The organism is Bacillus sp. AY2-1 (assembly GCF_008368965.1).
Lineage (GTDB): Bacteria > Bacillota > Bacilli > Bacillales > Bacillaceae_G > Bacillus_A > Bacillus_A thuringiensis_S.
Genome location: NZ_QPEL01000054.1, coordinates 1 through 57671, shown reverse-complemented (window position 1 = coordinate 57671; position 57671 = coordinate 1). Strand labels below are relative to the sequence as shown.

The following is a 57671-nucleotide window of genomic DNA, read 5'->3' as shown; positions in this document are numbered from 1 at the left end:
AATAAAATGGCGCCGTGGTACATTCAATTTCTATTGGCATTTAAAAATCCATTTATTTTCGTTTTATTAGCTCTTGGAGCACTCTCCTTTTTCACAGATGATATGCAAGGAACGATTGTCGTATCTGTAATGGTCCTACTTAGTGCAACGATTCGGTTTTCCCAAGAATTTCGTTCTCAAAAAGCTGCCGATAAGTTAAAAGCTATGGTTCGAACAACTGCGAGCGTATTTAGAATAAATGGATTTGTACATGAAACAAAAAATGTAAAGAATTTAAACCGAAATTACACAACAGAAATTCCAATTGAGGAACTTGTACCTGGCGATATTATTTCCCTTTCATCTGGTGATATCGTTCCAGCTGATGTGCGTGTTGTATCCGCTAAAGATTTATTTGTTAATCAATCTTCTTTGACAGGGGAAGCACTTCCTGTAGAAAAATACGAACACTGCTACCATACAGAAAATAAGCATATCTTACCGAAAAACATGAAAAAAAATTACAATCCACTCGATATGGAAAACCTTTGCTTCATGGGAACAAATATTGTAAGTGGTAGCGCAAAAGCTGTTGTCATCTCAACAAGTACCGATACGTATTTCGGCTCTTTAGCAAATAAGGTAATTGGAAAGCGTGTAGAAACAAGCTTTGATAAAGGTGTAAACAAAGTAAGCTGGCTCTTAATTACATTCATGCTTATTATGGCGCCTATTGTCCTTCTCATTAATGGATTCACAAAAGGAGATTGGCAAGAAGCTTTCTTCTTCGCTATTGCCGTCGCTGTTGGTCTTACACCTGAAATGTTACCAATGATTGTAACTGCTAATTTAGCTAAAGGTGCCGTTAACATGTCTAAACAAAAAGTAATTGTAAAACAGCTAAATTCTATTCAAAACTTAGGTGCTATGAACATTCTTTGTACAGATAAAACCGGAACTTTAACAGAAGATAAAGTTGTCCTTGTTCGTCACTTAGATCCCAAGGGAAATGAATGCAATCGCGTCTTACAATTTGCCTATTTAAATAGTTTCTATCAAACTGGATTGAAAAATTTAATAGATAAAGCTGTTATTAAGCATACAGAGGAAAACAATAAATTTAATCCATCAGCTTTTCAAAAGCTAGATGAAATTCCATTCGATTTCGCCCGCCGGCGTATGTCAGTCATCGTAAAAGATATTTCAGGTGAACATACAATGGTTTGTAAAGGTGCCGTAGAAGAAATTTTATCAATTTGTAATTACACCGGAGTGGATGAAAAAGTCGTTCCACTCACCGAGGAAATACGTTCAAATGTCAAAAAACTAAGTGAGACATTAAATAGTGAAGGTATGCGGGTTATTGCTGTGGCTTATAAAAAAGATAGAAGAATAAATAATAAAGAGTACGCAGTAAAAGACGAAACAGATATGATTCTCAGTGGATATATCGGCTTTTTAGATCCACCGAAACCATCTGCAGCAGCTGCAATTCAAGCATTACAAAAACATGGTGTACAAGTGAAAATTTTAACTGGCGATAACGAAATTGTTACAAGAAAGGTTTGTAAAGAAGTTGGATTAGATATCGGCGAACCAATCCTCGGTTACGAGATTGATTCTTTACCAGATAAAGCATTAGCAAAACTTGCTGAAGAAACGACTGTATTTGCGAAGCTTAATCCAATGCAAAAATCTCGTATTATACACGCATTACAAGGAAATGGACACACTGTAGGTTACATGGGAGACGGCATTAACGATGCTGTAGCATTACGTGAAGCTGATGTCGGAATATCTGTTAATACTGCTACTGATATTGCGAAAGAAGCTTCCGATATTATTCTACTCGAAAAAAGTTTAACTATATTAGAAGCAGGTATTTTAGAAGGACGTACTACATTCGGAAATATTTTAAAATATATTAAGATGACAGCTAGCTCTAACTTCGGTAATGTGTTTAGCGTGTTAGTAGCAAGTGCTTTCATTCCTTTTTTACCGATGCTTGCCATTCATCTTTTAATTCAAAACTTACTTTATGATATTTCACAACTTTCTATTCCATGGGACAAAATGGATAAAGAGTTTCTAGAAAAACCACGAAAATGGGATACTGCAAACTTACGAAACTTCATTATTTGTATCGGCCCAATTAGTTCCGTATTTGATATTATCACATACGTAGTCATGTGGAATGTATTTGGTGCAAATACACCGAGCGAGCAATCATTATTCCAGTCCGGTTGGTTTGTCGTTGGATTGTTAACACAAACTTTAATTGTTCACATGATAAGAACACAAAAGATTCCATTTATTCAAAGCACTGCATCAACACCAGTCGTTTTATTAACCGCTCTTATTATGGCAATCGGGATTTATATTCCATTCTCACCACTTGGTGCAGCCGTTGGTTTACAAGCATTGCCACTTAACTACTTTCCTTGGTTAGTAGGAATACTATTAGGCTACGCTTTTTTAACACAATTCCTAAAAAAGCTTTATATTAAAAAGTTTCGTAGCTGGTTGTAAAAATAAGAATGAGTGGATATTCCCCGCTCATTCTAAAAGACATAACACATATTTATATATGGAGGTGACCATGATGGTATGGTACGACATTGTATTCAGATTAGTTATAGCAATTATTGTAGGAGCTTGCATTGGAATGGAAAGACAATGGAGACACAGAATGGCTGGGTTACGGACAAATGCTCTCGTATCACTTGGTGCCTGTATATTTGTTTTATTATCCGTCATGCTTGATCATGATGCTAGCCCATCCCGCATTGCTGCTCAAGTCGTTAGTGGCATTGGCTTTTTAGGGGGTGGCGTTATTATCCGCGATGGTTTTAGTATTAGAGGGCTAAATACGGCAGCTACTTTATGGTGTGCAGCTGCTGTCGGTACTCTTACAGGCGCCGGTTTCCTCGTTGCAGCTATATTAGGTACAGCCGGCGTGTTACTAGCAAATATACTCCTTCGCCCAATTGCTCTTTTTATGAATAAAAAATCAAAAAAAGAATCACCAGAACAAACAAACTACTTACTTTCCCTTACTTGTTCAGAAGAAAATGAAGCACATATTCGTTTTTTACTTATGCATATGGTAAGTACAGAAGGGCTCGGTTTAAAAGAGTTGTATAGCGAAGACGTAGATTCTAATCGAAAGGTGTGTATACAGGCTACATTACATTGCAAGACAAATGCGGCTATCTTAATTGAAAAAATAGTAAGTAGAATGCTATTAGAATCTGGCGTTACTGCAGCTGGTTGGAAAACTTCATTAGATTTAGAAGCAAGTTAAAAATGAAAGGTGTCATGATTTTACTACTTCATGACACCTTCTACATAAACTTATTTTCTAACTTTTGTTGAAACGACTTCTCTTGCTTACGTAGTAGTTGACTACCTCGTTGTAAAATCGGTGTTCCATACTTATCATTAATTTGATCAATGACAGCAAGTAGTGGTTCTTTTTTCGCATCCTCTTCAAATGAAAACAAATCTAATTGTTTCACCGATTCTGTCTTCCACTCTATTTCAGTAGCTGTAACACCTAGTAAACGAACGGAATCACCATCCCAATGTTGCTTCCATAAACGGGATGCTGCTTGAAAAATATCACGTTCTTCCCAAATCGCATTTTTCAATTGCTTACTCCGTGTTACTGTTCGCCTATCATGGTATTTAATCATAATTTGAATATTATAGCTGACAAGGGTTCGCTTTTGTAATCTTTTACTCACTGATTTTGATAACCGTTCTAACATATCAAGTAATTCTTTCTCTTCATCCATATCCTTTGAAAAAGTCATCGAGTTACCGACACTTTTATGTTGGCCCATTTGACTCGGATCCACTTCCCTATCATCCGTACCTTTTGCACGCTTTTGTAAATCAATACCGTGCTTGCCAATTTTAGCGCGAATGATATGCTCGTCTCCCTTCGCTAACTGTTCAATTGTATGTATATGAATTTCATTTAATTTTTCAGCTGTTTTTTCTCCAATCCCATGCATTGCTTCAACTGGAAGTGGCCAAATCATTTCTGGAATATCACGTTTTCGAAGCACGGTAATACCGAGAGGTTTTTTCATATCAGAAGCTGTTTTTGCTAGGAAAAGATTTGGAGCGATTCCGATACTACACGGAAGCTGTAACTCTGTTAATAGTGCTTGTTGCATCATCTTTGCTATTTCAAGAGGCGAACCAAGTGCATAGCAATCTGTAATATCTAAATATCCTTCATCTATTGAGACTGGTTGTATCTTTTCTGTAAAACGGGAAAGGACTTGAAACATTTGAAATGAAGCTTCGCGATATAATGTGAAATTAGGACGCCTTACAACTAATTGCGGGCATAATCTTTTCGCTTCCCAAAGGGGCATCGTCGTACGTATTCCGTATTCTCTCGCCTCATAACTACATGTTATTATAATTCCTTTTCTCTCTTTTTCATTTCCAGCAACCGCTAATGGCTTTCCTTGTAATGATGGATCATGAGCAATTTCAACAGATGCGAAAAAGCAATTCATATCTACATGTAAAATAACACGACCATTTTTCGGATACATTTCTCGCATAGTACTCACCCCCTGATCAGAACGTTCGTTCTTTTATTATATCAAATTTTGCACAATAGTTATAATAATTACTTGTTCTTTTTTATAATCGATATAAAGAGGATACACATGTGAAAGAGGCTGATTATGATGAAATTAACTATATGTTCCTTGTAGTTATATTAATCATTGCAATTAATTATTTACTACTTCCGATTTTCAATATGAATACGTTAGGATTATTCCCTCGTCTAGTACATATAGCAACAACGTATATACTTCCATAGTTTTTCTTATATTGGCTTATACGTCTTGTCAAAGCAATCGAGTCAAAATAAAAAGCGTGTAAATCACAATTGATTTACACGCTTTTTCTATTCCATTACTTCGCTACTTCTTCAATAATTGCAACAACTAATTCTGCTGTTTTTGCTAACTCTTCAACAGGAATTTTCTCGTTTGTTGTATGAATTTCTTCATAACCAACTGCCAAGTTAACTGTTGGAATACCGTGTCCTGCAATTACGTTTGCATCACTTCCGCCACCACTTTGGTGAAGAGAAGGTGTACGACCAATTTTTTCAGCTGCACGTTTTGCAACTTCTACAACGTGATCGCCATCAGCAAATTTAAATCCTGGGTACATAACGTTTACTTCAACGTCTGCATGACCGCCCATTTCTTTTGCAGTTGTTTCAAATGCTTCTTTCATTTTCGCAACTTGTGCTTCCATTTTCTCATTGATTAACGAACGAGCTTCTGCAAAGATTTGTACATGATCGCAAACGATATTCGTTTGTGTACCACCTTCAAAACGTCCAATATTTGCAGTCGTTTCAGAGTCAATGCGACCAAGTGGCATCTTCGCAATTGCTTTCGCTGCGATAGTAATTGCAGATACACCTTTCTCCGGCGCTACACCAGCGTGAGCTGTTTTCCCGCGAATAATTGCGTTCACTTTCGCTTGTGTTGGAGCTGCAACAACGATTTCACCAACTTTTCCATCGCTATCTAATGCGTAGCCATATTTCGCTGTAATACGCTCACGATCTAAAGCTTTTGCACCAACAAGACCTGATTCTTCTCCGACTGTAATAATAAATTCAATTTTACCGTGAGGGATATTTTTCTCTTTTAAAACACGGATTGCTTCGAACATTGATGCTAATCCAGCTTTATCATCCGCACCTAAAATTGTTGTACCATCTGATACGATATATCCATCTTTAATAGAAGGCTTAATTCCATTACCAGGAACTACTGTATCCATATGAGAAGTAAAGTAAATTGTATCAACACCATCTTTTGTTGCTGGTAAAGTACAAATTAAGTTGCCTGCACCATGACCAGTTACAGCCATTGTGTCATCTTCAAATACTTCTACACCTAAATCTGTAAATTTCTTCGTTAATACTTTGCAGATTTCTGCTTCAAATTTCGTTTCAGAATCTACTTGTACTAATTCCATAAATTCATTTACTAAACGTTCTTGATTAATCATAAGACTGCGCCTCCTGCACTACCATTATGTATGTAACACTACTAATTATAACAGAATTTCGCAAAAGTTTCGAAATACAAGACAAAAAACAGATGGTTTACATGTCTAGATAACCATCTGCTTTCTATTACTCATTTAACAATACCCAGCGCATATGATCCTCCCACACGCCATTTACCATTAACATCTTCCTAGACACGCCTTCATATTGAAAACCTATCTTCGTCACCACTTGTATAGATGCTAAATTACGAGGCATAATCGGAGCTTCTATACGATGTAACTGAAATTCCTCAAAAGCAACTTGAATTGCTTTTCTAAGTGCTTCTGTCGTATACCCTTTGTTTAACTCTGCTTTATCTAATTTATAACCGAGTACACAAGATTGATAAATGCCACGAACGATTAAATTAAATGAAATACACCCAATTATTTTTGTATCATCACCCTTTTTAAAAATCCATAGTCTGATGATTTTCCCGTCTTCGAACTCTTTTCTATCCTTTTGCAACTTTTTCTTTTGATAATCTAGCGTAAAAAAATCATCCGGTCTATACTCTTCCCAAGCTTTTAAAAATTCACGATTTCTGTCGTAATATTGAAGAACTGTTTCAGCATACGACTCATCTATTTCCCTTAAGTATAAACGATCTGTTTCGTATATTTTCATCATCGTATCTCCATTCTTCAGCTTGCCCAACTAAAAATTAACAATATATCCTTTAACTATATTCTCTATACACACTCAAATTTCCTGTTATATTTTGCAATCCCCTCCCGAATTTTGTCCTCACTCTCCCCTTGTCCATAATTTCATTTCTCGTTACAATGAAATTGTACTGATTTGCAAGGAGGTATAACGATGCATAAAAAAGCTCAAAAAATTATGGTTTATGTGATGCTAATTTCTATGCTTGTAACAACATTACTTGCTGGCGCGAGTATGTTTTGGTAAAAAGGGCGATGTGTTCGTCCTTTTTTTACTTTTTACACATGAAAAAATAAACCATCTCGACATCGAGATGGTTTATTTTATATAAAACACAATCGCTACAATACTAAAGGAAAATGACATTACAAGTGCTATTACAAAACTTGTATATTGTTTCTGCTGAAATGCTCCAATAACAAAAGTGAGATTAAGTAATGCCATACATACAATCGCTACAAGATAAGAACATATATTAAAAGTTGCCAATATGAATGTAATAACAAATAGAAATCCCATAAAAAACTGCATATACGAAAGTTTTGGATTCAAGTACATATGAGCAACCCCTTTATCTAATTTTATCTTTCTATACTTTCATTAACGCATGGTTATGTACACATGTCAAGACAACTTATTACAATAGAAAAAGCCAACCTTTTCGTTGGCTTTTTCATATGCAACGGCTCCTTTTTCTTTTGCCAATTGCTGAAATGATTTTTTCGATTTCACAATCCATACTTTCGTTCCAATTGGAATACGATCAAACAAATATTCCACATCGTTTTTCTTCATTCTTATACATCCTTGTGAAATATACTTTCCAATTGAACTCGGTTGGTTTGTTCCATGTATTCCATATTTACTTCCATCAGTTCCTCTTGCATTAAATCCAATCCACCTTGATCCAAGTGGATTTTTTGGCGATCCACCTGGAATATCCTTTGCAATGTAATATGGATCCTTCGCTTTCATTACAACATCAAAAGTTCCTTCTGGAGTTAATTCATTCGTTTTCCCTGTCGCTACTGGAGAAACCTTTTGAATCTTTCCATCGTCAATGTAAGCTAATTTATTCGTTGCTTTATTTACAATAATAAAAGGATCTCCGGCACGTGGATTCTCCCCAAGAGGCCAAAGCGGCGATAAAGAAAGACATAATATGATAGAGAGAAGATACGGCATAGATAATTCCTACCTTCTATATAAGTTCTTTTATATTATCCTTTCCCTTAAAGCGACTTTTAATGAGTAAATATTGTTCCATTTCATACACAAGTTGAACAAGTTTCGCACGTATCTCAAATTCTTCGCGTGTAGCTGGCAATGGCATGTCTCTAAATAATTCCCTCATTTCTTGAAGCTGCCTTAAGGAAATAACGCCAGTACTCTCAGGGCTAATAGCATTACCAATGTTTTCAACAACATCTGCAATCATGTCAGCTTGTTCATATGTCCACGATAAAGAAGCTGCTAGTGGTATCATTCGCTCTAAAATTTCGAATTGTTGCATACGCATATTAAAATAACGATAGTAATAATCATCTTCTCGCATAAATGCATTCTCAAGTTTTTTAAACGATAAATCTCTTGCCTCATTTAACATATTCTCGGTTTCAATGAGTTCTGCTCCACTCCAACTACTTTCTCGATTTCGTAAATACACAACCATTTCAAACAAAATCGTTTTAAAATTACTCTCTATTTTATCTTGATACTCTTTTAGCTTATTTTCACTACTCGGCATATACATATTCACTAATAGAGCCACGCTAATCCCTATCGTTAATATAGCAATTTCATTTCCAACTATAAGCCATGTAATTTGCTTCAATGAATATAGATGCATAACAATAACTGAACTCGTGACAATACCTTCTTGAATTTTAAGCATTACTGCAGTCGGAATAAATGTAAGTAACAATATGCTAATTGCAAGTGGTGTATAGCCGATCGTTTCAAAAATACAAAACGCGAATACCATTGATAATACACACGCTAGAAAACGATGTAACGACACTTGAAGCGATTTGCGCTTCGTATTTTGTACACATAAAATAACTAAAATACCTGCTGAACTATAAAATTCTAATCCTAATAACTGAGCAATAAAAACTGCCGCGCCTGTCCCTATTGCTGTTTTTACTGTACGGTATCCAATTTTGAACATATCATTGCTCCTATATGTATAAACGTATTTACAGCTAGTATAAAAAAAGGATGACACAATGTCATCCTTTTCTACTTATTATTCACATAACCTTTTCATATTACAATATTTTTTGTAAAAATTGTTGCGCACGTTCACTTTTCGGCGCTGCAAAAAATTCTTCTGGCGCACTATCTTCTACAAGCTTTCCTCCGTCCAAGAAAAGAACACGATCTGCCACTTCTTTTGCAAAGCCCATTTCATGTGTAACGATAGCCATCGTCATTCCTGTCGTAACTAACGATTTCATAACTTCTAACACTTCTTTCACCATCTCTGGATCTAGCGCCGATGTCGGTTCATCAAATAACATAACTTCCGGTTCCATCGCTAACGCTCTTGCAATTGCTACACGTTGCTTTTGTCCTCCCGACAAACGATTCGGATACGTATTTTTTTTATCTACTAATCCAACCTTTTCTAAAAGTTTCTCAGCTTTCTTTTCAGCTTCTTGCTTCGTTACCCCTTTTACATTGATAGGAGCATACGTAATATTTTCTAATACAGTCATATGAGGAAATAAGTGAAAATGCTGAAATACCATACCGACATTTTCACGAACATGCATAACATTCGTTTTCGGATTCGTTACTTCTTCCGTTCCAATCCAAATGTGACCATCCGTTGGTGCTTCTAACATATTCATACAACGTAAAAATGTTGATTTTCCTGATCCAGAAGGTCCTATAATTGCAACTACTTCCCCTTTTTCAATCGTTGTTGTAATTCCTTTTAATACTTCGTTTTTACCAAATGATTTATGAAGGTTTTCAATTTTAATCACTTTTCTTCATTCTCCCTTCAATTGCCTTCCCGACTAATGTAAGAATAATGACTAACATATAATAAATCAGTCCAACAAAAAGTAATGGTTCAAGATATTTAAATGTCTCACCGCCTACGATGTAAGCACGACGCATTAAATCAGTCGCGCCTATTACTGTTACTACAGCCGATTCTTTCGTAAGTGTCGCAAATTCGTTCACAAGAGCTGGTAATATATTTTTTAATGCTTGAGGGAAAATAATATTTCTCATCATTTTTCCGTACGGTATCCCTAAAGCCATCGCTGCTTCTGTTTGTCCTTTATCAACTGCTTGAATACCAGCACGAATCACTTCTGACATGTATGCACCTGAATTCAAGCTAAATGCAAGTACAGCTGCTAAGAATGCTGGTATTTCATAACCAATTATTTGCGGGACGCCGAAATAAATAATCATTAATTGCAATACAAGTGGTGTACCACGAAAAATTGATGTATAAAAATCTGCTGCTATATTTAACGCTCGTATTCTAGCAATTTTACAAAGTGCTAATAATGTTCCTAAAATAAATCCTGCTAAAGCTGATACTGCTACAATTTTCAAAGTAACTTCTAAACCTTTTAGTATATATGGTATCGAAGGCGTAATCGCCGAAAAATCTAAGTTCATCCTTTTCATTCCCCTCAAAGAAAAGTGAAAGGCAGCTTATTTTTCGCTGCCAAACCATTTCTTCACTAATTTATCCATTTCTCCATTTTCTTGCATTTTTTTAATTACTTTATTAAATTCAGCTGTTTTATCACTATTTTTCGGAAGGGCAATTGCTGCTCCAACTTCTTCTGGCGCTTCTTTAATTTCAATTCCTTTTAAATCTTTCATTTTCTCTAAATAATTTTTAGCAACTGTGTCTTCTATAATTGCAGCGTCAAAACGACCAGCTTTAATTTCTTGTACGATTTCTGGTATACGGTCACGTCCCTCAACTTGGAAATCTACTTGTTTTTTAAATTCTGCTGCTTTCTCTTCTTGAATAGATCCTGTTTGTACTCCTACTTTTTTCCCTTTTAAATCCTCTACAGATTTAATATTAGAATCCTTTTTAGAAACGACCATATTTTTCGCAACAAAATAAATATCTGTAAAATCAACATTATTTTTACGCTCTGCAGTTGGCGTCATACCTGCCATTACGAAATCAACTTTTCCTGAACTAAGAGATGCTAATAAACCACCAAAATCCATATCTTTCACTTTCACTTCATACCCAAGTTCTTTTCCAATATATTTAGCAACATCAACATCAAAACCAATAATTTCATCACTTTTTGAAGCTTCCACGTATTCATATGGTTTATAATCTGCTGAAGTCCCCATTACGAGTACTTTCTTATTTCCTTTTGTTTCTTTCGATTCCCCATTACTACAAGCGCTGAATATACTTACAATTAAAATAAGTGCAAACGATATTGATAATAACTTCTTCATCTTTCTTCCCCCTAATAATGTATATTTAAAAGTTTAATAGAATATTTATTCGATGTTTGTATTGTATCAGCACTTTTATTTTTATGCAATATATAAAATAAAAATAAATAAAATAACAATATAAACGCTTTTTGTTGTGTATAAAATAATGCATAAAATAACATAACTATGCATATCTCAGAAATTAAAATAATAAATAAAAAAGGCGGCACATCCACTTGATTGTGGACGTGCCGCCTTTTTTATTATTTTTTATAGTTCTTCACAATTCTCTTCGAAATACGATTGTAGTTTTGCAATAACTTGCATCGGTTCATGACCTTCAATTTCATGACGCTCTACCATCGTTACAATTTTTCCATCTTTTAATAAAGCAAATGATGGAGAAGAAGGTGGGTACCCTTCGAAATATTCACGCGCTCTTGCTGTCGCTTCTTTATCTTGACCTGCAAACACCGTTACAAGGTGGTTAGGACGTTTATCATAATGTACGGAATGCGCAGCAGCAGGACGAGCGATACCACCTGCACAACCACATACAGAGTTTACCATTACAAGTGTTGTTCCATTTCTTTTAAACGCTTCTTCTACCGCTTCTGGCGTCGTCAATTCTGTATATCCAGCAGAGACAATCTCTTCACGCGCTTGGCGGACAACATCATTCATAAAAAAGTTAAAATTAATCACTCTTTTCCCTCCTCTAAAACTACCTATTTGTATCTTACCAGTTAATGTTTATGAAATACAAGTAAGTTTACTTGTATTTAAGTATAGAAAAGGTGTTAGAGCACTTGCTCTAACACCTTTTCTTTAATGACCACGATGTTTTTGCTTTGCTTTTTGTACTTTAATTAAACGTCTTCTTTCTTTTTCAGCTTCTCGCTTCTCCTTAGACTGCACTTTCTTTTCTTGTTTATGCAATTCATAAGATAAACTAATCGCCTCTTGCGCCTTAGTAAAACGTTTAACATTTGTTTCTTTTGCTGTTTGTCGTATGATACGCTTTATATTTTTAGGACGCTGTTTTTCTTTAACTTCTACACCACATTTTGCAAAATGCTGAAAATGCTCTAAATGTGAACCATTCACAAACATAAGCACTTCTTCATCTGACGGTTCCGCTCCAAAAATATACCTCGCTCCATACAATTTCCCTTGTTCTTTGCATGTAATAATTCCAACAAAAAATTGGCCATCATGATATACTGTCAACTCCATTGACAGCCCCTCCTTTAAAAAATTAGAAATACGGGACATCCCGGAGGGGAAGGTTACTGACATGAAATCATGCGTCTGGACTACCAACCAGAGCTGTGTTTTTGTATTTCTTTCACTTTTATTATATCTTTTTTTCCATAATCTTCATATATTCAGCAATCATTTTTTTATGCGATCCCACAATATAGTCAGGTAGTTCTGTTACTGAAAAGAATTTAAGCTGAACTGCTTCTTCTTTATTCATAACAAAATCCCCTTCGTATTCATCCGTATAATAGGCGGTTGTTACAGATTGAAATTCATCACCGTTTGCTAATTTTGTAAAGTAGTTCGCTCCAGAAAATACATTGATTAGTCGCAAGTTCTTCACTTTTATTCCTGTCTCTTCATATACTTCACGATAAGCTGTTTCTTCTGGTGATTCACTAAGCTCCATTAGCCCGCCAGGTAGCCCCCATTTTCCGTACGGCTCTGTCCGCTGCTGCAATAAAACATAACCATTTTCATTTATAACGAGTACAACAGCACCAACTAAAATTAAAGGGCGATGACCAACTATTTTTCGTAATTCTTCTACATATCCCACCGTATCGCCTCCTTTTTCGTTGTCCACACTATTGTATCATATGTACAAAACGACAAAATGCGTATATTTTTCATTTTTTTAACAAAATATTTATTTTATGTGATTCATCTACTGTAGCTAACATAATGGATTCAATTTCCGCACTCTTCTCTAAAAACTCTTTTGCCCACTCTTCTGGTTTTTCTATTAAAGCGAGAACGTCCTGTTGAATCCTTCCATTTTTCACTAAAATGAAAGAAACTGGAGACCTTCTCCCCGCCACTTTTAGATCCCGCCGAGAAGCTGCTTCATATTCTGGATACTGAAATATAGAAACAACGCCACTCGCTTCCCATAATGCTAATTTAACCGTTTGAATATCGCTCACATTTCGCATACGAAGTTCCGAAAACAAATATTCCAAGGTAATTCTCGCCTTTTTCAAATTGCTAAAATCAATGGAACCATTGTGTATAAGAATAATAGGTGCAGGCTCTAAAAAGCGTCTCCATCTATCCCATTTCAGCATTAAAACTGAGCTTATAATATGAAGTACAACAAGTATGAACGTTGTAATCATCGAGCCCAGTAACCCTACTTTTTCATCAGACAATGCGTTAGAAATATTCCCACCAAGCAATAACACTAATACAACATCTAAAAAACGAAGTTGTGCGATAGACCTTTGCCCCATCGCTTTCGCAACTAATATTAAAAATATGTATGCTATAATAGCCCGAATAACCCATTCACTATTAGAAAGATGCCGTGCTCCTTCAAAAATATGCATATGCATCAATTTGCACTCCTTACCCGTCTCAAACTGCTATCCTGTTTTAGTTTGCAACGTTTATGAGCATATATGTAAAAAAGCTGATTCGTTTAAAAACGAACCAGCTTTTTTTACTTAACTGAAAACATATATTTTTTATAAGTTTTCCGTACCGATAGTATGAGCCCCATCATAATCATATTCGAGAATAAGGAACTTCCCCCATACGATAAGAAAGGTAATGCAATACCTTTTACAGGCATTAATCCAACGATCATACCGATGTTTTGGAATATTTGAACTGTTAATATACCAATCGATCCAGCGCATAATAATGTACCAAATAAATTATCAGCGGAATAACCAATAATAATTGTTCGATATAGTAGTAATAGGAACAAGAAGACAACTAACGCTGCTACGATAAACCCACCTTCTTCGGCAATTGTAGCGAAAATAAAGTCAGTATGCTTCTCTGGGATATAGACGCTTCCTCCCCCAAACCCTTTACCTTCCATTCCTCCACTACCTACAGCTAAAATCGATTGTTGCGTTTGGTAACCTTGATCTGCATTTTCAAATGGATTTAACCAACCTACAATACGCGACTGTTGGTGAGGTTTTAGTAAAGTAACTAAATTATTATAGAAAAAATCTTGATACTTAAAGAAAATAAATATTAAAGCAGATAATATGGTCAACGGAATAACTGTACATAATGCTATCAATTTCTTTTGTATACCCGACATAAATAAAATACATGCAATTGCAGCAGCATATAAGAACACCATACCTGTATCCGGTTGACTATATACAACCGCCATAGGCGGAAGTGACACTAGCATAATTTTACCTACTAGCTTTAAATCTGTTTGGAATGTCCTTGCCATATACTGTGCATTATGTTTCACTGCTATACTCGCTACTACAAGAAGCAATGCAATTTTGAAAAACTCAGACGGCTGAATTTGTCCAAATACTGGGAAAACAAACCATCTTTTTGCACCTAATTTTTCAGGTGTAAAACCTGATGGTGGTAATACTTTCAAAAGAATAAGTGAAGCAAACCCAGCAATATAAAGCGGCCAAGACAATTTTTGCAACTGATCTAAGTCAATGCTAGCAATAAGAAGTAACAATACAACCCCAATTATGTAGTTAATCCCCTGCTTCATAGCAAAGTTTGCAGCTCCATACTGTCCCGTTTGCTGACTGCTATATATAGCAGCTATACTCGTCACACATAGTGCACACAAAATTAAAATTAATTTTACATCTAAACTTTTTAGAAACTCGGTACTTCTTTTCATGACATCCTCCTGAAACATTGTTACAGCAAAATAAAAAACCAGGAGTCAACATTCTTCATGTTTTGACGACTGATTACACATTATCTATAAAACACTTATATAGAATAACTCTCTTTTTCATACAATACAATATATTATACTACAGTTTCATCAGTAAGATTTGCCAAAAAAATTATTCTTTTCTTATTTTATATCCATATACCATATATCAGCAATGTATTTTCGTAAATTCCTAATACATAATCGTTTATTGTAAGATTACTGGGAAAGGTATTTATACATATAGTAGGATGTAGATGAAGAAATAAGACGATAAAAAGCTCGCATAAGCGAGCTTTTTATTAATATACAGATGTATTGTTTTCTGACATGTTTTCTAAAATTTCTTTAACACGTCCTAAGAACTTACCACAGATTAAACCATCAAGTACGCGGTGATCAAGTGATAAACATAAGTTAACCATGTCACGAGCACCGAACATACCATTATCCATAATTACTGGGCGTTTTACAATTGATTCAACTTGTAAAATAGCCGCTTGTGGGTAATTAATAATACCCATAGATTGAACAGAACCGAATGATCCTGTGTTATTAATTGTAAATGTTCCACCTTGCATTTCGTCTGCTTTTAGCGATTTCGTGCGTACTTTTCCTGCAAGTTCTGTAATTTCACGAGCGATACCTTTAATTGTTTTCTCGTCCGCTTGCTTAATTACTGGTACAAATAATTCTTCCTCTGTTGCAACAGCGATAGAAAGGTTAATATCTTTCTTCTGAACAATTTTATCGCCAGCCCACATTGAATTAATTTGAGGATACTCTTTTAACGCTTGTGCCACTGCTTTTACGAAGAAAGCAAAGAACGTTAAGTTAAAGCCTTCACGCTTCTTAAAGTCACCTTTAATTGAGTTACGGTATGACACAAGGTTTGTCACATCTACTTCAATCATCATCCAAGCGTGTGGTGCTTCGTGTTTACTGCGTAACATGTTTGCTGCGATTGCTTTACGCACACCTGTTACTGGAATTTCGATATCTCCAGGCATTGTAGGTACAGAAACTGGTTTCGCAGCTTCTACTTTTTGCGCTACTGGTGCTGCTTTTGGTGCTTCTGGGCGAGCTTCTACTACTACCGCTACAGCTTCCTCTTTCTTCGCACCTGCTTGTGGAATATTTCCAGATTCCACTAGCTTTAAAATATCTTTACGAGTGATACGGCCGTTTGCTCCCGTACCCTCTACTAAATCTAAATCAACGTTATGCTCACCCGCAAGTTTTAACACAGCTGGTGAAAAACGTGGTTTTCCATCAGTTGGTTGTTTTACTTTCGGTGCTTTTTCAGGCGTAATTGCTGCTGCCTTTGGTTCTTCTTTCGTTTTTTCCTCAACAGCTGTTGCTGCTACTTCGTCTGCGCCTTCTACTTGAATCACACAAACTACTTCACCTACAGCTAACGTATCACCTTCACCAGCGATTAACTCTTTCACAATACCAGTGAAAGAAGATGGTACTTCAGCATTTACTTTATCAGTCATTACTTCTGCAAGCGGATCATACTTGTTTACGTGATCGCCAACATTAACGAGCCATTTACTAATTGTGCCCTCTGTAACGCTCTCCCCGAGCTGAGGCATTGTAATATTTTCTACAGCCATGTATAGTCCCCCCGATTAAAATTCCGCAAGTTCACGCATTGCTTTTTCAACTTTATCTGGATTTACCATAAAGAATTTTTCCATTGTTGGTGCATATGGCATTGCTGGAACGTCTGGACCTGCAAGACGTGCGATTGGCGCATCTAAATCAAATAGACAGTTTTCAGCAATAATTGCTGCCACTTCACTCATAATGCTTCCTTCTTTATTGTCTTCTGTTACAAGAAGAACTTTACCTGTTTTAGAAGCTGCTTCAATGATTGCTTCTTTATCTAATGGATATACAGTACGTAAATCAAGAATGTGTGCAGAGATGCCATCTTGTGCTAACTTTTCAGCTGCTTGAAGAGCAAAATGAACACATAATCCGTACGTGATAACTGTAATATCATCACCTTCACGTTTTACATCTGCTTTTCCGATTGGTAATACGTAGTCATCCTCCGGCACTTCACCTTTAATTAAACGATATGCACGTTTATGTTCGAAGAATAATACTGGATCTTCATCACGAATGGCTGCTTTTAATAAGCCTTTTGCATCATATGGTGTAGAAGGGATAACGATTTTTAAACCTGGTTGGTTTGCAAACATCGCTTCTACAGATTGTGAATGATACAATGCACCGTGAACCCCCCCGCCAAATGGTGCACGGATTGTAACTGGACAAGTCCAATCATTATTAGAACGATAACGAATTTTTGCTGCCTCAGAAACAATTTGGTTTACTGCTGGCATGATGAAATCAGCAAACTGCATTTCAGCGATTGGACGCATACCATACATTGCTGCACCAATTGCTACCCCAGCAATTGCAGATTCTGCAAGCGGTGCATCAAGCGCACGATCTTCACCAAATTGATCATACAAACCGTGTGTCGCTTTAAACACGCCACCTTTTTTACCAACATCTTCTCCTAAAACGAATACTTTCTCATCGCGTTCCATTTCTTCGCGCATTGCTAATGTAATAGCATCAATATAAGACATTACAGCCATGAAACGTTCCCCCCTATTCTGCGTATACGTGCTTCAATGCATCTTCAGGTGCTGCATACGGAGCATTTTCTGCATATTCTGTTGCTTCATTTACGATATGCATAATTTCGTCTAACATTTGTTTTTCCGATTCCTCAGTTAACACACCAGCTTCTTTTAAATAAGCCGCGAATGTTATAATTGAATCTTTTTTCTTTGCTTCTTCTACTTCTTCTTTATCACGATAAACACGATCATCATCGTCACTAGAATGTGCTGTTAAACGATATGATACTGTTTCAATTAAAGTTGGGCCTTCACCACGACGACCGCGATCTGCTGCTTCTTTTACAGCTTTATATACTGCAAGCGGATCGTTTCCGTCTATTGTATATCCAGGCATACCATAACCAATTGCACGATCTGATACGTTTTTACATGCTAATTGTTTTTCAACCGGAATAGAGATTGCATATTTGTTATTTTCACACATAAAAATAACAGGTAGTTTGTGTACACCAGCAAAGTTTGCCCCTTCATGGAAGTCACCTTGGTTTGAAGAACCTTCTCCAAATGTAACGAACGTTACTAAATCTTTCTTCTCCATTTTTCCAGCTAGTGCAATACCAACTGCATGTGGTACTTGCGTTGTTACTGGAGATGAACCTGTAACAATACGATTTTTCTTTTGACCGAAGTGACCAGGCATTTGACGACCACCAGAGTTTGGATCTCCAGCTTTCGCGAAAGCAGACAACATAAGCTCTTTAGCTGTCATACCAAATGCTAGTACAACACCCATATCACGATAGTATGGTAATGCATAATCTTTCTCTCTATCAAGAGCGAACGCCGCTCCAACTTGTGCAGCCTCTTGTCCTTGACAAGAAATTACGAATGGAATTTTACCAGCGCGGTTTAATAACCACATACGTTCGTCGATTTTACGTGCAAGTAACATCGTACGGAACATTTCTAATACTTGCTCATCACTTAAGCCAAGCTCTTCATGGCGCTTTTCTTTTACTTCTGCCATTTTTCATAACCTCCTAAATCCACATTTTTATGCGTGTAACGCTCTTCCATCTACAGCAAGTGCTGCTTCACCAATCGCCTCAGATAATGATGGATGCGGATGAATTGTATGTGCTACTTCCCAAGGTGTTGCATCAAGTACTCTTGCAAGACCAGCTTCAGAAATCATATCTGTTACATGTGGTCCAATCATATGAACACCAAGAATGTCATTTGTCTCTTCATCAACTACAAGTTTTACGAAACCATCTGATTCTCCGTATACAAGTGCTTTTCCGATTGCGCGGAATGAGAACTTACCTACTTTTAACTTATAGCCTTTTTCTTTCGCTTCTTGTTCTGTTAAGCCAACAGAAGCAACTTCTGGACTGCTATATACGCATTTTGATACCATAGAGTAATCAATTGGTGTAACTTCTTTCCCTGCAATATGTTCTACTGCAGCAATTCCTTCATGAGAAGCAACGTGAGCAAGTTGCAAACCACCGATTACATCTCCAATTGCGTAAATATGCGATTCTTTCGTTTGATAAAACTCATTTGTTTGAATGTATCCTTTTTCCACAACGATATCTGTGTTCTCTAAGCCAATATTTTGCGTATTCGCTTGTCTTCCAACAGATACAAGCATTTTTTCAGCTTTAAATTCTTTATTCTCACCGTTATGTTCAGCTTGGATTGTTACTCCATTATCTTTTACCAATGTTTCTGGTAATACTTTTGCACCAGTTACCACTTTAATACCTTTTTTCTTGAATAGACGTTGCATTTCTTTTGAAACGTCTTGATCTTCTAGTGGTAATATCGTTTTTGCATACTCTAATACTGTAACTTCTACACCGAAGTCAGCAAGCATAGATGCCCACTCAATACCGATTACACCGCCACCAACGATAATAATCGAACTAGGAAGCGTTTCCATTTTTAGGGCATGATCCGAAGACATTACGTATTCTCCATCTAATTCTAAACCTGGTAATGAATTTGGACGAGAACCTGTTGCAACAAGTACATTTTTTGGAATTAACATTTCATTCTCTTCTCCACTTGCAAGTTCAACTGAAATTGTCCCTGGCATAGGAGAGAAAATAGACGGGCCAAGAATACGACCAATACCTTCAAACACATCAATTTTACCTTGTTTCATTAAATGTTGAACGCCTTTATGAAGCTGCGTTACAATCTTCTCTTTACGCTCTTGTACTTTCGCAAAGTTTAGTTCTACATTGCTTGCAATAACTCCGAACTCTTCGCTTTTTTTAGCAGTTGCATATACTTCCGCACTACGTAAAAGAGCTTTACTAGGAATACATCCTTTGTGTAAACAAGTACCACCAAGATTTTCTTTTTCGACTAGTGCTGTTTTTAATCCTAATTGTGATGCACGAATTGCAGCAACATATCCACCAGTACCGCCGCCAACGATGACTAAATCATATTCTTTTGCCATTATCTCAACCCCTAGCTACCGTTTCTTTTTCACGTACAACGTATTCTTTTGGAGCTTCTTCTTCACGTAACACACGAAGTGCTCCTTCTGCTAACGCTTCTAACTCATCTTCGCCTGGATGTACGATAACATCTGCAATCCAGTCCACTCGCTCTTTTATTTCATCGACAAGAATTTTACTGTATGCCAGTCCACCAGTTAATACGATTGCATCGATTTTCCCGTGAAGTACAGCGCTAGCTCCGCCAATCTCTTTTGCAACTTGATATGCCATTGCCTTATAAATAAGAGTTGCTTCAGGATCACCTTTTTCAACCATTTTCTCTACTTTAATCGCATCATTTGTACCGATTAAACTTACAAGTCCACCTTGTCCGACAAGTTTTTTAATCATTTCATCACGGTAATACTCACCAGAGAAACACATTTCTACTAGTTGCCCTACTGGTACTGTACCAGCGCGCTCTGGACTAAATGGTCCTTCTCCGTTTAAACCGTTATTCACATCGACTACTCTTCCTTTTTTATGAGCACCAACTGTAATGCCACCGCCCATATGTGTAACTAATAAATTTAAATCCTCGTATTTGTGATTTAACTGTTCAGCTACTTTACGAGCAACTGCTTTTTGATTTAATGCATGGAAGATACTTTTGCGTTCCATACCAGCAATGCCACTTATACGAGCAACCGGCTCCATCTCATCTACAACGACAGGATCCACAATGAATGCAGGGATATTTAATCCAGAAGCAATTTCATATGCCAAAATGCCTCCAAGGTTTGAAGCGTGATGACCGCTAAAGCCATTTTTCAAATCTTCTAACATCGCATCGTTTACTGTATAAGTACCGCCTTCGATTGGACGAAGTAATCCACCACGTCCACAAACAGCGTTTAATTTTGAAATGTTAATACCATGAGAATGTAGAACTTCTAAAATCGTTTCTTTTCGAAACTCATATTGGTCGATAATTCGCTTATATTTTCCAATCTGTTCTACGTCATGACGAATCGTTTCTTCTAGAACGGGTCTTTCATTATCAAAAACACCAATTTTTGTGGATGTACTACCTGGGTTAATAACAAGAATTCGATTTACAGACAATGTTGCTACCTCCACTAATAAATTCAAAAGGAAGCGGAAACCTCATAAGAGGTAACCACACCTTTTGTAAAAGTTATATATGAATGATTAGCGACGGCTAATAATATCGTGACCGTTGCGTAAGTAAGTGCTACGAGAATTTTTCAAGCTTGCAATGCGCTCTTCAGCTAGACGATCTGCCGCTACATAAGTTGCTATGCCATCGCGTTTTGAAATTTCGATTACTTTTGCAATCGTGTCATAAATAGACTCAACACGTTTTAGTGCACGTTCTCTATTGTATCCATATAATTCGTCTGCTACGTTAATTACGCCACCTGCATTAATTACATAATCTGGTGCGTATACAATACCCATTTCATGAATGATGTCACCGTGACGATCTTCTTTTAATTGGTTATTTGCAGAACCTGCGATTACTTTTGCTTTAAGTTGTGGAATAGTTTCATCATTAACTGTTGCGCCTAATGCACATGGTGCGTAAATATCGCATTCAACACCGTAAATTTCATTTGGTTCAACTGCTGATGCACCGAATTCTTCTACAGCACGTTGTACAGCTTCTTTATTAATATCTGTAACGATTAATTTTGCTCCTTCAGCGTGTAAATGTTTGCATAGATGATATGCTACGTTACCAACGCCTTGAACAGCAATTACTTTTCCTTCTAAATTGTCAGTACCGAAAGCTTCTTTTGCAGCTGCTTTCATACCACGATAAACACCGTATGCAGTTACTGGAGATGGGTTACCAGAAGAACCGAATGATGGTGAGATACCTGTTACAAAGTCAGTTTCTTCGTGGATAATATCCATATCATCTACTGTTGTACCAACATCTTCAGCTGTAATGTATCGTCCGTTTAGTCCTTGGATATAACGTCCTAGTGCACGGAACATTGCTTCACTCTTATCTTTACGAGGATCACCGATAATTACTGTTTTCGCACCACCTAAGTTTAAACCAGCTGCTGCGTTTTTGTATGTCATCCCTTTTGCAAGACGCAATGCATCTTCAATCGCCGCTTCTTCAGAATCATATGTCCACATTCTTGTTCCACCAAGAGCCGGTCCAAGTGTTGTATCATGAATTGCAATAATTGCTTTTAAACCAGATTCTTTATCTTGACAAAATACCACTTGCTCATAATCATATTTTTCTAAGTATTCGAAGATTTCTAATGTCATTGTCGTTTCCCCCTAATGTTTTACCCTTTTTGGTTTATTTTGAAGCAGTCGCAACTGCCAATGCTAATGAATATACTTTTGTTTCTGCTGAATCAGCACGAGATGTTAAAACAATCGGTGCTTTTGCGCCAGCAATCATTGCTCCTACTTTTGCATCCGCAAAGTATACGAGTGATTTATATAGCACATTTCCAGCTTCAATCGTTGGGACGAGTAAAATATCTGCCTTACCTGCTACATCACTTACTATGCCTTTATGCTCTGCTGCAATTTGTGATACTGCATTATCTAAAGCAAGTGGTCCATCAACGATACAATCTTTAATTTGTCCGCGGCGATTCATTTGTGTTAACATCGCTGCATCAATTGTCGCCTGCATCGCTGGATTCACAACTTCTACTGCTGCAATTGGTGCCACTTTTGGCAAGTCGATTCCTATTGCCTGGGCAACTTCTACAGTATTTTGTATAATAGCAGCTTTTTGTGTTACATCAGGTGCGATGTTCATCGCTGCATCTGTAACGAAAATAAGACGATCATAATTTGGAACTTCAAATGCTGCTACATGTGAAAGTACGCTACCTTTACGTAGGCCCCACTCTTTGTTTAACACAGCCTTCAAAATATTCGCTGTTGGGATGTTCCCCTTCATAAGCACGTCTGCCTCACCATTTCTCACAGCTTTAACAGAAAGTTCTGCAGCCTCTGCATTAGACATTGCTGCAATCACTTCAACATGTTCTGAAGTTTGTAAACCATGTTCTTGTAGCATCCCCATTATTTTTTCTTGATTTCCATATAGACGAAATTGAGCTAGCTGTAATTTAATTGCTTTCGCTACAGCTTCAATTACTTCATGATCTTCAGCTACTGCTACAGCTACAGTTTTTTTAGGCTGTCCCGCTGCTTGATCAATTAAGTATTCTAACTTCATATTTTGTAATCAACCCTTTCCGTCGTCCCTCGTCTATTTATAAAGCAAATACCGTGCCAACTTTTAAAAGTGGTCTTACCAATAATGAAAACGCATTCAAAATGCAGTAAAATCAATACTTTGGAAAATAACAAAAGATTCTGTCTTATTTTGTCGCTTTTTGTATACCATGCAATAAATTGCACAGTACGCAATTTATTGCATGCTATTTTTTGCATGGTCATACTTTTCTAGCTTATAATATAAATTTCGTACGGAAATTCCTAACGCTTTTGCAGTTTGTGTTTTATTCCCATCAAATCTCTCCAAATATTCATGAATAATATTCCCTTCAAACTCTGTCACTAAATGTTCAAGTGGCTTTTCTTCTAATTCAGGTAATAAATGAGATTGCTTTGACTCCACCTGCTCTTCGTTATGTAATGGTGGTAAATGTTGTACATCAATATATATCTCGTTATAATTCATAAAAATAATCGCTCGTCCTAAAATATTTTCAAGTTCTCTCACATTCCCTGGCCATTCGTATGATTGTAAATATAAAATAGCTGAATCAGTGAGCCCTTCTACATTACGACCATAATCTTGATTAATTTTTTGAATCAACCTGTCCGCAATTTTCGGTATATCTCCTTTACGTTGACGAAGAGATGGAATTTGAATTGGAATTTTATTTAATCGATAATATAAATCCTCCCTAAACTTCCCTTCTAGAATAGCCTTTTCTAAATTCACATGTGTCGCTGCAATTACTCGAACATTAATAGGTATCGCTTTCGTTCCACCAACTTTTACAATTTCTTTTTCCTGCAATACACGAAGGAGTTTCGCTTGTGTATTTGCAGATAACTCCCCTATTTCATCTAAAAAAATACTACCGTTATTCGCTTCCTCAAAGAACCCACGTTTCCCGCCTCTTTTCGCTCCAGAAAACGCCCCTTCCTCATAACCAAATAATTCACTTTCTAACAACGTCTCCGAAATGGCCGCACAGTTTACACGGACGAACTTATTGTATTTTCGATTACTTCCATTATGGATTGCATGGGCAAACAATTCTTTACCAGTCCCAGATTCACCGCGTAACAGTACCGTTGCCGGTGTATTCGCTCCTAGCTTCGCCTGTTCGATAGCTGCAGTTGTTTCATCTGAATTTCCGACAATATCATCAAAAGAATATTTCGCTTCTAATGTGCGAATGATTTGCCTCGCTCTATTCAATTCATTTGTTAACTTTTGAATTTCCGACACGTCACGGATAACGCCGACGCTTCCTTTCAATATTCCATCCACAATAACTGGCGCTACGTTTACAATTACATCGCGCTTTTTTTGCCCAATCTTCATATGTATTCCGCGCACCGCACGACGCGTTCGAAGTACTTTCATATGCATACTTTCGCCTTCTACAATATCAGTTGTAGCAGGCTTCCCAATAATATCTTCTTCTGTTAAACCCGTTAATTTCGTATATGCCGGGTTAATGACTAAACCTCTTCCTTTTTCATCCACAACCGAAATCGCTTCTTCAGATGAGTTAATAATCGCCTCTAATAGTGTTTGAATTTCTTTTAAGTCTGTAACTTCTTCCGCTAAATCTACAACTTCTGTTATATCTTTAAAAATTGCAAATGCCCCTTGTACCTCTCCGCCCTCTTTTAATATCGGTATACGCGTTGTAATAATTTTCTTTCCATTCTCTAATGTTAGTTCATAATTTACTTCTATTTGTTTCGTACGTATAATGCGAAGTAATTTACTAGTCGGAATAACTTCTAAAATATATTTTCCTATCGCCTCTTCTTTTTTATATCCGATAATACGCTCTGCACTTTTATTAAAAAGACGAACTTGTCCCTCTTGATCAATTACGATCATGCCGTCATGCGTAGAATTTAAAATTAATTCTCCTTGTTGCGTTTGTTCCTCTAACCGCCCAATTAACCCTTCCTTCTCATGCGCTAATCCTGTAACAATTTTTGCAATATCACCTGGTATAAGAAGAGTGTCTTTTTTCTTTTTTTCCAATAAAACTTTATGTACATCATCTTCACCTGTCATATCAAATATTACATCGATATGCATAGAAAGAAATGGAGTTACACTTTCTCCAATTGCAATTCCATATTCCTTAGCAATTTGTAATCCTTTTGCCAACGGATTTATATCAATAATCCCTATAATTTGAAATATATTCGAACTATATAACAGATTCAGCAGTGCGCTCCCGCCTTCACCTGCACCAACAATTAATACTTTTTGTTTCATATATTACACTTCCTCTCGAAGTAACTCTGCAAATTTTTTCACACCCTTATCTTACTCGTTCAACCCCCTCTTGACAAACCCCCTTTTCATATAACATCATTAAAATAAACAAAATAATCTGAAAAGGAGCGTTTATATGCAGCGTTACCTTGCTCTATCATTAGCACTCATCCCTATTTCATTAGCTGTGTTTGGTATAAAGTTAATGAGAGATACTGTATTCGGGATTCTATTTCCACCAATCTCTATACTGTGGTTACAATTTTTAATCGGCGCTCTCTGCTTCGGGCTCGGGTTTTATATTTTTGGTGGCTTCGTCGTACACCGAGATCGTAAACGAAATAAAGTACAAGCTCGCTTCAGAAGATAGGAATGCCCCACTATTTATAAATAAAAAAATGAGACCGTTACACGCGGTCTCATTTTTTTATCGGCAATAACGTTCTTGCCGTTTCAGGGTAATCAGTAATAATCGCCGATATATTCATATCAAAATATTTACGCATAAGCGTTTCTTCATTAATTGTATAAGGGCGAACCTCTACACCACTTTCCATCGTTAGTTCAGCAATAGCATCTTGAAGGTAACGATAATTCGGATGTACTGCTGTAGCCCCCATTTTTTTCGCGTATGCCCACGGACTATGCAAACCTTCGCGATATAAAATTGCAGTTTGAATATCAGGAGCCATCATATGGCACCGTTTCATACTGTAGTGATTAAACGAAGAAAATACAACGCGATCCTCTAAACTAAATTTCCGCACAAGCGTTATAACTTCTTCCTCTAAACCTCTATATGGAATTTTATTATTTTTAAGTTCAATATTAAGTAGCAAACTCGTTTGTTCAAGCCACTCTAATACCTCTTCTAAAAGTGGTATTTTACAAAAACCTACTTTATCACCAAATTTATAACTTGCATCTAACTTACATAAGTCCTCATATACATAATTCCGAACCGCACCTTTTCCATTTGTAGTCCGGTCCACCGTTTCATCATGAATGACGACAACTTTTCCATCTTTCGTTAATTGAACATCAAGTTCAATTCCATCCGCTCTAAAAGACTCAGCCGCTTCAAATGAAAGCATTGTATTTTCTGGGTACGTTCCAGCCGCACCACGATGCGCAAATATAAGAGTCATCCTCACTCCCCCAATCTTATGCTATACTATACGAAAAAGGAGGTACTTCTATGAGACCATTGCAAATTTCTCCAGATACTGCAGTCCGCTTATCAAAAGCACTAGGTGTTCCACTTGAACAACTCATCCATATGCCGCAACACATTTTAATTCAAAAGCTAGTTGAATTAGAAAAACAAAATAAAGACGAAGAATAATACAGTCCTGTTTTGCAGGGCTTTTTATTATTTTCTATTATATCACGGATGACTTCCCTGCTAAAATCCTTTAACAGATGTGCTACGATGCGATTTAGCCGTTCCTTTATTATTTTTGTTACAAATCATAAAGAAAGCAGACTATTTATTTATAAGCCCCCATTGCGTCCTTAAACACGATCATAAAAAACTAGAAGCCCTTTATATTATTTTTTATTGAACGTGCGGAGCATCCCCTGATTCGTATAGTTCTTTCGCTTTTTCCTCCCCGAATGTAGTTAAAATATAATGTTGCTCTTCTACCGCATCCATCGCTCTAGTTGCTTTACAAACGTTATCTTCTTGAACATCCGAGAAATAATTGTGATCTTCTACAATTTTACTAAAATCTTTTTGTGCCCATCTATTAGCAATTGCTAATAGCTCATTTTTCTTCGAAAAGCTACTCTTATTTATGATTTCTTTTAATTTTTTAGCATTATTTTGAATCATTGGGATAGAGCCCGATTTTCGTTCTGCCACCACTTTTTGATGAGTCATGCGATGCATCGCTGTAATGACTTCTCTTTCAGTAGAATTTTCAGTAACATACACATCAACAAAGACCCCATCTACCTCTCTACCTACTATTGTTTGGTCTTCTTTTTTATCTATTTGAGCGCTCACTTCTTTATCTACTGGATTATCGGCAAGTTCTAACATCCCAAATGTAACTGCAATAGCAAGAACTCCCATAGCTGCTACTATTCCTAGCCAAGTTGAAATTTTATTTTTCATTCCCCTTCCCCCTATCTATATCTATTTAATTGTCTTATAAAAAAACTCACTTACATGTAATATTACTAAAAATAGGTTTTATTTTCCATAATATCAAATAATCTCTTTTTCTAAACAAAATAAAAAAACCAACGAATTATAACATTCATTGGTCTTTCATTAAAAAGTTTATTAGTTTTAAAATTACTGTCGAGTATAGAGTTCCAGCATGCATCGGTTTTACTAAAACAAAAACCCTTTTCTACTTCTACTCTCAGCTAGCTTTATGTTCAAGTCTCAGCTTATCCGCAACCATTGCGATAAACTCAGAATTCGTAGGTTTTGCTTTTGACATGGATACTGTATAACCGAATAAGGACGAAATAGAATCAATATTCCCACGGCTCCACGCTACTTCAATCGCGTGACGAATTGCGCGCTCCACACGGCTTGCTGTTGTATTATATTTCTTTGCGATATCTGGATACAATACTTTCGTAATCGATCCTAATAATTCGATATCGTTGTATACCATGGAGATTGCTTCTCGTAAATACATATATCCTTTAATATGAGCGGGTACACCAATTTCATGAATGATACTCGTAATACTCGCATCTAAGTTTTTCGGTTTTCCATCTACTGTTGTTGCTGATCGGAATGATGGTAGTGGACGTTTAATCATAGCGTTTGCTTTACCACTCACTTGACGAATATGACTCGTTAAATTCTCCATATCAAATGGTTTTAATATGAAATATGAGGCACCTAAGTCAACTGCTTTTTTCGTCACATCTTCTTGCCCGAATGCTGTCAACATAATTACGCTAGGCTGTTTTAACCTTTCAATATGTCGCATTTTTTCCAATACAGCTAAACCATCTAAGTGTGGCATAATAATGTCTAAAACGAGTACATCAGGTTGCTTATCTGCTAATAAGTTTAAACACTCTTGACCATTATAAGCAGTACCGATTACTTCCATATCATCTTGAGCAGCTACATAGCTCTCTAACATTGATACTAGTTCTTTATTATCATCCACAAGACATACTTTAATTTTCTCCACAGCTTTTCCTCCCTTACCGAATCGATTCTCCGACATGTGTATCCTTCTAGGCTACATGAATTGTTCGACAATTGTGTGAAAATTCCCTTTTAAAGTTTCTTACTTTCCGATAAAATCACAAAAAAATATGTTTATCGTTCATTTATTCCCTTTCGCAACACATTCCATCATAGAAATACAACGAAACGTTCAACCCTTTTCTTTTATTTTACAACAAAAAACACCTCTTGCGGAGCTTTTACAAAATTTCAACGAATTTTTCAACAGAAAAAGCGAGCTAATATATATATTAGCTCGCTTTTTTCTCTTGATCATAAATATTAATTCCAGCTTGATGTAACATCCATTCAATATGAACACCATATCCTGATGTTGGATCATTTACAAATACATGCGTAACAGCACCAATTACTTTTCCATTTTGTACAATTGGACTTCCGCTCATCCCTTGTACGATACCGCCCGTTTTCGCTAATAGACGTTTATCTGTTACTTTTATTACCATACCCTTTGTGGCTGGGAATTTTTGTTGCACTGTACTAACAACTTCAATATCAAACGCTTCTACTTTATCTTGATCAATAACTGTTAATATTTTTGCCGGTCCTTCTTTTACTTGATGAGATAATGCGATAGGCATCGCTTTATCCATTATACCGTTTTTCATATTCGTATTTAATTTGCCAAAAATACCATATGGACTATTAATTGTAATATTGCCAATCACTTCACGATCTGGTGAGAATCTTGCTAATTTCTCCCCTGGATTCCCATGACTACCTCTTTCAATTGATGTGACTGTCGAGCGCATAATTTGTCCATCTTCGACTTGAATCGGCTTTTTCGTATCATTATCAGAAATAACATGACCAAGTGCCCCGTATTTCATAGAATCTGGATGAACAAATGTCATCGTTCCAATTCCAGCTGCCGAATCACGGATATACAAGCCAATTCGATAAGACGATTCACCGTTGTCTTTTTGTGGAGTTAGCTTCGTACGAATATATTTTCCATCTCTTAACAATACAAGATTAAGCGGTTCACCTGTTTCTCCACTATTATGAATAAACGGTGCTACATCACTCATTCTTTCAATTGTTTTACCATTAATTTCAGTAATCATATCTCCAATTTGTACACCTGCTGTTTCACCAGGAGATATTTTACCCTTTTCAGTTTGAATTAAATGATGGCCTACAACAAGTACACCTTTTGTATTTAATTTCACACCAATTGATTGTCCACCTGGAATTACTTTAAAATCTTTTAACACTTTCACATTTACTTTTTTCACTGGAAAACCAGCAAGCTGAAATACCATATCAGCTTCACCATTTTGATGAGAATTTACCATAAGTCCTTGTTTTTGTTCACTCGAACTCACTGTAAATACATGACGATTTGTGGATGAAGCTTTGAAAACTGGTAATGATGATATTTCTGATTGTTGTCCTTCAAAAACAACAAGTTGTTTCGGTGATGAAATAAACGTTCGAAGCGGTTTAAAACATCCAATAAAAACTAAAGAAACAAGGAGACAAAGACCTATTATTTTTCGAAATTTTTCTAATTTCAACTTGTTCACTCTCCTCGCTCCTACCCCACATTCAGCCTCTTGGCTTCACTTTTTAATCTCTCCTTGCAGTGCATTATTTATAACCGGAAGAATTAAGAAATCGTCATTTGAGAAAAAAAGCTATCCATTACTGGATAGCCTCTGCTGTCTGTTTAAAATGATGCGCTTGCGTAAGTAATTCTTTCGCATGCTCTGTCGTTAAATCTGTGATTTCTACACCAGAAATCATTCGAGCTATTTCTGTTACTTTATCCTCCATAGTTAAAACAGTAACTGATGTAATTGTCCGATCATTCGCTACTTGTTTTCGAATAAATAAATGTGAATCCGCCATTGAAGCTACTTGAGGTAAGTGCGTAATACAAAGTACTTGCGAGTTTACTGATACTCGATAAATTTTTTCCGCAATAGCCTGTGCGACTCGGCCACTTACACCCGTATCCACTTCATCAAAAATAACAGATGCAACCCCTTGATGCTTAGAAAAAATGCTTTTTAAAGCTAAAATAATACGAGATAACTCTCCGCCAGAAGCAACCTTTGAAAGTGGTTTTAACGGCTCTCCTGGGTTCGTTGAAATATAAAATTCCACATGATCGTAACCATCCACCGTAAGTCTTACCGGTGCACCTTCCACAAGGGGTTCTTCTGCATTTCCTGCTCTCTTCATAATTCGCACTTCAAATTTCGTTTTTTCCATATATAATTCTTTTAATTCCTGATGAATTGCATTTGTAAGATGTTCTGCAAGCTCATGACGCATATTACTTAACAACGTTGCTTCTTTCAGAATAACACTCTCTAATTCCTTCAACTGTTTCTTCGTCGTTTCAATATGAACGTCTTTATTTTCAATTGTAAAAATTTCCTGTTCAATTTTATCTGCATACGCTAAAATCTCTTCTACAGTATTTCCATATTTTCTCTTTAGCATACGAATTTCATTCAAACGTGTTTCGATTTCATCTAAACGATTTGGATCATATTCCATCATATCGAGCTTTTCTCTCAGTTGATAGGCAACCTCTTCTAATAAGTAATAGCTATTTGCAATTGAATCATAATTCTCTTGATACATTTCATCTAAATGTGTAATACTTTCCATTTGTCCCATTGCACTTCTTACATTATCTAACCCTTGTCCGTCGGCACTTAACGAACGATATGCATCACCTAACGCTTTATAAATCTTTTCAAAATTAGAAATTTGCAATCGTTCCTCAGTTAATTCATTTTCTTCATCCATCTTTAAATCTGCCTTGCGAATTTCTTCATGCTGAAATTGAATTAAATCTAAGCGATGTGCCATTTGTTGTTCATTTTCACTTAACGATTTCAATTGTTTTTTTAATTTTTCATAGTCAGCGTATACATTTTGATATATGTCTAATTGTTTAACGATTCGATCCCCATCAAAGTGATCAAGCATAAACAGATGTCGTTCTTCATTCATTAAATCTTGTGTTTCGTGCTGTCCATGAATATCAACAAGTGATTTCCCAATTTCTTTTAATATGCTAAGTGTAACAAGCTTCCCATTTACACGACATACACTCTTTCCGTTCGCAGCAATATCACGCTTTAAAATAATCATGCCATCTTCTATTTCTATATCTAACTCTTCTGCCTTTTCAATACATGGATGCTTCTCATCTTCAACATAAAATAGCCCTTCAATCTCAGCCTTTTCTGTTCCATATCGAACAAATTCTGCTGATCCACGGCCACCTACAAGTAAACTAATCGCATCAATAATAATCGATTTTCCGGCCCCTGTTTCACCGCTTAAAACCGTTAAACCTTTTTGAAAAGAAATATTTAATGCTTCAATAATAGCAAAGTTTCTAATCGATAATTCCGATAACAATGCCCCATTCACCTCGTTATAAAATAATCCCTTACTAAAGGATTTTCTCAGTTCTTCATTCAAATAATCATGTTATATATTTGTATGTATATACTCTTCTAACCCGCTTCATTGTACCAAACATTTGTTTTACGGGTCAATCCATCTATTTTCTAACTTTATGCAAACAAAATATTATATTACAATTGAAAATTCATATTTTTAACCAATAAAAATATCTTGTTCACTTTCCACTTTACGATGGAAAGCAAACAAGATTTTTTGTTACAACATATTTAAGAAACGATCAGAGACAACACCTGTATCGTCAGGTGTACGGCAAATAATTAAGCAAGTATCATCACCACAGATGGTTCCGATGATCTCATCCCACTCTAAATGATCAATAAGTGCTCCAAGTGAATGAGCGTTACCAGGCAATGTTTTTAGCACAAGCATATGTCCTGCCGTGTCTAATTTTACAAATGAATCCACTAGATTTCGTTTTAATTTTTGTAACGGGTTAAATCGTTGATCTGCTGGCAAGCTATATTTATAGCGCCCATCATGTAATGGCACCTTCACTAAGTGCAGTTCTTTAATATCGCGCGATACTGTTGCTTGCGTTACATTAAATCCCTCATTACGTAAAATATCAACTAATTCATCTTGTGTTTCAATTTCTTTGTTTGCAATAATTTCCCTGATTTTAATATGGCGCTGACCTTTATTCATACATTTGCACCTCACACTATCTCTTACCATAGTTTAAACATTGGTATACTTCACTTATTTATGTTAACTTATAATTCGTTTCTTGTACACAATTGTTTTTACAATCATTATACAATTACAGCAAAAAGAGGAACAACATATGTTATTCCCCTTTTCCTTTTTGTTTTAGAACGTCATGCGCTTCTGTAACAACTTGCTCTATAGAAATCGGAGAATGATTTTCGCCATTCTCACGTTCACCATGCCATTTCAGATGAATTAAAAATTCAATATTACCGTCTCCACCCGTAATTGGTGAAAATGTTAAACCTTCCACATCATAGCCTTCTTTTAAAGCAAACTCGACAATCATTTCTACAACAGCTTCATGTACTTTTCTATCACGAACGATACCTTTTTTCCCAACTTGCTCTCTTCCAGCTTCAAACTGTGGTTTAATTAACGCCGCTACATCTCCGTTAGGCATAAGCATTGTTTTTAAAACTGGCAGTATAAGCTTTAATGATATAAATGAAACATCAATACTTGCAAATTGAGGTAAACCACGTTCTAAGTCTGCTGGTGTCACGTAACGGAAATTTGTTCGTTCCATTACAACAACACGCTCATCTTGACGTAATTTCCACGCTAGTTGATTGTATCCTACATCTAATGCATAAGATAATTTCGCTCCATTTTGAAGCGCACAATCTGTAAAGCCACCAGTTGATGAACCAATATCTATCATAACTTTATCTTGTAAATCAAGATGAAATGTCTCTAATGCCTTTTCAAGTTTATAACCACCACGACTTACATACGGCATAACTTGTCCCTTCACCGTAATCTCAGTATCTTGCGAGATTTTCTCTCCTGGCTTATCAAGTCTCATTTCATTTGCATATACGAGTCCCGCCATAATGGCGCGCTTTGCTTTCTCACGCGTTTCTATAAGTCCTCGCTCTACTAATAGTACATCTACTCTTTCTTTTTTTACGCTCATTTGTTACGCCCTTTTTTGTTTTGATGGAATCATTGTATGAATACGGTCTACGACAGCATCTGTCGTTAAACCAATTTCTTCTAATAATTTTGTTACACTTCCGTGCTCTATGAAGCGGTCTGGAATACCCATTCGTTCAACTAATGCACTATGGTAACCATTTTCAGATGCAAATTCAACTACTCCTGTTCCAAAACCACCAATTAAACAAGCTTCTTCAATCGTTAAAATCGGTATATTCTTTCCTAGAAGATCATGTAAATATGCTTCATCCATTGGTTTAATAAAGCGAGCATTCACTACTTTCACTGAAACTCCAGCTTTTTCAAGACGCTCAGCGGCTTCCATCGCCATTGGTATTGTCGTACCAAACGTTAAAATAGCTGCTTGTGTACCCTCTTTTAACGTCTCCCACGTACCGATCGGAATCGCCTTTAATTCTTCATCCATATGAACGCCAAGTCCATTACCGCGCGCATAACGCAATGCGATTGGTCCATCTTCATATTGCATCGCCGTATAAACTAAATGTTGCCCTTCATTTTCATCTTTCGGCATCATAAGCACCATATTTGGCAAGTGACGTAAGAATGAGATATCAAATACGCCTTGATGCGTTTCACCATCTGCTCCTACTAATCCTGAGCGATCTATTCCAATGAAAACATTTAAATTTTGGCGGCATATATCATGAACAACTTGGTCATATGCTCTTTGTAGAAATGTCGAATAAATTGCTAAGAATGGCTTCATTCCTTGCGTTGCCATACCTGCTGCCATCGTTGTAGCATGCTGTTCTGCAATACCTACATCAATCATACGATTTGGGAATTCTTTTTGGAATTTCTCAAGTTTTGATCCAACAGGCATTGCAGGTGTAATTGCTACGATACGCTCATCCGCTCTCGCTAGCTTAAGTACTGTTTCACTAACAACAGCACTCCATGCTGGTGCAACTTCTTTCGGCTTAACAAAGTCACCTGATTCAATTTTATAAGGTCCTGTTCCATGCCAAGTTCCAATAACGTCACTCTCGGCCGGTTTATAACCTTTTCCTTTTTTCGTAATAACGTGAACAAGCACTGGGCCTTTTGTTTTCTTTGCATATTGCAACGTTTCGAATAACTTTTCATAATCATGCCCATCGACTGGACCTAAATATGTAAAGCCTAACTCTTCGAAAAAGACACCAGATACTAGTAAATATTTAAGACTATCTTTTATTTTCTCTGCTGTCGCAGCCACTTTCCCGCCAACTGCTGGGATTTTCTTTAATATATACTCTAATTCATCTTTTACCCAGTGATATTTTCCTGCGGTACGTAAACGACCAAGTACATTATGGAGCGCACCAACGTTTGGTGCAATTGACATTTCATTATCATTCAAAATAACAATCATATCTGTCTTTTCATGTCCAATATGGTTCAATGCCTCTAAAGCCATTCCGCCTGTTAAAGCACCATCTCCAATAATTGGTATAACATATTCTTTCGTTTTCTTTAAATCACGTGCCAGAGCCATTCCCATTGCAGCCGATAACGATGTCGAGCTATGACCAGTTTCCCATACGTCGTGCTCACTCTCACAACGTTTCGGAAAACCACATAGGCCTTGATATTGCCTTAATGTACCAAACTCTTTCGCGCGTCCAGTTAAAATTTTATGTACATAGGATTGATGTCCTACATCCCATAAAAATTTATCTTGCGGGCTATCAAATAATTTATGCAGAGCAATTGTGAGTTCTACTACACCTAAATTAGGCGCAATATGTCCACCTGTTTGAGAGAGCTCTTCAATTAAAAACTTACGAATATCCTCACTCAATCCCTCTAGTTCACTGATAGACATATCTTTCAAAAAACTAGGGTTTTGAATTTGCGTTAGATCCACATGGATCACTCACTTTCATTTCATAATCTGTCAACATGTCAAATATTATAAAAAACATTTACACAAAACAAGAAATTCTCTTTTCTATTTTTCGTCTTGTCCCGCTATTAACCAGTCTATTGCGCCCTAATCCTATTATAAACCATATTTCTTTAGGCGATGAAAAAAATAGCCGCTAACACGAAGTGATAACGGCAATGTAATCTACATATATTTTTGCCAATAACAAGAAAAGAAAAACCTTTTCCTACAGTTATATCATAAAATGATAAATGACTCAACAAATGAAAACGCTGTTATATTAGTTATTACGTTTTGCAATTAAATCGCAAATAGATAGTAAATATTCATCTTGTAATTGCAAGGAGCTAATCGCACCTTTTGCTTCTGCAATTGTTTCTTCTAAAATATCCTTTGCTCTATCTACAGTAAACAACGTCGTATATGTACTCTTTTCGTTAGAAAGATCACTACCAATTGGTTTCCCAATCTCTTCTTCGGTTCCTTCGACATCTAAAATATCATCTCGAATTTGGAAAGCTAGACCGATATATTTGGCAAACGTAAGCAACTTTTCTTCTTGCTCTTCTGTCGCATCAGAAAGTATCGCACCCGCAAGCACAGCAAATTCAAGCAGTTTTCCCGTCTTATGTTTATGGATGTACTCCAATTCATCAATCGTAAGGCGTTTCCCTTCAGCTTCCATATCTGCCACTTGTCCGCCAACCATTCCTTCTGGTCCTGCTGCTTTTGCAAGTTCAAGTACAAGTCTTACTTTTTTTTCGGCAGAAATTTCTTTTTGCTCATATGCCATAATTACTTGAAAAGCATACGTCAATAAGCCATCTCCTGCTAAAACTGCCATCGCTTCACCAAATACTTTGTGATTTGTGGGTTTTCCTCTTCTTAAATCATCATCATCCATACAAGGTAAATCATCATGAACTAAAGAATATGTATGAATCATTTCAAGAGCACAAGCTGCACCTACTCCAAGATTTCTTTCTTTCCCAAACGCTTGTAATGTTGCAAACAAAAGTAACGGGCGGAGACGTTTTCCACCCGCTTCCAAAGAATATGCCATCGCTTCACGAAGTACATTTGGACATTGTAATTCATTTGCATAGCTTACAAGTTTCTCTTCTACGAAAGTTTTACTTTCTTTCAAAAAAGTATCAAAAGCAATCGTCACTATGCTTCATCTCCTACAGCAGTAAACGGTTCAAGCTCTCCATCTTCCCCAAGAATAACTGCCATTTGTTCTTGTACATTCTTCAACTTCTCATCACAAAGCTTAGATAATTCCATGCCCTCTTTAAAATAAGAAATCGCTTCTTCTAACGGTACGTCACCTTGTTCTAGCTTAGAAACAAGATGCTCAAGTTGCGAAATTGCCTCTTCAAAGCTTAATTTATTTTCCATTATTCAATTCACGCTCCTCTATGCCTGATACGCTACAATCTAGTATTCCATCTTGTAATTGAACTGAAACAGCATCTCCAAGGCTTACATCTTTCACACTTTTTAACACTTGCTTCTCTTCATCATATACAAGCCCGTACCCTCTCATCATTACTTTAAGCGGACTTAACGCTTCAAGTTTTTGAGCAGCTCTTACAAAGGCAAATTCTTTCGTTTGAAGTAACGTTTGCATTTCACGTTGTAATTGCTTTTGCAACGTTTCAACAGCTACCTTTGTTTGCATAATTTTTTGAGATGGGTGGTGCTTCTCTAAATAAAATGAAAGTTGCTTTAACTGATTCACCTTTTTATCAATATAGCGCTCTTTCGCTAAAACAAGCTGTTCTAGCGCTCTATCTAATTGCTCTTCCTTTTGCTCATATACTTGTCTTGGATAACGGAACGCATACGATTTTTGCAACACTTGTAGTTTTTCTTCTTTTTTATGTACTAACTCTCTCATCGCTCTTTGCAATCTCAGAGTTCTTTGCAATACCTTTTCTTGTAACTCTATAATGTTAGGTGCTGCCAGCTCAGCTGCTGCAGTCGGTGTTGGCGCGCGTAAATCTGCAACAAAATCTGCGATTGTAAAATCCGTTTCATGGCCTACTGCCGAAATAATAGGAATTTCACTCTTAAAGATTGCTCTTGCAACCATTTCCTCATTGAAAGCCCATAATTCCTCAATAGAACCTCCACCACGGCCAACGATTAGTACATCTATCTCTCCCATTTCATTCGCTGTACGAATCGCTTGTACAATCGAGGGAGCCGCTGACTCCCCTTGTACAAGTACCGGAAATACAATAACATTCCCAATTGGATAACGACGTTTAATCGTTGTTATAATATCACGAATCGCTGCTCCTGTTGGCGACGTAATCACACCTATTGTTTTAGCGTAAGGAGGAATTGCTTTTTTATAAACTTGAGAAAAAAGTCCTTCTTCTTCTAAACGAACTTTTAACTGTTCGTACGCTAAATGTAAATTTCCGACTCCGTCAGGCTGCATGTCTTGAATATAAATTTGATAAGAACCACTCGCCTCGTAAACAGAGATTTTCCCTTTCACGAGTACCTTCATCCCATTTTCAGGTTTGAATTTAATATTACGATTATGGCCCGCAAACATAACCGCTGCGATTCTTGCATTTTCATCTTTCAATGTAAAATACATGTGGCCACGGCTATGATTTTTAAAGTTGGAAATTTCACCTTTTAACCAAACAGACTGCAAATGCGGATCATATTCTATTTTTGTTTTTATATAGCGTGTTAACGCTGTAACGGTTAAATATTGCTTCTCCATTTCTCTCTCCTCATAGCCGACTCAAATTATTTACAAACGACACCTGCACGTTTGGCAGATTCAACAGTATTATGAAGAAGCATTGTGATTGTCATTGGACCAACACCCTTTGGCACAGGTGTAATGTAACCCGCAACATTTAACACGTTGTCAAAATCAACATCACCACAAAGTTTCCCTGTTTCTAAACGGTTTACACCAACGTCAATTACAACCGCTCCTTCTTTAATATAATCCGCTGTTATCATTTTAGGTCGTCCAACAGCTACGATTAAAATATCCGCTAACTTCGATAACTCTTTCATATTTTGCGTCTTAGAATGACAATATGTGACAGTTGCATTTTCATTTAAGAACAATTGTCCCACTGGTTTACCGACAATATTACTTCTTCCAATTACTACTACATGTTTTCCAGAAATATCAAGATTCGTTTCTTTTACTAATTCTACAATACCGTGCGGTGTACATGGAAGGAATGTATCTTGTCCCGTCATCATACGTCCCACGCTAATTGGGTGAAATCCATCTACATCCTTTTCTGGTGAAATTCTTTCAATGATAGCTTTTTCTTCAATATGTTTCGGTAAAGGTAATTGCACTAATATGCCATTAATACGGTCATCGCCATTTAAGCGATCGATTTCAGCAAGCAAGCGTTCCTCAGTAATTGTTTCAGGAAGTTCAATTAGCTCTGAGTAAATCCCTACTTGTTCACAGCCTTTTTCTTTTCCTTTTACATAAGAACGAGATGCTGGATCTTCTCCAACTAAAATAACTGCTAATCCTGGTACAATCCCTTGCTCTTTCAACTTCACAACTTCTTCTGTTAATTGTGCTCGTTTTTTCTCCGCAACTTCATTTCCTTTGATGATTACTGCTACCATTTTAAGATTCCCCCTTAAAGAATTTACAGTGTATCTTTTATATTAGATAAAACGCCGTTAATAAAACGACGAGATTCCTCATCCCCAAATGTTTTAGCAATTTCAATTGCTTCGTTAATTGTTACGTTGTGTGGAATTTCTTCCATGTATTTCATTTCATACACAGCTACACGTAAAATACTGCGATCAACAATACTAATACGCTCAAGCTTCCACTTTTTTAAGTTTTGACGAATCGCTTCATCGATTGCTTCTTTATTTTCTACAAAACCTACTACAAGTGACTCTAGAAACTCATTTGTTTCTTCGCCTTCATCTAGCGTGTTTTCCACTGCTACTTTCGGTTCTAATTCACCTGTAATATCCATTTGGTATAATGCTTGCATTGCTCTTTCTCTAGCCGTCCTACGTTTCATTGTAACTCTCCTTTATGCTTCAAGTCTTTCCTTATACTTTGTTATATTATTATAATTTATAAGCCGTCAATTCACTTACTCTTACAGTTTTCATTGATTTTCCAACCTTATAATACAATGATAATAACACAATTTATCGTTTCACACACGGGTTACAAGGCTGAAAAATAATAAAAAGATTAACTTCAAGTTCCATATCTTATCACAATGTACGTTTTTTGGAAAAACGACACATTTTCTTTTTTATTTCTTATTTTTTGAAATAGTATAATAATTAGAGGATTGTAATTTGTGAAGAAATGAAACGATAAAAAAGATGCCTATGTTACTAGGCACCTTTTCATTCTTACACTGGTTCGATTTCTGTTTTTTGTGTTTCGAATGTTACGCCAACGATGTGAACATTCACTTCTTTTGGCTCAAGTCCTGTCATTGTAAAGAGCGCTTGGCGAATATTGTCTTGAATCTTTTGAGCAACAACTGGAATTGCTACACCAAAATACATTACAACATAAAGGTCAACGATAATATCTTCGTTTGCTAATTCAACCTTTACACCTTTACCATGATTTTTCTTACCTAACTTCTCAACAACATCTGTAGCAAAATTACCGCGCATTGCCGCTACACCTTCTACTTCAGCAGCTGCAATACCTGCAATTACTTCAATTACTTCTGGTGCAATTTCTACTTTACCAAGAGTTGTATCTTGACCCATATCTAACATATGTTCAGCCATGAAAAAAACCTCCTTTAATGTATCACTGCGTCACAAGTTCATGCTCTTCCAAAAATTTCGTATTAAACTCACCTTTTACAAAATCAGGATGATCTAGCAATTGCAAATGGAACGGGATTGTTGTATGTACGCCTTCAATGACAAATTCACTAAGTGCGCGCTTCATTTTTGCAATTGCCTCTTCACGTGTTTTTCCGTGAACAATTAATTTAGCAACCATCGAATCATAGAAAGGTGGGATTGAATATCCCGGATATACAGCTGAATCGACGCGAATACCAAATCCTCCTGGTGGTAAGTACATTTCTACTTTACCTGGAGATGGCATGAATTTTTTGGCAGGGTTTTCCGCATTAATTCGACATTCAATTGCCCAACCATTAAATTGTACTTCTTCTTGCTGTAACGATAACTTTTCTCCTGAAGCAACAAGAATTTGTTCTTTAATTAAGTCCATTCCCGTTACCATTTCAGTAACTGGATGCTCAACCTGAATTCTCGTATTCATCTCCATGAAATAAAAGGTTTTCGTTTTATATTCATAAATAAACTCAACCGTACCAGCACCTGTATAATCAACCGCTACCGCCGCTTTAACTGCCGCTTCACCCATCTGCTTGCGAATATCTTCATCAAGTGCAGGTGATGGACTTTCTTCTAATAGTTTTTGCAAACGGCGCTGAATTGTACAATCACGCTCTCCTAAATGAATGGCATTTCCGTGTGTATCTGCCATTATTTGAATCTCAACATGGCGGAAATCTTCAACGTACTTTTCTAAGTATACACCAGGGTTCCCAAAAGCGGTACTAGCTTCTTGCTGTGTAATTTGAATTCCTTTTATAAGCTCTTCTTCATGGCGTGCAACACGAATACCTTTTCCGCCGCCACCTGCAGTCGCTTTAATAATGACTGGATATCCAATTTGATTAGCAAGCTCGATCGCTTCTTCGGTATTTTTAATAATCCCTTGTGAACCTGGTACAATCGGAACCCCTGCTTCTTTCATTGTATCACGAGCAACGTCTTTTGTGCCCATCTTTGAAATAGCTTCTGGACTTGGACCGATAAAAATCAAGTTACATTCACGGCATAACTCTGCGAAATCTGCATTCTCTGCTAAAAATCCGTATCCCGGATGAATAGCATCGCAGCCTGTTAACTTCGCAACGCTAATAATATTCGTCAAATTTAAATAGCTTTCTTTCGAAATCGTTGGTCCTACACAATACGCCTCATCTGCAATCTGTACGTGAAGTGACTCTTTATCTGCTTCTGAATAAATTGCAACTGTTTCAATGTCCATTTCTTTACAAGCACGAATAATTCGTACAGCAATTTCCCCACGATTGGCTATTAATACTTTTTTTATCATCACAAAGACTCCCTTATTACGCTTTTACAAGAAATAGCGGTTGTCCATACTCAACAAGCTGTCCGTTATTAACAAGAATTTCAACAATTTCGCCCTCTACATCAGCATCAATTTCGTTAAATAACTTCATAGCCTCGACAATACATACGATAGAATCTTTCGATACTCTATCCCCAATACTTACATATGGAGGTGTATCAGGTGAAGATGAAGAATAGAATGTACCTACCATTGGTGAGGTAATCTTATGTAGGTTTTCATCTTGAACAGTTTTCTTCTCTTCTTGCTTTGGTGCTTCTGCTTGCGCTGCTGCTACTGTCGTTTCAACTTCAACAGGCGCTACTGGTTGCATAGCTTGTTTTGCTGCAGGTGCTTGCACAGCAACAACTTCATTACCACGCTTTTTCATTTTGATTGTTGTACCGTCTTTTTTGTATTCAAATTCATCAATATTAGAGCTATCAATTAATTTAATTAATTCACGAACTTCTTGAATTTTAAACATGTAAAATCCACTCCCATACTCTTGTTTGTCCCGTTTTTACAGATTCTCGTCACAAAACTAGATTGACTGTAAAAATACGATGTATTCTATTAGAAAATATATTTCATTAACTAATAGAAATATTTACTATTTCCATCTTACGATAAATTTTTTAAACATTCCAATTTATATTTCTTTATAATAAATCGAAACTCCTGTAAAAAATATTATTCCAATAAAAAAATTATTACCTAGTAATAATACCAAGTTTCACACGAAATTGGCAAGACCACTTCAAAAAAAACATTCACTATTTTTGCAAAACGTTACATAGCAAACACGCCATTCCCTCTCCACTCTTCACCACATCTATAGTCAATAACATATTTTTACCAAATATTAATTTTTGTTTACACGCCGTTCATCATTCCTTCATATAAGAATAGTATGTTCAAAGTGTAGAAAATATATTGTGCTGAGGTGTGGAAATATGATATGGCTCATCCTCTTTTTACCTGCCGTAATCGTTTGGGCATGTGTTCTTTGCATCCACGTCAAATCCGGAAAAAGTAATCATCAGTACCATGAACCATTAATCTTTTACTCACAACGTGTTTCTCCATTCCGAGTTGAACATAGTAAAAATAACTACAAAGACAAAATAGAAAAAAGCTATCGAAAATGATAGCTTTTTTCTATTCACACGTACTTACATACTCTATTCCACTATTTGCATACCCTTTGCTTAGTAAAAGGTAATAATCCGCAGGGAAACCCCCTACGGATTAAAGTTTCACTTATTTCGCTGGTGGATCAAATTTCACACCTACATCTTTTGATCCGCCTTCACTTCTTACAAGTTGAATAATTTTATTTGCTTCTTTCTGTGAATGTTTTGCCGCTTTAACCGTTACTCTAATATCTGTACCATCAGCTCTTACAAGAGCATCTGGATATCCTCCTTGAGATTTAATTACTGTCTCAAGTAATTCTTGCTTCGTTTCCATTGTAGTGATTGCATCAAAGTTATCTTTCGCTTTACTCTTTTCTGTTGCTGAAGATTTCGAAGAATTCATCACTTCTTGTAATTTTGCTTTCGCTTCACTACGTTGATCTTCCATTTGCATACGTAAGGCTGTGAAATTCTCATCACTTGATTGAACTGATACATTACCCTCTTTTTTACTTGTTTCTTTTTTAGTATTTTCTTTTTTGTCTGTTTCTTTATTTGTTGTTTCCTTGCTTGTATTTTCTTTTTTCGGGGTTTCTTTAGGTGCTTCGTTTGTTACTGCTTTATCAGTACCTTGTTTTTCTTGTCCAATCTTTTCACCTGTTGCCGGCGATGCTGTATTCATTTTGTCAGGAGTTGTCACGTAATACACAGATAGTACAACAACTAAACTTAACATCGTTAATAGCCAAACTGTTTGTTTTTTTAACACTTTATTTCCTCCCTATCAATTTTTCGGTGAAACTGAAACGCGATGGGCTGGTACATCTAGCAGCCTTATCACAGCTTCTTTTACCATTGCTTTAACTTGTATATTATCCACTCCCTTTGCTACGACAAGAACACCACGTACTTTCGGCTTCTCTGTTCGTAAAACAACAGGAGTTTCTTTATCCCCTTCACGTATAATGACAGTCTTTTCATCAAGAGACTCGTCCTCTACTTCTCTCTTACCGCCTGTTTTATCTGTTTCACCTGTTGTTTGTGAGCGTTTCACTGTATTTTTTTCTAAAATTTTTTCTTCAGATGAATCTAAATTCACTTTAATCGTTACGTCTTTTACTCCTGCTATTTCTTCTAAAGCAGCTTTTAATTCTTGTTCATACGCTTTTTCATATTTTTCTACATTTGACATACTATCATTATTTTTTTGTCCGAAAGTTGGTACGTCTTTTTCTTGGTTTTGAGTTTTTTGTTCTTTAAATACAGGTACTTCTTCTTTTTCACTTGAAAATAGACTACTAGAAAACATAAGCAAAATTCCAAGTATGAGTAGGACAAGTAAAAACTTAGGTGTTACCTTTTTACCCTTCTCGTTGCTTTCTTTTTGATCCCCATTCAATAAGTTTCGAAAAAATGAGAACTTCGAATTTTTATCTTTATTGTCCATTTACTCTACCTGTCCTCCCTTCCATTTGAACTTGGATTTGTTTACCCTCTAGTTGCCACCTGCTTGAAAAGAAATCTTTCATTTCCACATTCGTTTCTTCCACTTTTTTTGGAGGCTCTTTCGTATTAATTTCAATTGGCTTTACTGTTTCGATTGCATCATTTTTACTGCGTTCTTTTTCTTTCAACGTCACAACAACAGATTGAATATCTTTCGCCGACTTTACTTCTTCTGTATTTTCTGCTGCGACTATTTGTATTTCAGAGACAGTCATACCATACTTTTTCTCAAACTCTTTTCCTACTTCTTTTTTCATTTTGGTAGCCATCTCTTCTAAACTATATGCACGTGTTAGAGCTTGTATTTCTTTTTTCTTCGAATCTATTGAATTTTTTACAGATCCTTCTGCTACGTACTTTTCTTCATTAAAATTTGCAATTACTTCATTTACATCTGTCTGCAATAATTTAAAAAGAGGCGTTAAAATTAATACAACTAACAAAAGACTTACAACAAATTTAACGTATTTTTGCAAATTCGAATTTGGAAGAATAAGATGAAGCATTGTCGCTAAGAGCAAAAAAACGATAATATTTCTAATCCACTCTGTAACAAATTGCATACTCTTCACCTCCTACCGCATCATAAGTGTAATATTCCCCGCAGCAATAATAATTGTAATACTTAAAAAGAACATAAATGATACGATAGCTAAGCAAGCAAATACGTAAATGATGCTTCGTCCAATAATGTCTAAGCATTGAATAATTGCTCCGCTGCCAACCGGTTGCAATACTGCTGCTGCGAATTTATAAATAAATGCGATACAGAAAATTTGAATCGCTGGAAAGGCAACAATTAAGCATAAAATGACGAGCCCAATAATTCCGACTGTGTTTTTCAATAATCCTGATGCGCTAATAACAGTATCTGCCGCTTCTGTAAACATCCTTCCAACTACTGGAATGAAGTTTCCTGTTACAAATTTAGCAGTTTTCACAGCTATTCCATCAGCAACAGCTGTTGCTGTTCCTTGTACAGATAATACTCCTAAAAAAATCGTTAAAAAAATACCGATAATCCCAACGCTAACATTTTGCAGAAGCTTGGACAATTTCGTCACTTTATATTGATCACTCATTGTACTTACAATACTTAATATCGTTGCCAGTAATAAAAGTGGTAGAACGATATAATTCATAAGAAGCCCACTCGTATTCATTAAGAAAATGATAACCGGATGAAAAAACGATACAGATACAACCCCCCCGCCAGTTGCTATAAGCGCCAGCAAAATTGGCAATAATGCTAATATAAAATCTATCATTGTTTGTATCGTTTCTCTTGCATATGTCATAACGACATAAAAACTATTTAAAGCAAAAATAATAAGTACCATATATACAACAGCATCAGCAATTTTACTTACGCTACTTTTTGAAAAAGCGGATTGCAGTGATTGCAACAATGCACTAAAGATTGTGAGCATAATAAGTGTGCCAAGCAGTTTTCCATTAGCTGCAAGCTCATGAAATAAATATTTTAATAACCCTATCATCCACTCTTTTAGAGAGAATTCTTTTTCTCCCTTTACAAACTCCATAAAACTCCCTTTTTGACTCTCTGGCAAATAGCCTCCATATTTTATAACAAGCCCGTCCCAAAATTGCTTCACATCTTCAATTCCGAGCTTATCCAATTGTTGATCAACGACGTTTGTTTCTACAGGAGAAGCTTGTACAACAACCGGTAAAGAAAAGAAAAGGAAGCAAGCAAATAGCAGCTTAGCTCCAAACCTCCTCAACATTCACTCCCCCTTATCCCGTCGGTAAAAATCCGAGAATAGTTTCAATTACAACCGTCAAAATAGGAATTGCCATAACGAGAATGAGGATTTTCCCAGCAAGTTCAATTTTCGAAGCGATGGCACCTTGACCAGCATCTTTTGTAATTTGGGCTCCAAACTCAGCAATATAAGCAATTCCAATAATCTTTAGTAACGTTTCCACATAGACGTTACTAACTTTCGCTTCACTCGCTACTCTCTCAATCATTTGTAAAATAGCATGAATTTGATCAATTAAAATAAGAAACATCACGCTACCTACGAACACAATAAATAAAGATGTAATGCTAGATTTATGCTGGTTCAAAACAGCAGCTAAAAACGTAGCAACGAGGCCTAATCCGACAATTTGTATAATTTCGATTCGAACCGCCTCCTTTACTGGAAGAGAAAGACACTTTTAATCTTGTCGAATAGCGTATTAATTAAAAATGCGACATGAAATAAAATGACGACAAAACCGACAAGGATAACCCAATTTGCAATATCCTCACGCTTCAATTCTTTTAGTACAGTATGAATGAAAGCTAAAACAATGCCGATTCCGGCGATTTGAAATATTAATCCAACATCAATGGACATCGCCTTTCTCCCCCCTATAGCAGTAAAATTACAATAAGTAGCCCTGCTAGTACCCCTAAGCTCTTGATCATTTTCTCGTATTGCAGTTGTAAAGCTTTTGCTTCCTCTTCTTCTCTCTCCAAATGTGTAATACATAAGCGAATATGTTTTTGTTGTGATTCACGATCATGTTGCCCGAGCGTTTCACCAAATTGCTGCAGTATTTCAAACTCGGTTTGTTGAAACGCCGTCAACTTCCAATTCTCTTTCAAACTATCTATCCAAGCTTCCCTTACTGTTTGTTCTCCACTTTCTAGTTTTTTAGCGAAACTTTGAAATATCCAATTTAATGGCTTCGGCATTTGTTTAACTAATCGCTCGGCAGCCTCTGATAAAGGTGTGTGTCCATACATAATTTCTGCCTCTAATGATTGAAGTGCTGATTTTAATAATCTAAGTTGCCTCGGCCTTTCACTGTATCTTTTAGCGTATGAAAACCCGAAAAAGGTGCTGACCGCAACGATTAACACTGCACCAAATATTTTCACCATACGCCCTCAGCCTTTCTATTTGATAACACTGGTTTTCCATATTTATCTTTCACCTGCATAACCGTTCCTGGACCCCTCGCTTTTGACAACTCCACAAACCTATCAAATATACGAAGCTCTAGCACTGCCTTGAGCGATGGACGTCTCACAACATCCTCATAGGAAAATCCGTGTGCGCTTATAAAAAGCTGAACACCTGCATGCACTGCCTCCATAATTGCTTCACTATCTTCTTTACGACCAATTTCATCTACGATCAAAATATCAGGACTCATAGAACGAATCATCATCATCATTCCTTCTGCCTTTGGACATGCGTCTAACACATCGACTCGGGTACCAAAATCATATTGCGGGATCCCTTTCACACAGCCGGCAATTTCTGACCGTTCATCAACGATCCCCACTTTACAGGAAGGAATTTCCGAAGCACTTACCCCTTGACTCATGCAACGTGCTACATCTCTTAAAAGCGTCGTTTTTCCCGTTTGCGGAGGGCCAATTACCATCGTGTTTAACCATCTTTTTTCATACAAATATGGCAAAAGCGGTTCAGCAATCCCTATTTTTTGACGAGCAATACGAATATTAAAGGAAGAGACATCACGAATCATTTTCACTGCGCTTTTTTCTGTAATGACTTTTCCCGCTAACCCGATTCTATGCCCCCCGCGAAGCGTCACATACCCACGTTTTAATTCCTCTTCCATCGTATAAATTGAGAATTGACTTAACTTATTCAATAAGTAAATAGCATCCTCTGCAGTAGTGATATAGTCATAAAAAAACACCTTTCCGTGTGCAATACACTCTAGCGGTCTTCCAATTCGAACACGAATTTCCTCTAAAGCATCGTATTGCTCACATTCTTCAATTAAGTACTTCATCGTTTTTGGTAAAACTTCTAATACCTCTTTCATCGGCTTCTCCCCACTATACTCGACTTACTATTTCAGTAATGCGATAAAAATACAGCAAATTCCAAGCGCTAGAAAAAAGAGCTTCAAGAAAGAAATTTCACTTGCTACACTCGCTATCCCAATTGTCATTGTTAAAATTAATACGGTAGGTCCAACAAACGCCAACATACCATTTATAAACAACGCTTTCTTCGCATCATTCACATAAAGCATAAGCAAAGCAGCAAATATCTCCGCACTACCTGAAAATAATCGAAGTGCCCCCATAACAAGCACGGATGTTTCCATTGCCGCTAGCCACTGTTTCATTCTTCCACCTTCTCCCGTAACAGTTACTAACTTCGTATTCTAAAAAAGAATATATTTGTACAACCATATGCAGAGGTTGTCTATTTCAGAAGTAAAAACATAATTTTTCTCTAAAGTCTGAATTACAATCTGAATATTCATATTATTTCATGGTATATTATGGTATATTTAGTTTAAAAGGGGTTTAAACCATGCAGCACGTCACTTTATTACCACTAGATTTATGCTATACAAATGTGATTTTCGAGCTATCAAGTGATCCACATATAAAAAATGCATTGGGGATAACGGTAGAAAACATCGAAGACACGAAAACATTTCTTCTTTTCGCAATAGAAGAAGAGCGTCAAAAGAAATCCTTATCGAGAATGATTGTGAATGAAGAAAATGAAATAATTGGCCTCACCACACTTAAACATATTAATAATGAGAAAAAGCAATCTCACATTGGTAGTTGGCTCGGCTATCCGTACTGGGGAAAAGGCTATAACGAGGCTGCTAAAAAAGAAATCTTTAAAATCGCCTTTTTAGACTTACAACTTTCCTACGTATTTGCTGGTGCTAAAACGAATAATATCCGCTCTTTAAAAGCACAAGAAAAACTACCTTATATTTCATTGCATGTGGAAAACAAGTTTCCAGACGAACACGCTGCACTAGAGAAAGAAGTAAAGTCACCTTGCTCTCTGCATGTCGTGTCACGTGAAAATTTTTTAAATTGGTTGAAATTACAGAATGAGGAGGCAAAATATGAAGGTATTGAAAGTTAGTTTAACCGTTGTAGTAGAATTAGCTCTTATTTATCTTTTTTCATTATTGGTCGGTTGGTCATTTATAGAGACCTTTTTCCTTGGTAGTTTAGCAATATTTGCAATTATGTGGTTAATTATTATGAGTAACCATAGAAATAACATTACAGATCACGCAATAAGTAAAACATTAACTGGCGTTGAGACTGGCGAAATAAAACCATTTCAAATTGTTTTGACTCCATCTATTATGGGTACTCTTTCACTTGTTTTAGTCAGTTTTATAATAACAGTTATTTACTATCTACCCTATTTCCTATAAAAAAAGCACTCGTGAATTATCACGAGTGCTTTTTTACTATGCACGAGAAACGTATTTACCTTCACCAGTGTTGATGATAAGCATTTCGCCTTCGTTAATGAAGATTGGTACTTGTACAACAAGACCAGTTTCTAATGTAGCTGGTTTTGTTACGTTAGAAGCAGTATCACCTTTAATACCAGGCTCTGTTTCTGTAACTTGTAATTCAACTGTGTTTGGAAGTTCAACACCAAGTACTTCGCCTTGGTAAGTCATAATTGCTACTTCCATGTTTTCTTTTAGGAATTTAAGCTCGCGCTCGATTTGTTTTTCACCAAGTTCGATTTGCTCATAAGTTCCGTTATCCATAAATACGTGAGCCTCACCGCTTGCGTATAAGTATTGCATACGACGGTTTTCGATGTGTGCTTTTTCTACTTTCTCACCTGCACGGAATGTTTTCTCTTGAACAGAACCTGTGCGAATGTTACGTAGTTTAGAACGAACGAATGCAGCACCTTTACCTGGCTTTACGTGTTGGAAATCAAGTACTTGCCAAAGGGCATTGTCCACTGAAATTGTTAAACCTGTACGAAAATCGTTTACTGAAATCATGTAAAAAAATCCTCCTGTGTATTACAAAATAATAAGTTCTTTTGGTGATTTCGTAATTACTTCATTACCTTCACTTGTCACAATGATATCATCTTCAATACGTACGCCGCCAATACCTGGAATATAAATACCTGGCTCTACTGTTACAGCCATACCTGGTTCAAGTACTGTATCAGAACGGAACGCTAAACCTGGTGCTTCATGGAGTTCAAGACCTATTCCATGACCAGTAGTGTGTCCAAAGTATTCACCATATCCTTTTTCCGTTATGTAGTCACGCGTTAGCGCATCAGCCTCGCGACCTGTTAAACCAGCTTTAATACCGTTCACACCACGTAGTTGTGCTTCTAAAACGATATTATAAATTTCTTTTAATTTATCAGATGGTTCACCGACTGCAATCGTACGAGTAATATCAGAGCAATATCCTTTGTAATAAGCGCCGAAGTCTAATGTAACGAAATCTCCTGTTTCTATCACTTTTTCAGATGCCACGCCGTGCGGTAATGCCGAACGAAGACCTGAAGCAACGATAATATCAAACGAAGAAGATGTTGCTCCTTGTTTTCTCATGAAAAATTCAAGTTCATTTGACACTTCAATTTCAGATACTCCCGGGCGAATGAATGATAGAATATGCTCAAAGGCAGCATCTGCAATCTGTGCAGCTTCCTTTAATATCTTAATCTCTGAATCAGTCTTTATCAAGCGTAACTTTTCTACAAGTCCAGAAGTCGGGATAAATTCAGCATCAATCGCTTCCTTATGCACTGAATAAGAACTATATGTAAGAGTATCTTGCTCAAAACCAAGTTTTTGAATTCCAAGCTCTTTCACTTGCTTTGCCACTTCATCAATGATCAATCCTGCGTGCTGTACAACCTCATATCCAACCGCTTGTTTACTTGCCTGCTCGACGTAACGGAAATCTGTAATAAATTGAGCACGATCTTTTGAAATAAGAACAACGCCTGCTGTTCCTGTGAAGTTAGCCATATATCTACGACTATGTTCATTTGTTAACAAAATACCGTCAATGCCAGCCTCATCAAATGCACTTCGTAATCCTTCAATTTTCTCCATTACTCTATGCCCCCCTCAATTTCTCCATTAATGCAAATAACGCTAACTTATAGCCATAAAAACCAAATCCTACAATTTGACCTGCACAAACAGCTGCCGTCACAGATTCATGACGGAATGATTCACGCTGATGAATGTTAGAAATATGTACTTCAATAACAGGAATCGAAATGCTCGCAATGGCATCACGAATCGCATAGCTATAATGCGTAAATGCTCCCGGATTTAAAATGATCCCTTCATATATATCTTCCGCTTCATGAATAATGTCGATAATGGCACCTTCATGATTCGATTGGAAACATTCTAACTCCACTCCCATTGTTTCTGCTTCTTGCTTCATATCTGCTTCAAGTGTCGCTAGCGTGCCCTTTCCATATACATTTACCTCACGAACACCGAGGCGATTTAGGTTAGGACCGTTTACGAGGAGTAACTTTTTCATATTCTTAAAACTCCTTAATATTAATATCTATACAATATTTTAACATAGGAGTTACTTATTTGAATAGTTCGTCTTCTCTTGCCCTTCTTGTTCTACTTTATTGCTATTTACTGCATAAGAAACAGAATATGCTATAAACACACCATATAATATAAAAATACATATTGTCGTTACAATTGTCTCTTTTGGCAAATGGAGCGCACTTTTAATAACAGGAGCCATTAAACCCATCCCCAAAAACAGTAATGCCCACCAAAATAGCCCATAAATAATTCCCGCAATAATCCCTTCAAACTTTGCAAAAAATGCTTTATATAAAAAGGCAATCAAAATTGAAAGAAGTCCCATACACACTATTCCGGACACATTGCCCCATACCCCCTCTTTCCAACTTCCAAACGCAAATGGTAAAAGGAAATAATTCGGTCCCGCCTCCGTGAATGAAAATATATGAAGGAAATACCATATCCCGCCCCAAAAGATTCCACCAAACAAACCGATCTGCACAAAATTCCTTGTTCCTAATTGTTCTTGACTCACATCGACACCTCCGCTCAATAGTATGCCCGAAACTATTTTGAAGCATGTTTAAATCCTGCGAAATTTGTCTATAAAAAGAATAAGAAATGTCCGACTCTCATAATATTTTCCCTTGTCATCTACTTGTATTTGCCGATAAAATAAAGGAAACTCGGTGATTGTCTTATTTCAAAACGACAGAACCCAGTATGACAATTGCCTCTTTTTCTACATAAGAGAGAAACAAATACAGGTTGGTGTTAACATGGCAGAAGAGTCAAAACAAATATATGGCGGGCAAGCGGTCATAGAAGGAGTTATGTTTGGCGGTAGAGAATATACTGTTACAGCGGTTCGTCGTAAAGATAAATCGATTGAATTTTATCGATTACCACGCGTTCGTAATAAAGTATTATCTATCCTAAAAAAAATTCCATTTTTACGAGGGATTGCCGCTATTGTGGATGCAAGTGCGAATGGAGCAAAGCATTTAAACTTCGCTTCTGAACGATTTGACGTCCACCCAGAAGATGATGAACAAATTGCTAATAAAAAAGAAGAACAATCAAAATTAACGATGGTATTAGGAGTTGCAGCTGTTGGCGTTTTATCTTTCATATTCGGTAAAGTCATTTTCACAGCAGTTCCTGCACTATTAGCTGAATTAACAAGACCGATTTTCCCATCTCATACTGGGCAAATCATTGTCGAAAGTGTCATTAAGCTCATGCTATTATTGAGCTATATATACTTTATTTCTTTAACCCCACTTATTAAGCGGGTATTTCAGTATCACGGTGCAGAGCATAAGGTAATCAATGCTTATGAGAATGACCTTCCTCTGACTGTAGAAAACGTTCAAAAGCAAACTCGTCTCCATTATAGATGCGGCAGTAGCTTTATTATATTTACAGTCATTATTGGAATGTTCGTTTATTTCCTAGTCCCTACAGATCCTCTTTGGGCACGAGTTATAAACAGAATTTTATTAATTCCAGTTGTACTTGGTATTTCTTTTGAAGTATTGCAATTTACAAATCGATTACGAGATATTCCCGTATTACGCGTACTTGGATATCCTGGATTATGGCTACAACTATTAACAACGAAAGAACCAACAGATGATCAAGTGGAAGTAGCAATTGCATCGTTTGAAGAATTATTACGTTTAGAGAACAAACAATAATTATTTAAAAATGGTGTTCAACTCCTTTCCTCATCGTTAATATACTAATTTTAATATACGTTTTTAGGAGGTGTCCCTTATGAACGGTCGTTCGTTTACTTTCGCTATATTTGTGCTTATTATCGGATTGGCAATATTCGGCCTTGTTTCATCTGTTATTACAAATCCCATGGGTGTATTAAGAAATATCGGGTACATGTTACTTGTTGTCGGTATCTTTTACTTGCTATACAAGATGTTTACAAATTCCAGTGGTTCTGCAAATTCGCAAAGCTCATATAAGCGTGCGGCAAAACAATCGAACCGCAAACATGGGAAACAAAATGTAGCACCCCTAGGCAATTCTTTCTTTAAGTCAAATACTTCTAATGACAAAAGTAAAAAAGGGAATTCTTCCACTTTGAAACGAAAAAGAAAACAGTCTCATTTAACTGTCATTGAAGGCAAAAAAAGCAAAAAGAAAGACCGTGCTTCCTTTTAGGAAATACGGTCTTTTTTTATACTTTGAAGCACTTCTTTTAAACTTTTCTCTCTCATACTTTCAATTCGAAGATGATGATTTTCAAATGGTAAATTCCGTGTCACATCATTAGGTACCACAACGCACGTTAATCCCGCTGCAATTGCTGCTCTCAATCCATTTAATGAATCTTCAAACACAACAGCTTCAGACGGCTTAATTCCTAATTCTTCTATTGCAATTCGATAAAGAGCTGGATCTGGTTTTACCTTCTCAACATCTTCTCTCGTTTTAATAACTTCAAAATAATCTCGAATCTGTAGCTCTTCTAAAAAATGAATAACCCATTCTCTAGACGAACTAGAAGCTAGTGCGATTTTTAATCCCATTTCTTTCGCTTCTTCTAAATATTCTTTTACCCCGTCACGAGCTTTTGGTATTTTCATTTTCTCTTTATGTAAAGTTGCCACTTTTTCTTTTAATGCACTTTTGTTAAACTTCTCTTTTAATTGATCATTTAAATATGCATAAAGTACCTCATCTGTTGTTCCAATGCATTTCGCAAATTCCTCTAAAGGTAGTTCTTCGCCGTATTCACGAACAGCATCTCTGAAAGAGTGAAACCATATCGTTTCTGTGTCCACAATTAATCCATCAAAATCAAAAATAATTGCTTTCATAATTCTCCCATCCTTTTCGAATTGAAATAAAAAAGGAAACGCCATACGTTCCCCTTAATTACTTTTCTCTTCATTTGCTCTTTGAACACCGCGAAGTGTTTCCACTCGGACTGCATCTTGTTCAAAGTATTCCACTAAATCACCAATGCGATCAATCGCTTCCCAACTTAAATGATGCTCAATTCCTTCTACATCATTGTAAATTTTACCTTCATCCACACCGATAATACGCATAAATTGCTCTAGCAAGTCATGACGATATACGAGACGTTCTCCGATTTTTTTACCTTTTGTTGTTAATACAAGCCCTCTATATTTTTCATAAATTAGATATTCATCTTTGTCTAATTTTTGCACCATTTTTGTTACAGAGGATGGATGTACACTAAGCGCTTCAGCAATATCAGATACGCGGGCATAACCCTTTTCATCAATCAACAAATAAATTTGTTCAATATAATCTTCCATACTAGGGGTAGGCATCGGTTTCCTCCATCCAAGTTCATTTTGCTTATTCCGTACGAAGCAATCAATAAAATGATACACCAGAAAGAATAACGTGACAAGGTGGAAACGAGCCTAAATATATAAAACAAAAAAGAATCTGTATTTGCATACAGACTCCCCTTAAGTAAAGTATTGTATTTCTGCATTAGGAAAAAACTCATTTATATAACCTCTTATCGTTTCTTCCAATACTGCTGCTTCATCTTTTTTATATACGTATTTTCCGATGCCGTATCGTCCCCATTTATATTTACGCTTCTCTTCATCCATTTCAAGTTTCGTCTTCGGATAACGCTCTTGAATGACCTTTTTTGCCGGTTTTGTAAAGCGATGTTGAATTAATTCAAATGTTAAATTTGGTATCGATAAATCTTTTAGTGCATTGTACAGTCGCTCAAATAGTTCACGGTATCCTTCTTCCCACCCTTCATGCATATAAAGCGGCGCAACTATAAATCCAAGTGGATAACCCGCACCTGCTACTTTACGTGCAGCCTCTATTCGCTCCTCAAACGGCGATGTCCCTGGTTCAAAATTTTTAATTACATATCGTGAATTTATACTAAATCGAAAACGAGTTTTCCCATTATGCTTTGCATCTAATAAATGATCAACGTGCGAATATTTCGTGACGAAACGTAAGCGCCCATATTCACTTTCTCCAATGAATTCAATCGCCCGCTTTAATGCATGTGTTAAATGATCAATTCCAACAATGTCTGATGTACACGCTGCTTCAAATCTTGTTATTTCAGGTGCCCTTTCATCCATATATTGCTTTGCCTTCTCAAATATTTCATCAAGATTGACATACACACGAACGTAAGGCTTACTCCCAAGTGTCGTTTGCAAATAGCAATAATGACAATGTCCCATACACCCTGTTGCGAGCGGAATTGCATATTCAGCTGACGGTTTTGACGTATCAAACTTTAGCGTCTTCCTCACTCCAACGACAAGTGTAGCCTTTGCATTACGATACTTTTGCAAATCATTTTCTCCTGGCAAATTTCTAATTTGATTATGTGATGTCGTTTCACGAATTTCTAATCCCATCTTCGTAAACTTCTCATAAAGCTCTTTTCCAAGTGGATATTCAAGTGCCTTTGGTTCAAAGTAAACGAGTTTTGGCATAAATGGTTTCATATGCTTCCCTCCTCTCGTTAGTATGGGAAGCATTGAAAAATTAACACGCATTAAAGTTTTCCACTTCAGTAACTTGCTTTGCAAGTTACTGAATGTTATAATTTGGATAACAGCTACCTTGCAACGCAAGTTACCTAAATAAAAGGTGGTGAAATCATGCACAGCCAAATGTTAAAAGGTGTGCTCGAAGGTTGCATCCTATACATTATTTCACAAGAAGAAGTGTACGGATATGAACTGAGTACAAAATTAAATAAGCACGGCTTTACATTCGTAAGCGAAGGAAGCATATATCCGTTATTGTTACGTATGCAAAAAGAAAAATTGATTGAAGGAACATTAAAAGCTTCCTCACTCGGTCCAAAGCGAAAATATTATCACGTAACCGATAAAGGGTTAGAACAACTTGAAGAATTTAAACAAAGCTGGGGAATGGTTTCTACTACGGTAAATAACTTATTACAGGGGGAGTGATAGGGATGAATGCACAAGACATGATTGAATTGAATAATAAAAAACGTGAGCTTCTAACTTCCGAAAACGAGGCTGCTTATGGTGATATGTTAGTATATCTTCGAATATCAAACGTACCCGAGCAACAAATGGAGGAACTGTTACTAGAAATATTAGATCACCTCATCGAAGCACAAGCAGAAAATAAAAACGCTTATGACATCTTTGGAGATAATTTACAATCTTATTGCGATGAACTTATATCAGCTTTACCAACTCAAACAAAGTTAGAAAAAACTTCTTTAATTGGATTTTCTATTAGCTTACTTCTTGCTATACAGTTTGGCATAAATGCAATTATTTCATTTTTTATGTTTCTCTTTGAAAAAAACAATACATTATCAAGTCCGCCTTTTAGCATCCTTGGAACTACTTTGTCTGTTTCAATAATTATACTAGGTATACTATTTATTTTATATTTATTAAAGCGTTACTCCTTTGATCAGAAAATGAATTGGAAAAGAAGAATTCTATTTGGATTCGCATTTGCTACTCCATTTTGTTCCGCTGTATTCTTAAATATTTATTTCCAAAAGCAACCTTATCTCATTTACCATCTAAACTTTTGGCACAGTGCCTTAATTG

General features: G+C 36.5%; 67 protein-coding genes (1 of these 67 running past the window's edge). 13 read left to right on the top strand and 54 right to left on the bottom strand.

The window, feature by feature from the left end:
• Together mgtA and DN403_RS14140 are read left to right on the top strand one after the other, a co-directional pair.
• Window positions 1-2508: the 3' portion of a magnesium-translocating P-type ATPase gene (gene mgtA, locus DN403_RS14145; RefSeq protein ID WP_149185540.1), read on the top strand. 198 nt of this gene lie to the left of the window's left edge; the window shows 2508 of its 2706 coding nt (coding positions 199-2706); its start codon lies beyond the left edge, outside the window; the stop codon is at window positions 2506-2508.
• A 73-nt stretch (window positions 2509-2581) separates the two neighbouring features.
• Window positions 2582-3283 (top strand): MgtC/SapB family protein, encoded by a 702-nt coding sequence (locus DN403_RS14140; protein ID WP_000262346.1) that lies wholly within the window; start codon window positions 2582-2584, stop codon window positions 3281-3283.
• Between the two features lie 40 nt (window positions 3284-3323).
• Here the strand turns inward: DN403_RS14140 and DN403_RS14135 are convergent, their stop codons facing one another.
• Window positions 3324-4562 carry a DNA polymerase IV gene (locus DN403_RS14135; protein WP_001208861.1) on the bottom strand — a complete coding sequence of 413 codons (1239 nt, stop codon included), beginning with the start codon at window positions 4560-4562 and terminating at the stop codon, window positions 3324-3326.
• Window positions 4563-4672: 110 nt separating this feature from the next.
• On the opposite strand from DN403_RS14135, the gene DN403_RS31150 reads away from it, so the two are divergent.
• Window positions 4673-4828 (top strand): hypothetical protein, encoded by a 156-nt coding sequence (locus DN403_RS31150; RefSeq protein ID WP_000656487.1) that lies wholly within the window; start codon window positions 4673-4675, stop codon window positions 4826-4828.
• A 95-nt stretch (window positions 4829-4923) separates the two neighbouring features.
• On the opposite strand, the gene DN403_RS14130 is transcribed toward DN403_RS31150, so the two are convergent.
• Both DN403_RS14130 and DN403_RS14125 read right to left on the bottom strand, forming a co-directional pair.
• Window positions 4924-6042, bottom strand: a complete 1119-nt coding sequence (locus DN403_RS14130) for a tripeptidase T (RefSeq protein ID WP_000609803.1) — start codon at window positions 6040-6042, stop codon at window positions 4924-4926.
• A gap of 127 nt (window positions 6043-6169) precedes the next feature.
• Window positions 6170-6715 (bottom strand): GNAT family N-acetyltransferase, encoded by a 546-nt coding sequence (locus DN403_RS14125; protein ID WP_014894891.1) that lies wholly within the window; start codon window positions 6713-6715, stop codon window positions 6170-6172.
• Window positions 6716-6904: 189 nt separating this feature from the next.
• Between DN403_RS14125 and prli42 the strand changes: the two genes are divergently transcribed.
• Entirely contained in the window at window positions 6905-6997 is a 93-nt protein-coding gene (gene prli42 / locus DN403_RS14120; RefSeq protein WP_000549037.1) for a stressosome-associated protein Prli42, read from the top strand.
• A 72-nt stretch (window positions 6998-7069) separates the two neighbouring features.
• Here the strand turns inward: prli42 and DN403_RS14115 are convergent, their stop codons facing one another.
• The 19 genes from DN403_RS14115 to DN403_RS14015 all read right to left on the bottom strand — a co-directional run bounded on the left by DN403_RS14115 (window position 7070) and on the right by DN403_RS14015 (window position 25696).
• Window positions 7070-7309, bottom strand: a complete 240-nt coding sequence (locus DN403_RS14115) for a DUF3894 domain-containing protein (protein ID WP_000281167.1) — start codon at window positions 7307-7309, stop codon at window positions 7070-7072.
• 66 nt (window positions 7310-7375) lie between these two features.
• Window positions 7376-7936, bottom strand: a complete 561-nt coding sequence (locus tag DN403_RS14110) for a L,D-transpeptidase (RefSeq protein ID WP_001146572.1) — start codon at window positions 7934-7936, stop codon at window positions 7376-7378.
• A gap of 16 nt (window positions 7937-7952) precedes the next feature.
• A complete protein-coding gene (locus DN403_RS14105) occupies window positions 7953-8921 on the bottom strand; it encodes an aromatic acid exporter family protein (protein ID WP_000472671.1) in 969 nt (322 codons plus the stop codon).
• A gap of 100 nt (window positions 8922-9021) precedes the next feature.
• Entirely contained in the window at window positions 9022-9744 is a 723-nt protein-coding gene (locus DN403_RS14100; RefSeq protein WP_000590203.1) for an amino acid ABC transporter ATP-binding protein, read from the bottom strand.
• Complete coding sequence (locus tag DN403_RS14095) at window positions 9737-10396, bottom strand: amino acid ABC transporter permease (RefSeq protein WP_001046915.1); 660 nt, start codon at window positions 10394-10396, stop codon at window positions 9737-9739. The genes DN403_RS14100 and DN403_RS14095 overlap by 8 nt, the downstream gene beginning before the upstream one ends.
• 36 nt (window positions 10397-10432) lie before the next feature.
• Window positions 10433-11212, bottom strand: a complete 780-nt coding sequence (locus DN403_RS14090) for a transporter substrate-binding domain-containing protein (RefSeq protein ID WP_000735462.1) — start codon at window positions 11210-11212, stop codon at window positions 10433-10435.
• Between the two features lie 252 nt (window positions 11213-11464).
• Complete coding sequence (locus DN403_RS14085) at window positions 11465-11878, bottom strand: BrxA/BrxB family bacilliredoxin (RefSeq protein ID WP_001979317.1); 414 nt, start codon at window positions 11876-11878, stop codon at window positions 11465-11467.
• A gap of 144 nt (window positions 11879-12022) precedes the next feature.
• Complete coding sequence (locus DN403_RS14080) at window positions 12023-12430, bottom strand: YjdF family protein (protein ID WP_000424201.1); 408 nt, start codon at window positions 12428-12430, stop codon at window positions 12023-12025.
• A 121-nt stretch (window positions 12431-12551) separates the two neighbouring features.
• Window positions 12552-13016: an NUDIX hydrolase gene (locus tag DN403_RS14075; protein WP_000542551.1), complete on the bottom strand. Its 465-nt coding sequence runs from the start codon at window positions 13014-13016 to the stop codon at window positions 12552-12554.
• A gap of 70 nt (window positions 13017-13086) precedes the next feature.
• Window positions 13087-13791, bottom strand: a complete 705-nt coding sequence (locus DN403_RS14070) for a DUF421 domain-containing protein (RefSeq protein ID WP_000550957.1) — start codon at window positions 13789-13791, stop codon at window positions 13087-13089.
• A 107-nt stretch (window positions 13792-13898) separates the two neighbouring features.
• Window positions 13899-15077, bottom strand: a complete 1179-nt coding sequence (locus tag DN403_RS14065) for an FtsW/RodA/SpoVE family cell cycle protein (protein ID WP_000831177.1) — start codon at window positions 15075-15077, stop codon at window positions 13899-13901.
• 341 nt (window positions 15078-15418) lie between these two features.
• A complete protein-coding gene (locus DN403_RS14055) occupies window positions 15419-16735 on the bottom strand; it encodes a dihydrolipoamide acetyltransferase family protein (protein ID WP_000257646.1) in 1317 nt (438 codons plus the stop codon).
• A 15-nt stretch (window positions 16736-16750) separates the two neighbouring features.
• The gene (gene bfmBAB / locus DN403_RS14050) at window positions 16751-17734 is read right to left on the bottom strand and encodes a 3-methyl-2-oxobutanoate dehydrogenase subunit beta (protein WP_000290071.1); all 984 of its coding nucleotides are present in this window, start codon (window positions 17732-17734) and stop codon (window positions 16751-16753) included.
• Window positions 17735-17747: 13 nt separating this feature from the next.
• The gene (bfmBAA, locus tag DN403_RS14045) at window positions 17748-18749 is read right to left on the bottom strand and encodes a 3-methyl-2-oxobutanoate dehydrogenase subunit alpha (RefSeq protein ID WP_000852551.1); all 1002 of its coding nucleotides are present in this window, start codon (window positions 18747-18749) and stop codon (window positions 17748-17750) included.
• A gap of 27 nt (window positions 18750-18776) precedes the next feature.
• Complete coding sequence (gene lpdA / locus DN403_RS14040; protein WP_001051295.1) at window positions 18777-20198, bottom strand: dihydrolipoyl dehydrogenase; 1422 nt, start codon at window positions 20196-20198, stop codon at window positions 18777-18779.
• Window positions 20199-20202: 4 nt separating this feature from the next.
• The gene (gene buk, locus DN403_RS14035) at window positions 20203-21306 is read right to left on the bottom strand and encodes a butyrate kinase (RefSeq protein ID WP_000115782.1); all 1104 of its coding nucleotides are present in this window, start codon (window positions 21304-21306) and stop codon (window positions 20203-20205) included.
• A gap of 87 nt (window positions 21307-21393) precedes the next feature.
• Window positions 21394-22494: a leucine dehydrogenase gene (locus DN403_RS14030; protein WP_000171355.1), complete on the bottom strand. Its 1101-nt coding sequence runs from the start codon at window positions 22492-22494 to the stop codon at window positions 21394-21396.
• Between the two features lie 34 nt (window positions 22495-22528).
• Window positions 22529-23428: a phosphate butyryltransferase gene (yqiS, locus tag DN403_RS14025; protein WP_000764673.1), complete on the bottom strand. Its 900-nt coding sequence runs from the start codon at window positions 23426-23428 to the stop codon at window positions 22529-22531.
• Window positions 23429-23623: 195 nt separating this feature from the next.
• Window positions 23624-25696, bottom strand: coding sequence for a sigma-54 interaction domain-containing protein (locus DN403_RS14015; protein ID WP_000810981.1), 2073 nt, complete (start codon window positions 25694-25696; stop codon window positions 23624-23626).
• Window positions 25697-25832: 136 nt separating this feature from the next.
• Between DN403_RS14015 and DN403_RS14010 the strand changes: the two genes are divergently transcribed.
• Window positions 25833-26066, top strand: coding sequence for a DUF2627 domain-containing protein (locus DN403_RS14010; protein WP_001190195.1), 234 nt, complete (start codon window positions 25833-25835; stop codon window positions 26064-26066).
• 49 nt (window positions 26067-26115) lie between these two features.
• Here the strand turns inward: DN403_RS14010 and DN403_RS14005 are convergent, their stop codons facing one another.
• A complete protein-coding gene (locus DN403_RS14005) occupies window positions 26116-26844 on the bottom strand; it encodes a glycerophosphodiester phosphodiesterase (RefSeq protein ID WP_000172594.1) in 729 nt (242 codons plus the stop codon).
• Between the two features lie 50 nt (window positions 26845-26894).
• Here DN403_RS14005 and DN403_RS14000 point away from each other — a divergent pair, with 50 nt between their 5' ends.
• The gene (locus DN403_RS14000; RefSeq protein WP_149185539.1) at window positions 26895-27041 is read left to right on the top strand and encodes a YycC family protein; all 147 of its coding nucleotides are present in this window, start codon (window positions 26895-26897) and stop codon (window positions 27039-27041) included.
• 213 nt (window positions 27042-27254) lie between these two features.
• Here the strand turns inward: DN403_RS14000 and DN403_RS13995 are convergent, their stop codons facing one another.
• From DN403_RS13995 to accB, 15 genes are all read right to left on the bottom strand, one after another.
• Window positions 27255-27818, bottom strand: a complete 564-nt coding sequence (locus tag DN403_RS13995; protein WP_000791083.1) for a PRK06770 family protein — start codon at window positions 27816-27818, stop codon at window positions 27255-27257.
• A gap of 253 nt (window positions 27819-28071) precedes the next feature.
• Window positions 28072-28866, bottom strand: a complete 795-nt coding sequence (spo0A, locus tag DN403_RS13990) for a sporulation transcription factor Spo0A (protein ID WP_014894889.1) — start codon at window positions 28864-28866, stop codon at window positions 28072-28074.
• A gap of 289 nt (window positions 28867-29155) precedes the next feature.
• A complete protein-coding gene (gene spoIVB / locus DN403_RS13980; RefSeq protein WP_074789158.1) occupies window positions 29156-30454 on the bottom strand; it encodes a SpoIVB peptidase in 1299 nt (432 codons plus the stop codon).
• A 118-nt stretch (window positions 30455-30572) separates the two neighbouring features.
• Entirely contained in the window at window positions 30573-32312 is a 1740-nt protein-coding gene (gene recN, locus DN403_RS13975) for a DNA repair protein RecN (RefSeq protein WP_000947759.1), read from the bottom strand.
• A 264-nt stretch (window positions 32313-32576) separates the two neighbouring features.
• Window positions 32577-33026, bottom strand: coding sequence for an arginine repressor ArgR (argR, locus tag DN403_RS13970; RefSeq protein ID WP_001032580.1), 450 nt, complete (start codon window positions 33024-33026; stop codon window positions 32577-32579).
• Window positions 33027-33168: 142 nt separating this feature from the next.
• Window positions 33169-34008, bottom strand: a complete 840-nt coding sequence (locus DN403_RS13965) for a TlyA family RNA methyltransferase (protein WP_000111874.1) — start codon at window positions 34006-34008, stop codon at window positions 33169-33171.
• Window positions 34009-34011: 3 nt separating this feature from the next.
• The gene (gene dxs, locus DN403_RS13960; RefSeq protein ID WP_000366457.1) at window positions 34012-35904 is read right to left on the bottom strand and encodes a 1-deoxy-D-xylulose-5-phosphate synthase; all 1893 of its coding nucleotides are present in this window, start codon (window positions 35902-35904) and stop codon (window positions 34012-34014) included.
• A gap of 301 nt (window positions 35905-36205) precedes the next feature.
• Window positions 36206-37096: a (2E,6E)-farnesyl diphosphate synthase gene (ispA, locus tag DN403_RS13955; protein WP_000150374.1), complete on the bottom strand. Its 891-nt coding sequence runs from the start codon at window positions 37094-37096 to the stop codon at window positions 36206-36208.
• Window positions 37096-37326, bottom strand: coding sequence for an exodeoxyribonuclease VII small subunit (gene xseB / locus DN403_RS13950; protein WP_000428424.1), 231 nt, complete (start codon window positions 37324-37326; stop codon window positions 37096-37098). The genes ispA and xseB overlap by 1 nt, the downstream gene beginning before the upstream one ends.
• Window positions 37316-38674 carry an exodeoxyribonuclease VII large subunit gene (gene xseA / locus DN403_RS13945; protein WP_000415249.1) on the bottom strand — a complete coding sequence of 453 codons (1359 nt, stop codon included), beginning with the start codon at window positions 38672-38674 and terminating at the stop codon, window positions 37316-37318. Before xseA ends, xseB begins: the two co-directional genes overlap by 11 nt.
• A 26-nt stretch (window positions 38675-38700) precedes the next feature.
• A complete protein-coding gene (gene folD / locus DN403_RS13940; RefSeq protein ID WP_000226733.1) occupies window positions 38701-39561 on the bottom strand; it encodes a bifunctional methylenetetrahydrofolate dehydrogenase/methenyltetrahydrofolate cyclohydrolase FolD in 861 nt (286 codons plus the stop codon).
• Between the two features lie 23 nt (window positions 39562-39584).
• Window positions 39585-39977, bottom strand: a complete 393-nt coding sequence (gene nusB, locus DN403_RS13935) for a N utilization substance protein NusB (RefSeq protein WP_000830247.1) — start codon at window positions 39975-39977, stop codon at window positions 39585-39587.
• A gap of 346 nt (window positions 39978-40323) precedes the next feature.
• Window positions 40324-40716 carry an Asp23/Gls24 family envelope stress response protein gene (locus DN403_RS13930; protein ID WP_000807630.1) on the bottom strand — a complete coding sequence of 131 codons (393 nt, stop codon included), beginning with the start codon at window positions 40714-40716 and terminating at the stop codon, window positions 40324-40326.
• A gap of 22 nt (window positions 40717-40738) precedes the next feature.
• A complete protein-coding gene (gene accC, locus DN403_RS13925; protein WP_000592870.1) occupies window positions 40739-42091 on the bottom strand; it encodes an acetyl-CoA carboxylase biotin carboxylase subunit in 1353 nt (450 codons plus the stop codon).
• Window positions 42092-42107: 16 nt separating this feature from the next.
• Window positions 42108-42596: an acetyl-CoA carboxylase biotin carboxyl carrier protein gene (gene accB, locus DN403_RS13920; protein ID WP_000472862.1), complete on the bottom strand. Its 489-nt coding sequence runs from the start codon at window positions 42594-42596 to the stop codon at window positions 42108-42110.
• A 469-nt stretch (window positions 42597-43065) separates the two neighbouring features.
• Here accB and DN403_RS13915 point away from each other — a divergent pair, with 469 nt between their 5' ends.
• Window positions 43066-43260, top strand: a complete 195-nt coding sequence (locus tag DN403_RS13915; protein WP_003309905.1) for a hypothetical protein — start codon at window positions 43066-43068, stop codon at window positions 43258-43260.
• A gap of 112 nt (window positions 43261-43372) precedes the next feature.
• On the opposite strand, the gene DN403_RS13910 is transcribed toward DN403_RS13915, so the two are convergent.
• Genes DN403_RS13910 through DN403_RS13870 form a run of 9 tightly spaced genes read right to left on the bottom strand, consistent with a single transcriptional unit; the run spans window position 43373 to window position 48882 of the window.
• A complete protein-coding gene (locus DN403_RS13910) occupies window positions 43373-44017 on the bottom strand; it encodes a SpoIIIAH-like family protein (protein ID WP_000914711.1) in 645 nt (214 codons plus the stop codon).
• 15 nt (window positions 44018-44032) lie between these two features.
• Window positions 44033-44695: a stage III sporulation protein AG gene (gene spoIIIAG / locus DN403_RS13905; RefSeq protein ID WP_000368884.1), complete on the bottom strand. Its 663-nt coding sequence runs from the start codon at window positions 44693-44695 to the stop codon at window positions 44033-44035.
• Window positions 44685-45317, bottom strand: a complete 633-nt coding sequence (gene spoIIIAF / locus DN403_RS13900; protein WP_001161037.1) for a stage III sporulation protein AF — start codon at window positions 45315-45317, stop codon at window positions 44685-44687. Before spoIIIAF ends, spoIIIAG begins: the two co-directional genes overlap by 11 nt.
• A 12-nt stretch (window positions 45318-45329) precedes the next feature.
• On the bottom strand, window positions 45330-46502 hold the full coding sequence (gene spoIIIAE, locus DN403_RS13895) for a stage III sporulation protein AE (protein WP_000946107.1): 1173 nt from the start codon (window positions 46500-46502) through the stop codon (window positions 45330-45332).
• A 10-nt stretch (window positions 46503-46512) separates the two neighbouring features.
• A complete protein-coding gene (gene spoIIIAD, locus DN403_RS13890) occupies window positions 46513-46896 on the bottom strand; it encodes a stage III sporulation protein AD (protein ID WP_079245909.1) in 384 nt (127 codons plus the stop codon).
• Window positions 46897-46919: 23 nt separating this feature from the next.
• Window positions 46920-47123, bottom strand: a complete 204-nt coding sequence (gene spoIIIAC / locus DN403_RS13885) for a stage III sporulation protein AC (RefSeq protein WP_000020914.1) — start codon at window positions 47121-47123, stop codon at window positions 46920-46922.
• A 14-nt stretch (window positions 47124-47137) separates the two neighbouring features.
• Complete coding sequence (spoIIIAB, locus tag DN403_RS13880; protein ID WP_000238701.1) at window positions 47138-47653, bottom strand: stage III sporulation protein SpoIIIAB; 516 nt, start codon at window positions 47651-47653, stop codon at window positions 47138-47140.
• Window positions 47647-48573, bottom strand: coding sequence for a stage III sporulation protein AA (spoIIIAA, locus tag DN403_RS13875; protein ID WP_000665903.1), 927 nt, complete (start codon window positions 48571-48573; stop codon window positions 47647-47649). The genes spoIIIAB and spoIIIAA overlap by 7 nt, the downstream gene beginning before the upstream one ends.
• A 27-nt stretch (window positions 48574-48600) precedes the next feature.
• Window positions 48601-48882, bottom strand: a complete 282-nt coding sequence (locus DN403_RS13870) for a YqhV family protein (RefSeq protein ID WP_000816050.1) — start codon at window positions 48880-48882, stop codon at window positions 48601-48603.
• A gap of 191 nt (window positions 48883-49073) precedes the next feature.
• Between DN403_RS13870 and DN403_RS13865 the strand changes: the two genes are divergently transcribed.
• Together DN403_RS13865 and DN403_RS13860 are read left to right on the top strand one after the other, a co-directional pair.
• Window positions 49074-49652, top strand: a complete 579-nt coding sequence (locus DN403_RS13865; RefSeq protein WP_001164990.1) for a GNAT family N-acetyltransferase — start codon at window positions 49074-49076, stop codon at window positions 49650-49652.
• Window positions 49633-49953, top strand: coding sequence for a hypothetical protein (locus DN403_RS13860; RefSeq protein ID WP_000866225.1), 321 nt, complete (start codon window positions 49633-49635; stop codon window positions 49951-49953). Before DN403_RS13865 ends, DN403_RS13860 begins: the two co-directional genes overlap by 20 nt.
• A 36-nt stretch (window positions 49954-49989) precedes the next feature.
• Here DN403_RS13860 and efp read toward each other — a convergent pair whose 3' ends face one another.
• From efp to DN403_RS13840, 4 genes are read right to left on the bottom strand one after another with little or no spacing between them, the layout of a single operon-like run.
• A complete protein-coding gene (gene efp / locus DN403_RS13855; protein WP_000626513.1) occupies window positions 49990-50547 on the bottom strand; it encodes an elongation factor P in 558 nt (185 codons plus the stop codon).
• Window positions 50548-50568: 21 nt separating this feature from the next.
• On the bottom strand, window positions 50569-51630 hold the full coding sequence (pepQ, locus tag DN403_RS13850) for a Xaa-Pro dipeptidase (RefSeq protein ID WP_000411021.1): 1062 nt from the start codon (window positions 51628-51630) through the stop codon (window positions 50569-50571).
• Window positions 51631-51634: 4 nt separating this feature from the next.
• Window positions 51635-52075 carry a type II 3-dehydroquinate dehydratase gene (gene aroQ, locus DN403_RS13845; RefSeq protein WP_000735141.1) on the bottom strand — a complete coding sequence of 147 codons (441 nt, stop codon included), beginning with the start codon at window positions 52073-52075 and terminating at the stop codon, window positions 51635-51637.
• Window positions 52076-52126: 51 nt separating this feature from the next.
• Complete coding sequence (locus tag DN403_RS13840) at window positions 52127-52615, bottom strand: YqhR family membrane protein (protein WP_000076885.1); 489 nt, start codon at window positions 52613-52615, stop codon at window positions 52127-52129.
• A 244-nt stretch (window positions 52616-52859) separates the two neighbouring features.
• Between DN403_RS13840 and DN403_RS13835 the strand changes: the two genes are divergently transcribed.
• Window positions 52860-53780 carry a DUF1385 domain-containing protein gene (locus DN403_RS13835; protein WP_000807119.1) on the top strand — a complete coding sequence of 307 codons (921 nt, stop codon included), beginning with the start codon at window positions 52860-52862 and terminating at the stop codon, window positions 53778-53780.
• A 79-nt stretch (window positions 53781-53859) separates the two neighbouring features.
• Window positions 53860-54261 carry an SA1362 family protein gene (locus DN403_RS13830; protein WP_001014463.1) on the top strand — a complete coding sequence of 134 codons (402 nt, stop codon included), beginning with the start codon at window positions 53860-53862 and terminating at the stop codon, window positions 54259-54261.
• On the opposite strand, the gene DN403_RS13825 is transcribed toward DN403_RS13830, so the two are convergent.
• From DN403_RS13825 to splB, 3 genes are all read right to left on the bottom strand, one after another.
• A complete protein-coding gene (locus DN403_RS13825) occupies window positions 54258-54920 on the bottom strand; it encodes an HAD family hydrolase (RefSeq protein WP_014894887.1) in 663 nt (220 codons plus the stop codon). The two genes, DN403_RS13830 and DN403_RS13825, sit on opposite strands and share 4 nt — an antisense overlap.
• A gap of 54 nt (window positions 54921-54974) precedes the next feature.
• Entirely contained in the window at window positions 54975-55403 is a 429-nt protein-coding gene (gene mntR / locus DN403_RS13820; protein ID WP_001143081.1) for a transcriptional regulator MntR, read from the bottom strand.
• Between the two features lie 144 nt (window positions 55404-55547).
• Window positions 55548-56573, bottom strand: a complete 1026-nt coding sequence (splB, locus tag DN403_RS13815) for a spore photoproduct lyase (RefSeq protein ID WP_000802106.1) — start codon at window positions 56571-56573, stop codon at window positions 55548-55550.
• Between the two features lie 156 nt (window positions 56574-56729).
• Here splB and DN403_RS13810 point away from each other — a divergent pair, with 156 nt between their 5' ends.
• Both DN403_RS13810 and DN403_RS13805 read left to right on the top strand, forming a co-directional pair.
• Entirely contained in the window at window positions 56730-57047 is a 318-nt protein-coding gene (locus DN403_RS13810; RefSeq protein WP_000556083.1) for a PadR family transcriptional regulator, read from the top strand.
• Window positions 57048-57052: 5 nt separating this feature from the next.
• On the top strand, window positions 57053-57671 hold a 619-nt coding region (locus tag DN403_RS13805), incomplete at its 3' end, for a DUF1129 family protein (RefSeq protein ID WP_149185538.1).

Coding starts and splice junctions, on each gene's coding strand:
- DN403_RS13810 (WP_000556083.1), top strand. CDS start 56,730: ATGCACAGCCAAATGTTAAAAGGTGTGCTCGAAGGTTGCATCCTATAC.
- DN403_RS14140 (WP_000262346.1), top strand. CDS start 2,582: ATGGTATGGTACGACATTGTATTCAGATTAGTTATAGCAATTATTGTA.
- spoIIIAA (WP_000665903.1), bottom strand. CDS start 48,573: ATGAAAGAGGTATTAGAAGTTTTACCAAAAACGATGAAGTACTTAATT.
- pepQ (WP_000411021.1), bottom strand. CDS start 51,630: ATGGAGAAAATTGAAGGATTACGAAGTGCATTTGATGAGGCTGGCATT.
- DN403_RS14090 (WP_000735462.1), bottom strand. CDS start 11,212: ATGAAGAAGTTATTATCAATATCGTTTGCACTTATTTTAATTGTAAGT.
- accB (WP_000472862.1), bottom strand. CDS start 42,596: ATGTTTAAAATTCAAGAAGTTCGTGAATTAATTAAATTAATTGATAGC.
- DN403_RS13870 (WP_000816050.1), bottom strand. CDS start 48,882: ATGAAACAGTGGCTAGCGGCAATGGAAACATCCGTGCTTGTTATGGGG.
- spoIIIAF (WP_001161037.1), bottom strand. CDS start 45,317: ATGCAATTTGTTACAGAGTGGATTAGAAATATTATCGTTTTTTTGCTC.
- DN403_RS13830 (WP_001014463.1), top strand. CDS start 53,860: ATGAACGGTCGTTCGTTTACTTTCGCTATATTTGTGCTTATTATCGGA.
- DN403_RS13865 (WP_001164990.1), top strand. CDS start 49,074: ATGCAGCACGTCACTTTATTACCACTAGATTTATGCTATACAAATGTG.
- spoIIIAB (WP_000238701.1), bottom strand. CDS start 47,653: ATGGTGAAAATATTTGGTGCAGTGTTAATCGTTGCGGTCAGCACCTTT.
- DN403_RS14055 (WP_000257646.1), bottom strand. CDS start 16,735: ATGGCTGTAGAAAATATTACAATGCCTCAGCTCGGGGAGAGCGTTACA.
- spoIIIAC (WP_000020914.1), bottom strand. CDS start 47,123: ATGTCCATTGATGTTGGATTAATATTTCAAATCGCCGGAATCGGCATT.
- DN403_RS14135 (WP_001208861.1), bottom strand. CDS start 4,562: ATGCGAGAAATGTATCCGAAAAATGGTCGTGTTATTTTACATGTAGAT.
- DN403_RS13860 (WP_000866225.1), top strand. CDS start 49,633: ATGAAGGTATTGAAAGTTAGTTTAACCGTTGTAGTAGAATTAGCTCTT.
- spoIIIAE (WP_000946107.1), bottom strand. CDS start 46,502: ATGTTGAGGAGGTTTGGAGCTAAGCTGCTATTTGCTTGCTTCCTTTTC.
- accC (WP_000592870.1), bottom strand. CDS start 42,091: ATGATAAAAAAAGTATTAATAGCCAATCGTGGGGAAATTGCTGTACGA.
- folD (WP_000226733.1), bottom strand. CDS start 39,561: ATGGTAGCAGTAATCATCAAAGGAAATGAAGTTGCGGAGAAAAAACGA.
- DN403_RS14080 (WP_000424201.1), bottom strand. CDS start 12,430: ATGGAGTTGACAGTATATCATGATGGCCAATTTTTTGTTGGAATTATT.
- DN403_RS14105 (WP_000472671.1), bottom strand. CDS start 8,921: ATGTTCAAAATTGGATACCGTACAGTAAAAACAGCAATAGGGACAGGC.
- DN403_RS14065 (WP_000831177.1), bottom strand. CDS start 15,077: ATGAAAAGAAGTACCGAGTTTCTAAAAAGTTTAGATGTAAAATTAATT.
- DN403_RS13915 (WP_003309905.1), top strand. CDS start 43,066: ATGATATGGCTCATCCTCTTTTTACCTGCCGTAATCGTTTGGGCATGT.
- aroQ (WP_000735141.1), bottom strand. CDS start 52,075: ATGAAAAAGTTACTCCTCGTAAACGGTCCTAACCTAAATCGCCTCGGT.
- DN403_RS14115 (WP_000281167.1), bottom strand. CDS start 7,309: ATGTACTTGAATCCAAAACTTTCGTATATGCAGTTTTTTATGGGATTT.
- DN403_RS13835 (WP_000807119.1), top strand. CDS start 52,860: ATGGCAGAAGAGTCAAAACAAATATATGGCGGGCAAGCGGTCATAGAA.
- bfmBAA (WP_000852551.1), bottom strand. CDS start 18,749: ATGGCAGAAGTAAAAGAAAAGCGCCATGAAGAGCTTGGCTTAAGTGAT.
- DN403_RS14110 (WP_001146572.1), bottom strand. CDS start 7,936: ATGCCGTATCTTCTCTCTATCATATTATGTCTTTCTTTATCGCCGCTT.
- nusB (WP_000830247.1), bottom strand. CDS start 39,977: ATGAAACGTAGGACGGCTAGAGAAAGAGCAATGCAAGCATTATACCAA.
- lpdA (WP_001051295.1), bottom strand. CDS start 20,198: ATGGCAAAAGAATATGATTTAGTCATCGTTGGCGGCGGTACTGGTGGA.
- xseB (WP_000428424.1), bottom strand. CDS start 37,326: ATGGAAAATAAATTAAGCTTTGAAGAGGCAATTTCGCAACTTGAGCAT.
- bfmBAB (WP_000290071.1), bottom strand. CDS start 17,734: ATGGCTGTAATGTCTTATATTGATGCTATTACATTAGCAATGCGCGAA.
- xseA (WP_000415249.1), bottom strand. CDS start 38,674: ATGGAGAAGCAATATTTAACCGTTACAGCGTTAACACGCTATATAAAA.
- argR (WP_001032580.1), bottom strand. CDS start 33,026: ATGAATAAAGGTCAGCGCCATATTAAAATCAGGGAAATTATTGCAAAC.
- yqiS (WP_000764673.1), bottom strand. CDS start 23,428: ATGAAGTTAGAATACTTAATTGATCAAGCAGCGGGACAGCCTAAAAAA.
- DN403_RS14130 (WP_000609803.1), bottom strand. CDS start 6,042: ATGATTAATCAAGAACGTTTAGTAAATGAATTTATGGAATTAGTACAA.
- DN403_RS13930 (WP_000807630.1), bottom strand. CDS start 40,716: ATGGCTGAACATATGTTAGATATGGGTCAAGATACAACTCTTGGTAAA.
- DN403_RS14030 (WP_000171355.1), bottom strand. CDS start 22,494: ATGACATTAGAAATCTTCGAATACTTAGAAAAATATGATTATGAGCAA.
- DN403_RS14095 (WP_001046915.1), bottom strand. CDS start 10,396: ATGAACTTAGATTTTTCGGCGATTACGCCTTCGATACCATATATACTA.
- DN403_RS13995 (WP_000791083.1), bottom strand. CDS start 27,818: ATGAAAAATAAAATTTCAACTTGGCTAGGAATAGTAGCAGCTATGGGA.
- efp (WP_000626513.1), bottom strand. CDS start 50,547: ATGATTTCAGTAAACGATTTTCGTACAGGTTTAACAATTTCAGTGGAC.
- DN403_RS14125 (WP_014894891.1), bottom strand. CDS start 6,715: ATGATGAAAATATACGAAACAGATCGTTTATACTTAAGGGAAATAGAT.
- prli42 (WP_000549037.1), top strand. CDS start 6,905: ATGCATAAAAAAGCTCAAAAAATTATGGTTTATGTGATGCTAATTTCT.
- DN403_RS14010 (WP_001190195.1), top strand. CDS start 25,833: ATGCAGCGTTACCTTGCTCTATCATTAGCACTCATCCCTATTTCATTA.
- DN403_RS14085 (WP_001979317.1), bottom strand. CDS start 11,878: ATGAATGATGTTGTCCGCCAAGCGCGTGAAGAGATTGTCTCTGCTGGA.
- DN403_RS13965 (WP_000111874.1), bottom strand. CDS start 34,008: ATGAGCGTAAAAAAAGAAAGAGTAGATGTACTATTAGTAGAGCGAGGA.
- DN403_RS14000 (WP_149185539.1), top strand. CDS start 26,895: ATGAGACCATTGCAAATTTCTCCAGATACTGCAGTCCGCTTATCAAAA.
- mntR (WP_001143081.1), bottom strand. CDS start 55,403: ATGCCTACCCCTAGTATGGAAGATTATATTGAACAAATTTATTTGTTG.
- DN403_RS14005 (WP_000172594.1), bottom strand. CDS start 26,844: ATGACTCTTATATTTGCGCATCGTGGTGCGGCTGGAACGTACCCAGAA.
- spoIIIAG (WP_000368884.1), bottom strand. CDS start 44,695: ATGGACAATAAAGATAAAAATTCGAAGTTCTCATTTTTTCGAAACTTA.
- DN403_RS14015 (WP_000810981.1), bottom strand. CDS start 25,696: ATGAAACAAAAAGTATTAATTGTTGGTGCAGGTGAAGGCGGGAGCGCA.
- DN403_RS13825 (WP_014894887.1), bottom strand. CDS start 54,920: ATGAAAGCAATTATTTTTGATTTTGATGGATTAATTGTGGACACAGAA.
- splB (WP_000802106.1), bottom strand. CDS start 56,573: ATGAAACCATTTATGCCAAAACTCGTTTACTTTGAACCAAAGGCACTT.
- DN403_RS14070 (WP_000550957.1), bottom strand. CDS start 13,791: ATGCATATGCATATTTTTGAAGGAGCACGGCATCTTTCTAATAGTGAA.